General features: G+C 73.7%; 37 protein-coding genes and 2 tRNA genes (2 of these 39 running past the window's edge). 22 read left to right on the forward strand and 17 right to left on the reverse strand.

Features of this window, described 5'->3' with window-relative positions:
• Positions 1–658 carry the 3' portion of a thioesterase II family protein gene (locus ACMA1D_RS14480; protein ID WP_414724361.1) on the forward strand. It extends 197 nt beyond the left edge of the window, so the window shows 658 of its 855 coding nt (coding positions 198–855); its start codon lies off the left edge, out of view; it ends in the stop codon at positions 656–658.
• Between the two features lie 156 nt (positions 659–814).
• On the forward strand, positions 815–1,174 hold the full coding sequence (locus ACMA1D_RS14485; RefSeq protein WP_414724362.1) for an ArsR/SmtB family transcription factor: 360 nt from the start codon (positions 815–817) through the stop codon (positions 1,172–1,174).
• Positions 1,175–1,554: 380 nt separating this feature from the next.
• On the opposite strand, the gene narI is transcribed toward ACMA1D_RS14485, so the two are convergent.
• The 5 genes from narI to ACMA1D_RS14510 all read right to left on the reverse strand — a co-directional run bounded on the left by narI (position 1,555) and on the right by ACMA1D_RS14510 (position 9,882).
• A complete protein-coding gene (gene narI / locus ACMA1D_RS14490; RefSeq protein WP_414724363.1) occupies positions 1,555–2,367 on the reverse strand; it encodes a respiratory nitrate reductase subunit gamma in 813 nt (270 codons plus the stop codon).
• Between the two features lie 190 nt (positions 2,368–2,557).
• Positions 2,558–3,157: a nitrate reductase molybdenum cofactor assembly chaperone gene (narJ, locus tag ACMA1D_RS14495; RefSeq protein ID WP_414724364.1), complete on the reverse strand. Its 600-nt coding sequence runs from the start codon at positions 3,155–3,157 to the stop codon at positions 2,558–2,560.
• Positions 3,158–3,404: 247 nt separating this feature from the next.
• Positions 3,405–5,045 carry a nitrate reductase subunit beta gene (gene narH / locus ACMA1D_RS14500; RefSeq protein ID WP_414724365.1) on the reverse strand — a complete coding sequence of 547 codons (1,641 nt, stop codon included), beginning with the start codon at positions 5,043–5,045 and terminating at the stop codon, positions 3,405–3,407.
• Positions 5,045–8,647 carry a nitrate reductase subunit alpha gene (locus ACMA1D_RS14505; RefSeq protein WP_414724405.1) on the reverse strand — a complete coding sequence of 1,201 codons (3,603 nt, stop codon included), beginning with the start codon at positions 8,645–8,647 and terminating at the stop codon, positions 5,045–5,047. Before ACMA1D_RS14505 ends, narH begins: the two co-directional genes overlap by 1 nt.
• Positions 8,648–8,835: 188 nt before the next feature.
• The gene (locus ACMA1D_RS14510; protein WP_414724366.1) at positions 8,836–9,882 is read right to left on the reverse strand and encodes a tellurite resistance/C4-dicarboxylate transporter family protein; all 1,047 of its coding nucleotides are present in this window, start codon (positions 9,880–9,882) and stop codon (positions 8,836–8,838) included.
• A 644-nt stretch (positions 9,883–10,526) separates the two neighbouring features.
• Between ACMA1D_RS14510 and ACMA1D_RS14515 the strand changes: the two genes are divergently transcribed.
• Positions 10,527–10,982, forward strand: a complete 456-nt coding sequence (locus tag ACMA1D_RS14515) for a tellurite resistance TerB family protein (RefSeq protein WP_414724367.1) — start codon at positions 10,527–10,529, stop codon at positions 10,980–10,982.
• Positions 10,983–11,254: 272 nt separating this feature from the next.
• On the opposite strand, the gene ACMA1D_RS14520 is transcribed toward ACMA1D_RS14515, so the two are convergent.
• Positions 11,255–11,830 carry a snapalysin family zinc-dependent metalloprotease gene (locus ACMA1D_RS14520; protein WP_414724368.1) on the reverse strand — a complete coding sequence of 192 codons (576 nt, stop codon included), beginning with the start codon at positions 11,828–11,830 and terminating at the stop codon, positions 11,255–11,257.
• 615 nt (positions 11,831–12,445) lie between these two features.
• Here ACMA1D_RS14520 and ACMA1D_RS14525 point away from each other — a divergent pair.
• A complete protein-coding gene (locus ACMA1D_RS14525; protein ID WP_414724369.1) occupies positions 12,446–12,973 on the forward strand; it encodes a hypothetical protein in 528 nt (175 codons plus the stop codon).
• Positions 12,974–13,171: 198 nt separating this feature from the next.
• Here ACMA1D_RS14525 and ACMA1D_RS14530 read toward each other — a convergent pair whose 3' ends face one another.
• Both ACMA1D_RS14530 and ACMA1D_RS14535 read right to left on the reverse strand, forming a co-directional pair.
• A complete protein-coding gene (locus ACMA1D_RS14530) occupies positions 13,172–14,578 on the reverse strand; it encodes an MFS transporter (RefSeq protein ID WP_414724370.1) in 1,407 nt (468 codons plus the stop codon).
• A 583-nt stretch (positions 14,579–15,161) separates the two neighbouring features.
• On the reverse strand, positions 15,162–15,977 hold the full coding sequence (locus ACMA1D_RS14535; RefSeq protein ID WP_414724371.1) for a hypothetical protein: 816 nt from the start codon (positions 15,975–15,977) through the stop codon (positions 15,162–15,164).
• Between the two features lie 206 nt (positions 15,978–16,183).
• On the opposite strand from ACMA1D_RS14535, the gene gntA reads away from it, so the two are divergent.
• From gntA to ACMA1D_RS14575, 8 genes are all read left to right on the forward strand, one after another.
• The gene (gene gntA, locus ACMA1D_RS14540; RefSeq protein WP_414724372.1) at positions 16,184–16,867 is read left to right on the forward strand and encodes a guanitoxin biosynthesis heme-dependent pre-guanitoxin N-hydroxylase GntA; all 684 of its coding nucleotides are present in this window, start codon (positions 16,184–16,186) and stop codon (positions 16,865–16,867) included.
• A 613-nt stretch (positions 16,868–17,480) separates the two neighbouring features.
• Complete coding sequence (locus ACMA1D_RS14545; protein ID WP_414724373.1) at positions 17,481–17,681, forward strand: MbtH family protein; 201 nt, start codon at positions 17,481–17,483, stop codon at positions 17,679–17,681.
• Positions 17,682–17,790: 109 nt separating this feature from the next.
• Complete coding sequence (locus tag ACMA1D_RS14550; protein ID WP_414724374.1) at positions 17,791–18,726, forward strand: ornithine carbamoyltransferase; 936 nt, start codon at positions 17,791–17,793, stop codon at positions 18,724–18,726.
• Between the two features lie 152 nt (positions 18,727–18,878).
• Positions 18,879–20,819, forward strand: coding sequence for a non-ribosomal peptide synthetase (locus ACMA1D_RS14555; protein ID WP_414724375.1), 1,941 nt, complete (start codon positions 18,879–18,881; stop codon positions 20,817–20,819).
• Positions 20,809–28,179, forward strand: coding sequence for an amino acid adenylation domain-containing protein (locus ACMA1D_RS14560; protein WP_414724376.1), 7,371 nt, complete (start codon positions 20,809–20,811; stop codon positions 28,177–28,179). Before ACMA1D_RS14555 ends, ACMA1D_RS14560 begins: the two co-directional genes overlap by 11 nt.
• 193 nt (positions 28,180–28,372) lie before the next feature.
• On the forward strand, positions 28,373–29,353 hold the full coding sequence (sbnA, locus tag ACMA1D_RS14565) for a 2,3-diaminopropionate biosynthesis protein SbnA (protein ID WP_414724377.1): 981 nt from the start codon (positions 28,373–28,375) through the stop codon (positions 29,351–29,353).
• Between the two features lie 59 nt (positions 29,354–29,412).
• Positions 29,413–30,414, forward strand: a complete 1,002-nt coding sequence (sbnB, locus tag ACMA1D_RS14570; protein ID WP_414724378.1) for a 2,3-diaminopropionate biosynthesis protein SbnB — start codon at positions 29,413–29,415, stop codon at positions 30,412–30,414.
• Between the two features lie 25 nt (positions 30,415–30,439).
• Complete coding sequence (locus tag ACMA1D_RS14575; protein WP_414724379.1) at positions 30,440–31,654, forward strand: helix-turn-helix transcriptional regulator; 1,215 nt, start codon at positions 30,440–30,442, stop codon at positions 31,652–31,654.
• A gap of 131 nt (positions 31,655–31,785) precedes the next feature.
• On the opposite strand, the gene ACMA1D_RS14580 is transcribed toward ACMA1D_RS14575, so the two are convergent.
• The 4 genes from ACMA1D_RS14580 to ACMA1D_RS14595 form a co-directional block, all read right to left on the reverse strand.
• Positions 31,786–32,871, reverse strand: a complete 1,086-nt coding sequence (locus ACMA1D_RS14580; RefSeq protein ID WP_414724380.1) for an aliphatic amidase — start codon at positions 32,869–32,871, stop codon at positions 31,786–31,788.
• Between the two features lie 567 nt (positions 32,872–33,438).
• The gene (locus ACMA1D_RS14585) at positions 33,439–34,707 is read right to left on the reverse strand and encodes an ArsR/SmtB family transcription factor (protein ID WP_414724381.1); all 1,269 of its coding nucleotides are present in this window, start codon (positions 34,705–34,707) and stop codon (positions 33,439–33,441) included.
• A 257-nt stretch (positions 34,708–34,964) separates the two neighbouring features.
• Positions 34,965–38,237, reverse strand: coding sequence for a GTPase (locus ACMA1D_RS14590; RefSeq protein WP_414724382.1), 3,273 nt, complete (start codon positions 38,235–38,237; stop codon positions 34,965–34,967).
• Positions 38,238–38,242: 5 nt separating this feature from the next.
• Positions 38,243–40,294, reverse strand: a complete 2,052-nt coding sequence (locus tag ACMA1D_RS14595; RefSeq protein WP_414724383.1) for an ATP-binding protein — start codon at positions 40,292–40,294, stop codon at positions 38,243–38,245.
• Between the two features lie 372 nt (positions 40,295–40,666).
• Between ACMA1D_RS14595 and ACMA1D_RS14600 the strand changes: the two genes are divergently transcribed.
• Positions 40,667–40,742 (forward strand) — tRNA-Arg (locus tag ACMA1D_RS14600).
• Between the two features lie 230 nt (positions 40,743–40,972).
• Here the strand turns inward: ACMA1D_RS14600 and ACMA1D_RS14605 are convergent.
• A complete protein-coding gene (locus ACMA1D_RS14605) occupies positions 40,973–41,866 on the reverse strand; it encodes an oxidoreductase (RefSeq protein ID WP_414724384.1) in 894 nt (297 codons plus the stop codon).
• A gap of 544 nt (positions 41,867–42,410) precedes the next feature.
• Positions 42,411–42,483, reverse strand: a tRNA-Arg gene (locus tag ACMA1D_RS14610).
• 453 nt (positions 42,484–42,936) lie between these two features.
• Between ACMA1D_RS14610 and ACMA1D_RS14615 the strand changes: the two genes are divergently transcribed.
• Positions 42,937–43,329 (forward strand): hypothetical protein, encoded by a 393-nt coding sequence (locus ACMA1D_RS14615; protein WP_414724385.1) that lies wholly within the window; start codon positions 42,937–42,939, stop codon positions 43,327–43,329.
• Positions 43,330–43,449: 120 nt separating this feature from the next.
• Here the strand turns inward: ACMA1D_RS14615 and ACMA1D_RS14620 are convergent, their stop codons facing one another.
• On the reverse strand, positions 43,450–43,875 hold the full coding sequence (locus tag ACMA1D_RS14620; protein ID WP_414724386.1) for a hypothetical protein: 426 nt from the start codon (positions 43,873–43,875) through the stop codon (positions 43,450–43,452).
• A gap of 643 nt (positions 43,876–44,518) precedes the next feature.
• Here ACMA1D_RS14620 and ACMA1D_RS14625 point away from each other — a divergent pair.
• Positions 44,519–46,609, forward strand: coding sequence for a TerD family protein (locus tag ACMA1D_RS14625; protein ID WP_414724387.1), 2,091 nt, complete (start codon positions 44,519–44,521; stop codon positions 46,607–46,609).
• A gap of 105 nt (positions 46,610–46,714) precedes the next feature.
• Here ACMA1D_RS14625 and ACMA1D_RS14630 read toward each other — a convergent pair whose 3' ends face one another.
• A complete protein-coding gene (locus ACMA1D_RS14630) occupies positions 46,715–48,829 on the reverse strand; it encodes a UvrD-helicase domain-containing protein (protein WP_414724388.1) in 2,115 nt (704 codons plus the stop codon).
• 523 nt (positions 48,830–49,352) lie between these two features.
• On the opposite strand from ACMA1D_RS14630, the gene ACMA1D_RS14635 reads away from it, so the two are divergent.
• A complete protein-coding gene (locus ACMA1D_RS14635; protein WP_414724389.1) occupies positions 49,353–50,378 on the forward strand; it encodes an aldo/keto reductase in 1,026 nt (341 codons plus the stop codon).
• Between the two features lie 87 nt (positions 50,379–50,465).
• Here the strand turns inward: ACMA1D_RS14635 and ACMA1D_RS14640 are convergent, their stop codons facing one another.
• A complete protein-coding gene (locus ACMA1D_RS14640; protein ID WP_414724390.1) occupies positions 50,466–50,882 on the reverse strand; it encodes a VOC family protein in 417 nt (138 codons plus the stop codon).
• A gap of 88 nt (positions 50,883–50,970) precedes the next feature.
• On the opposite strand from ACMA1D_RS14640, the gene ACMA1D_RS14645 reads away from it, so the two are divergent.
• The 6 genes from ACMA1D_RS14645 to ACMA1D_RS14670 all read left to right on the forward strand — a co-directional run.
• Entirely contained in the window at positions 50,971–51,561 is a 591-nt protein-coding gene (locus ACMA1D_RS14645; RefSeq protein WP_414724391.1) for a TetR/AcrR family transcriptional regulator, read from the forward strand.
• A 639-nt stretch (positions 51,562–52,200) separates the two neighbouring features.
• Positions 52,201–52,659 carry a single-stranded DNA-binding protein gene (locus tag ACMA1D_RS14650; protein WP_414724392.1) on the forward strand — a complete coding sequence of 153 codons (459 nt, stop codon included), beginning with the start codon at positions 52,201–52,203 and terminating at the stop codon, positions 52,657–52,659.
• 271 nt (positions 52,660–52,930) lie between these two features.
• Complete coding sequence (locus ACMA1D_RS14655) at positions 52,931–54,379, forward strand: Cys-Gln thioester bond-forming surface protein (RefSeq protein ID WP_414724393.1); 1,449 nt, start codon at positions 52,931–52,933, stop codon at positions 54,377–54,379.
• 338 nt (positions 54,380–54,717) lie between these two features.
• Positions 54,718–56,382 carry an energy-dependent translational throttle protein EttA gene (gene ettA / locus ACMA1D_RS14660; RefSeq protein WP_414724394.1) on the forward strand — a complete coding sequence of 555 codons (1,665 nt, stop codon included), beginning with the start codon at positions 54,718–54,720 and terminating at the stop codon, positions 56,380–56,382.
• A 5-nt stretch (positions 56,383–56,387) separates the two neighbouring features.
• Complete coding sequence (locus ACMA1D_RS14665; RefSeq protein WP_414724395.1) at positions 56,388–56,852, forward strand: acyl-CoA thioesterase; 465 nt, start codon at positions 56,388–56,390, stop codon at positions 56,850–56,852.
• Positions 56,849–57,671 carry the 5' portion of a hypothetical protein gene (locus tag ACMA1D_RS14670; RefSeq protein ID WP_414724396.1) on the forward strand. 224 nt of this gene lie beyond the right edge of the window, so only the first 823 of its 1,047 coding nucleotides appear in the window; its start codon is at positions 56,849–56,851; its stop codon lies beyond the right edge, outside the window. Before ACMA1D_RS14665 ends, ACMA1D_RS14670 begins: the two co-directional genes overlap by 4 nt.

Raw genomic sequence — 57,671 nt, forward strand, 5'->3', positions numbered from 1 at the left:
CCACTACGCACAGTTGCTCGCCGATGACCTCGCCGGGCCGGGCATCGTCCTCGGCCACAGCCTGGGCGCGGCCGTCGCCCACCGGATGGCCCTGCGGCACGCGGCCCGCTGGCCGGCCACCCTGCACCTCGTACTCTCCGCGCCGCTGCGGCCCGGGCCGCCCGTCTGCCAGGTCGCCGGGCTCGACGACCCCTCGCTCCTGTCTGTGGCCAGATCGCACGGCATCGTGCCGGACCTCGGGGTGCCCGACGAGGTGGTGGCCCGGATGTTGCTGCCCGAACTGCGGCAGGACCTCGCCGCGCTCGGCACGGCCGGCTGGGCGCCCGAACCGGTGCCGGCGCCGGTCCATCTGCTGGGCGGCACGGAGGACGAGACCAGCCCGCCGTTCGTGCTCACCGAACTCGCCGACCAGTTGGCCGCCCGGGACACCCGCTGGGTGCGCGGCGGGCACCTGTTCGTGATGGACCAGCCCGAGGAGACGTTCGCCGCGCTCCGCAAGATCGCCGGCTGCCCGCCGGGCCGCCGCCCCGCGGTCGCCCCCGCCCCCGCCGTTTCGCTCGCCGCCGAACCGCTTGCCGAACCGTCCCCCGAACCACCCGCCCTCGCGTCCCCCGCGGCCGAACCGCCCGACGCGGCCCCCGCCCCCAGCGCTTCGTGACGCCCGACCCGTCGTGACCTGCGGCGCGCCGCGGCCGGTGGCTGCGCGCCCGCGTCCGCCCGAGTGCCGGGCGGTGGCCCGTGCCGGGGTCACCGCCGGGCGCCCCCGCCCGTTCGGCCAGGCGCCGGGGCCGGCGTACGGCCGTACGATGGGGCCATGCCGGCACGCGAAGGGTCCCCAGGTGCAAACACTGTGCACCAGCACGGCCCCGGCGCGCCGCAACTCGACGCGGCGGCCACCGTGTTCGCGCTGCTCGCCGACCCGACCCGGCTCCACCTGGTGTGGCTGCTGGCCCGCGGCGAGGCGGACGTGACGACGCTGACCACGGCGAGCGGCGCGGCCCGCACCGCGGTCAGCCAACACCTCGCCAAGCTGCGCCTCGCCGGCCTGGTGCAGGCGCGCAAGGAGGGCCGCCACATGGTGTACGCCCTGCGGGACGGACACCTGCGGCGGCTGGTGGAGGGCGCGCTGCAACACGCGGACCACCAGGTGACGGGCGCGCCCCAGCACGTGTGAGGGGCTGTACGGCTGGGTGTGACCGGTCCTGTGGGCCGGCTTGGCCCGTGAGCCGGACACAGGCTCGTATGCCGGAGGCTCCTGCCTGGCCCGTACGCCGAACAACCCTGCGCTATCCGTACGCCGGACACGGGCTCGTACCCCGGACAGCCAGCGTGGCTCGTCACCCTGACAGCCCCGCGTAGCTCGTACGCCGAACAACCCTGCACGGCCCGCACGCCACAACGCCCCACACACCCACACCCGAACCCACACCCACCCAGGCGCCCACCCACACCCGCCACGAGGACCCTCGCGCGGGGTGGGTGTGATCGGCTCGGGCGGGGCGATGGTGGGTGGGTTCGGTGGGGTGGTGGGGTTGCGGTGGGTTGGTGGTGGGTTCAGCGGCGGGGCGTGGGGCCGCCGGCGCCCTCCAGGGGGACGGGGCGTTCCGCGCCGCGGTCCCGGGCGTTGCCGCGGCCCCGGTCGGCGCGCGGCCGGTAGCCGTCGCGCGGGCCGTAGGGGCCGTGCGGGCGGGCGTTGCGGGCGCGGTAGACGACGTACGGGCGGACCAGGTAGCCGACGGGTGCGGTGAAGGCGTGTACCAGGCGGCTGAAGGGCCACAGGGCGAACAGCGCCATCGCCAGCAGGGTGTGGACCTGGAACTGGAGCGGGGCGTCGGACATGTGCGAGACGTCCGGGTCGAGCGTGAACAGGCTGCGGAACCACACCGAGACGCCGAGCCGGTAGTCGTAGTCGCTGGTCGCCGGCGTGACCATGGTGTTCATCAGGCCGGCGACCAGGGTGGCGAGCAGCACCGGGTACAGCACCCGGTCGCTGCGCGAACTGGCCCGGCGCACGGCCTTGATCCGCAGCCGGCGCCAGAGCAGGATGCCCAGGCCGCAGGTGCCCATCAGACCGGCGATGCTGCCGGCGACCAGGGCGCCCGCGCTGTACTGGCCCTCGGTGACCCGCAGGCGCTCGGTGAAGCTCTCCGGTACGAGCAGGCCCACGACGTGGCCCATCAGGATGAGCAGCAGGCCGAAGTGGAAGAGCGGTGAGCCGATCCTGAGGAGTCGGTTCTCGTGGAGTTGGCTGGAACGGGTGGTGAAGCCGAAGCGGTCGTAGCGGTAGCGCCACGCCGTGCCCACCACCAGGGAGGTCAGGGCGAGGTAGGGCAACACGCCCCACAGCGTGGTGTGGAGATGGTCCACCGGAGGGCTCCTTCGCGGCGGCGCCCCGTACGGGGGCAGTGGACAGTGGAGTGGTGCGGGCGGGCCGCCGCCCCGCGGCCCCCGTCCCGCCGGGCCCTGGCACGGCTGGCTGGAGTGGCGGGCTGGTGGATGGGCGGGGCGGCGGAACGGCGGGCCGGCGCTTGGGTGACCGCGCGGCCCGGCGGGGCGGTCAGGACGGTGGGCGGGCGGCGAACGGCTCCAGGCCGACGTGTTCGCTCGGCGGTCCGGTACGGGCCAGCCGGCGGGCGGCGGCCCGGTCCGCCGGGCGCGGCCCCGGCAGGGTGGCGCTGACGGCGTCCAGCACCTCCGCGTAGTGCGTGCCGCGGTCCTCCAGGGCCAGCCGCAGGAGTTCGACCGCGGCCCGGTGGCCGCGCAGCAGCTTGCTGCCGGCGCGCGGGCAGCGGGCGGCGAACTCCAGGACCAGCGGCAGGTAGTCGGGCAGTTCGGCCGGGTCGGGCTCCCAGCCGGCGGCCCGGTAGACCTCGCGCAGCGCGGCCAGCGCGCCGCCGCGCCGCCGGGTGTCGCCGTCGGTGTAGTACGTCAGGTGCAGGGTGCGCCGGTGGGTGCGGTCGAAGACGTCGGTGTAGTGGGCGGCGGCCTCAAGGACCGGGATCGGCGCCGCCCGCTCGCAGAACCGCAGCAGCGGGCGGGCCGCCGGATGCCGCACCGTACGCAGCCGGTCGGCGATCAGCTCCAGCCGCCGCGGCCACTCCTGGTCCGGGTAGTAGAGCAGCAGCGAGGCGGCCTGGTGGACGGCGGGGGCGCTCATCGGGCGGCCCCGCCACTGCCGCTGCCACTGCCACTGCCACTACCGGTGCCGGGCCCGCCGTGCCGCTGGGCCCCAGCCGGCAAGTAGCTGCAACATGCGCGGTGCATCAGGGAGTTGGCCTGGCGGGTGCGTGAATCCCCGCCTGTCCCGGCGGCCCGGCTCGCCCTGCCCCCGCCGGTTGCCCCGGCGGCCCTGTCCGTCCGCTCGGGCCCAGCCTCCGTGGCCCGCCGCGGGCGCCTGCCGCGGCTCATGCGCCGGCCCCCGAACCCGCGGCCCGGCCGTCGGGGAAGAGCCCGTCGGGGCGGCCACTGCCGTCCCAGTTGAGCAGGTTGACCCGGCCGCGCAGCGCCAGCCCGGCGTGCTCGGGCTCGGGCCCGGCGCCGGGCGTCGCGTGGAAGGCGTCCGCCTCGTACATGCCGGGCCCGCCCGCCCCCTCCAGGCTGCACCCGGTGTCCAGCGGGCTGCCGGGTTCGGCGCTGTAGCTGGTCGGGATGACGTACCGCTCGTCGTACTTGGCGAGCGCGAGCAGCCGGTACATCGCCTCGATGCGCGCCGCGTCCATGCCGACGCTCGCGGCGATGTCCGGATCGGGCTCCTCGCCGAGGTTGTGGCGGCGCATGTGGGCCCGCATCGCGCCCAGCGTGCGCAGCGCGGCGGCCACCGGCTCCGGGTCGCCCGCGGTGAACAGCTCGGCCAGGTAGGAGATCGGGATGCGCAGCGAGTCGATGGCGCCGAACAGGTTGGCCGCGTCCTCGCCGTCGTGCCCGCTCTTGGAGAGCGCGTCCACGATGGGTGACAGCGGCGGCACGTACCAGACCATCGGCATCGTGCGGTACTCCGGATGCAGCGGCAGCGCAACCCGGTACTCGCTGATCAGGGCGTGCACCGGGGAGCGGCGGGCGGCGCTGATCCAGTCGTGCGGGATGCCGGACGCCTCGGCAGCCCGCACCACCTCCGGGTCGTTCGGGTCGAGGAAGCAGTCGAGTTGGGCCTCGTACAGGTCCTTCTCGTCGGGCGTCGCCGCCGCCTGGTCCACCCGGTCCGCGTCGTAGAGGATCACGCCCAGGTAGCGCAGCCGGCCCACGCACGTCTCGGAGCACACGGTCGGCTCGCCCGCCTCGATGCGCGGATAGCAGAAGGTGCACTTCTCGGCCTTGCCCGAGGTGTGGTTGAAGTAGACCTTCTTGTACGGGCAGCCGCTGACGCACATCCGCCAGCCGCGGCAGCGGTCCTGGTCGACCAGGACGATGCCGTCCTCGATGCGCTTGTACATCGCGCCCGACGGGCACACCGCCACGCACGACGGGTTCAGGCAGTGCTCGCAGATCCGCGGCAGGTAGAACATGAACGCGTCCTGGTACTCCAGCCGCACCGTCTCGCTGATCCGCTCAAGCAGCGGGTCCTTCGCGGTGTGCTCGGGGCCGCCGCCGAGGTCGTCGTCCCAGTTGGGGCCGGCGCCGATGGACATCGGTCGACCGTCGATCTGGGAGTGCGGCGGCGCGGTGGGCACGTCGTCGCCCAGCGGTGCGTCGGTCAGGTTGGCGTAGTCGTACGTCCACGGCTCGTAGTAGTCGTCCAGCGTCGGCAGCTCCGGGTTGGCGAAGATCCGGGAGAGCCGGCGCAGCCGGCCGCCGGAGCGCGGCACGAGCTTGCCGCGCTTGAGCTCCCAGCCGCCGCGCCAGGTGTCCTGGTCCTCGTACCGCCTGGGGTAGCCCTGGCCCGGGCGGGTCTCGACGTTGTTGAACCAGACGTACTCGGTGCCCTGCCGGTTGGTCCACGTCTGCTTGCAGGTGACCGAGCAGGTGTGGCAGCCGATGCACTTGTCGAGGTTCATGACCATGGCGACCTGGGCCATCACGCGCCCGAAGGGCGCTTCGCGCGGGGGCATCAGTAGTCGACCTCCTGCGAGCGGCGGCGGATGACCGTGACCGCGTCGCGCTGGTTTCCGGTGGGGCCGTAGTAGTTGGGGGCGAAGGAGAGCTGTGCGTAGCCCCCGATGAGGTGGGTGGGTTTGATCAGCAGCCGGGTCAGCGCGTTGTGCACGCCGCCGCGCCGGCCGGTCGTCTCCGACTTGGGCACGTTCACCAGCCGTTCCTGCACGTGGTACATGAACACCGTGCCGGCCGGCATCCGGTGCGAGACGATCGCCCGGGCCACCACGACGCCGTTGGCGTTGACCGCCTCGATCCAGTCGTTGTCCGCGACCCCGATCGCCTCGGCGTCCTCCGGGCTCATCCAGATCACCGGCCCGCCCCGGGCCAGCGTCTGCATCAGCAGGTTCTCCTGGTACTCGGAGTGGATGGACCACTTCGAGTGCGGGGTGAGGTAGCGGACGGTCACCGAACGTTCGGTGCCGGCGCCCTTGCGGGGGCGCTCGCCGAGGGCCGGCATGTTCAACGGCGGTTTGAACACCGGCAGTTGCTCGCCGAACTCGACCATCCAGGAGTGGTCGAGGTAGAAGTGCTGGCGCCCGGTGAGGGTGTGCCAGGGCTTGCCGTGCTCGGTGTTGATCGTGAAGGGCGAGTAGCGCCGCTCGGCGCCCTCCTTGCCCGACCACTCGAAGCTCGCGCCGACCTGCACCGGCCTGGCCTGCGTGTCCGAGAAGACGATCCGCCGGTCGGCCACCGAGGCGGCGAGTTGGGACAGCTCGGAGCCGGCCCCCACCCGCTCGGCGAGCTGCTCGAAGCCCTCGGCCGCCAGCCGCCCGTTGGTGGTGCCGGACAGCGCGAGGATCGCCTCGCACATCTTGACATCGGTGTCGAGGAGTGGCCGGCCGCGCGCCGCGCCCGCGGTCGCGGTGCCACAGCGCTGGGCCAGCCAGCGGGCCTCGGGCTCCGGGCGGACCGTGACGCCCTTGACGACGATGCCGAGCTCCTCGGCGAGCGGCCCGAAGGCGGCCATCTTGTCGCCGATCGCCGTGTAGTCCCGCTCGACCACGGTGACCTGCGGCATCGTCTCGCCCTCGGGCGGCGCCTCGCCGGGCGTGTCGTGCTGGAGCGCGGTGGCCACCAGGTCGTACCGGGTGTCCAGGTGCCCCTTGGCCAACTCGCTCAGCTTGCGGGCGATGCCGTGGAAGATGTCGAAGTCGGTACGGGCCTGCCAGGGCGGGTTGATGGCCGGCGAGAACGCGTGCACGTACGGGTGCATGTCGGTGCTCGACAGGTCGTGCTTCTCGTACCAGGTCGCCGCCGGCAGCACCAGGTCGGCGAAGAGCGTGGTGGAGGTCATCCGGAAGTCGAGCGCGAGCAGCAGGTCGAGCTTGCCGCGCGGCCCCTCATCGCGCCAGGTGACCTCGCTCGGCCTGGACCCCGGCGGGGCCTCGTCGGCGTCCGCGTTGTCGTCGGCGCCCAGCAGGTGGCGCAGGAAGTACTCGTTGCCCTTGGCGGAGGAGCCGATCAGGTTGGCCCGCCACACCGTCAGCACCCGCGGCCAGTTCTCCGGCGCGTCCGGGTCCTGGCAGGCGTAGCCCAGCCGGCCGGCCGCGATCTCCTCGGCCGCCCAGTCCGCCGGGTTGCGCCCGGAGGCGCGGGCCGCCTCGCCCAGCTCTAGCGGGTTGCCGGCGAACGTCGGGTAGGAGGGCATCCAGCCGCGCCGCGCCGACTCGGCCACCAGGTCAGCGGTGTGCCGCCCGGCGAACAGGCCCTGCCCGGTGGGCGAGGCCAGCGCGTCGGCCGGTGCGCTCTCGTACCGCCACTGGTCGGTGTGCACGTACCAGTACGGGGTGCCGGCCATCTGCCGCGAGGGACGCACCCAGTCGGCGGCGGTGGCCATCTGCTGCCAGCCGGCGTACGGGCGGACCTTCTCCTGCCCCACGTAGTGCGCCCAGCCGCCGCCGTTGACGCCCTGGCAGCCGGTGAGCAGCAGCAGCGACAGGAACGAGCGGTAGATGGTGTCGGAGTGGAACCAGTGGTTGGTGCCCGCGCCCATCACGATCATGGACCGGCCGCGGGTCTGCTCAGCGGTGCGGGCGAACTCCCGCGCGGTGCGGATCGCCGCCTGCGCCGGCACCGAGGTGATCGTCTCCTGCCAGGCGGGCGTGCACGGCACCGAGGCGTCCTCGTACGACAGCGGCCACTGGCCCACCTGGTCGCCGCGGCGCACCCCGTAGCGGGCCAGCAGCAGGTCGAAGACGGTGGTCACCAGGCGGTCGCCGATCCGGCGGACGGGCACCGAGCGGTGCAGCGAGCCGGCCTGCTCGGCGTCGAACCGGGGCAGCACCACCTTGGCCAGCGGCGCCGAACCGTCCTCGCGGTGGAAGGTCAGCAGCGGGTCGACCGCGCCCAGGTCCAGGTTCCAGCGGCCCTCGCCGCCCTTGCCCCAGCGGTCGCCCAGCGTGCCCGGCGGCACCACCACCTCGTCGGTCGCCGCGTCCACCAGCACCGGCTTGTAGCGGCCGGTGCCCGGCGCGTCGCCCGCGTCCAGGCCCAGGTCGGCCGCGGTGAGGAAGGTGCCGGGCGTGTAGCCGTCGGTGCCGTGCGGGGCGAGCTCCACCAGGAACGGCAGGTCGGTGTAGCGCTTGCCGTAGTCGAGGAAGTACGGGACCTGCCGCTGCACGAAGAACTCGGTGAGGATCACGTGCCCCATGGCCATCGCCAGCGCGCCGTCGGTCCCCGGGTGCGGGTGCAGCCACTCGTCGGCGAACTTGGTGGCGTCCGCGTAGTCGGGCGAGACCACCACGACCTTCTGGCCGCGGTAGCGGGCCTCGGTCATGAAGTGCGCGTCCGGGGTGCGGGTGACGGGCACGTTGGAGCCCCACAGCATCAGGTACGCCGCGTCCCACCAGTCACCGGACTCCGGTACGTCCGTCTGGTCGCCGAACACCTGCGGCGAGGCCACCGGCAGGTCCGCGTACCAGTCGTAGAAGGACAGCATCGGCGCGCCGATCAGCGCGTGGAAGCGGGCGCCGACCGCGTGCGAGGCCATCGACATGGCGGGGATCGGTGAGAAGCCGGCGATCCGGTCCGGGCCGTGCTCGCGCAGGGTGTGCACATGGGCCGCGGCGGCGATCTCCAGCGCCTCCTCCCAGCCGATCCGCACCAGACCGCCCTTGCCGCGGGCCGCCTGGTAGCGGCGCCGCTTGACGGGGTCGCCGGTGATCTCGGCCCAGGCGGCCACCGGGTCGCCGAGCCGCTGCTTGGCCTCCCGGTACAGCTCCACCAGCACGCCGCGGGCGTGCGGGTAGCGGACCCGGGTGGGCGAGTAGGTGTACCAAGAAAAAGAAGCGCCGCGCGGACATCCGCGCGGCTCGTACTCGGGCCGGTCAGGGCCGGTAGTGGGATAGTCCGTCGCCTGGGTCTCCCAGGTGATCAGGCCGTCCTTGACGTAGACCTTCCAGGAGCACGAGCCCGTGCAGTTGACCCCGTGGGTGGAGCGCACCACCTTGTCGTGGGCCCAACGGTCCCGGTAGGGGGAATCGTTGACGCTCTGGTCCGTGCGGTAGACCGCACGGGAATCGGGGCTGACCGGAGCCTTGTGCAGCATCCGCCCCATGCCCAACAGGGCGCGCTCGGCGGCGTCCGCCGACCGCCCGACACGTAACCCGAACCTGTCCGAGGCCACCAGGGGCCCCCTCTCCGCCGCATGCCGAATTGCTCAGCGCAGCCTGGCCCAGGCCAGGGGCAAGCGGAAGCGGCCGACACGCTTCTTGACGGGACCGGTCACAGTGCTTTGCACACCGTTTAAAGCTGATTTTGGCCGGAACCGAGCGAGCTCAGCGGAGCCGACGGCCTACGCCGCGTGAACCTCCGGGCAACGCCCGTCATGGCCGCCGTGACCAGCAGCCATGCCCCGCCCGCGACCCAGCCCATGACCTCGCCGACGGTGCCCAGGCCGGCCACGTCGGCGGCCTCGGCGAGGGTGTGGCTGGCCACCGCGTACATGCCGAGGGGGAAGACGATGCACCACTGCGTCGGCTCGTACCGGAGCGGCACCCGGTGCCTGAGGTGCCGCCAGTATCCGGCCCACAGCAGCACCGGGAAGAGCAGCGTCGCCCAGCCCCAGAGCACCAGCAAGATCGCCACCAGGGCCCGGTGCGGCCCCGTCGACCAGCCGAGTTGCACCACCTGCGCGCCGGCCAGGATGGTGATCGCGCAGGCGCCCATGGCCACCCAGTACGCCGGCGTCAGCCCCTGCGGCGGCACCGGGTGCCGCCGCAACCGCCAGCCGATGACGCCGAGCACCGCCCCGTACAGACAGCCGCCGGCCACCCAGACGGCGAGCAGCAGCCCGGCCGCCACCTCGCCGTGCCACAGCGCGGACCCGGCCACCACGGTGGACTGGAGGCCGACCGCGCACAGGAACCAGGTGCCGTCGGCCAGCCCCAGCGCACCGGGCGAGCGCCGCAGCGTGCCCGGCACCCACAGCGCGAGCCGCGCCCAGGCGACCATCGCGACCAGGCACAACACCAGGGCTGCGGCCCGTACCCCCTCGATGGCGAGCCGCGCCGCGAGCACCTCGGCGCCGGCCACGAAGGTGAAGAAGCCGAACACCTTCGCCGGCGCGGCCACGTCCGCCAGGAGCTGCGGTCGATGGGCCGCGGCCCGCCAGGCCAGGGCCGCGGCGAGGACGACGAACCAGGCCACGCCCAGCCCGAAGAGCGCCCGGGAGAGCCGTCCTGCGCCGTCGATCCCGAGCGCCCGGGAGACGATGCCGGTCGCCATCACCGGGGCGAAGCAGGCCGGTGGCAAGGCGCGCACCCGGTCCCTGAACCCCCACGTCCATGTCATGAACGCAGCGTGCCATCGACCGCGCCCGGCTCGACCCCACCGGTACGCCTGCGTCCCCGTTGTCCCACGGGGAACCGGCCATGCGCAGCCGCGATCGGGGGCCCGGGGGAGATGGCCGACGCTTTACCGCCACGTGGGCAACGCTATGCCGATCTCCTGGAGTTGTCGCCGGCAGGCCCCGCACCCGAACGCCGCGCGACCGGCGCACGCGGGCGCGCGGGGCGTACGGGACAGGGCCCGAAGGCTCCGGTGGCACCGGGTGTCCCAGGGGGGCGCGCGACGTTGTGGCGGGCCGTTCGGCCGGTACGGATACGCGCCGCGGGCCAGCGGTACGGGGAGGGCGGCCGGCCCGGATGCGCCCCCGGGGCGGGGGCTTTCCCGGGCGGGGAGCGGTTGCTTCCGGACGCCGCGGGAAGGCGGGCCCTCGCGGGCGGCGGCGTGGGAGGCGGAGCCCCGTTCGGCGGGGCTGGGGCCGCCGTTGGGCGGAGCAGGGGCCGTCGTCGGGCGGCGGGTGCGGCGCCCCGCGGGGCTGGGCCGCACGACCGCGCCGAGCCTGCTAGCTTCTACATCGTTGTAGAGGTTTTCCGTTGCCGCTACGAAGGCGCCGTCCGGCAGCCGTGCGATGACATGAGGAGAAGTTACCGATGGCCCTGTGGGACAAGCTCAAGGAATCCGCGTCCTCGATGCAGACCCAGCTCATGGCGAAGAAGAACGAGCTGAAGAGCGGCGCGTTCCGGGACGCGAGCATGGCGATGTGCGCGCTGGTCGCCGCCGCGGACGGCTCCGTCGACCCGGCCGAACGGCAGCGCGTCGCCTCGCTGATCGCCACCAACGACGTGCTCCAGAACTTCCCCGCCGACGACCTCCAGCGCCGCTTCAACGAGTACGTCGACAAGCTCACCGCGGACTTCGCGCTCGGCAAGGTGTCCGTGGTCCAGGACATCGGCAAGGTCAAGAAGAAGCCGGTGGAGGCGCGGGCCGTCATCCAGATCGGCATCGTCATCGGCGGCGCCGACGGCGACTTCGACCTGACCGAGCAGGCCGTGGTCCGCGAGGTCTGCTACGCGCTCGACATCGCGCCGACCGAGTTCGACCTCTAGGTCGGCGGGTCACTGACCGGCTCGCCCCTCGGACGGGCGGGCCGCACGGGTGCGTGGGGGCGGTGACCGGAGGGGACGCCGGCGCATCGCCAGGCCCCGCCCGCGCACCTCATCGCGGTGGGGACGTCGGACCGTTCCGACGCCCCCACCGCGATATCCCCCTCCGATCCGCACGCGCTGAGCCGCGTGCGGTCGAGGTCCTGGCGTCCGCCGGCCGCGGTCCGGGCGCCCCGCCGCGGGCCCGGACCGCGACCGGCGGCCTACGTCGCGGACTAGTAGATGCCCGGCGCGAACTTCGCGGCCACGTCCCGCCCGTAGTCCTTGAAGCCGCCGAAGCTCCGCTCCACCTGCGCCTTCTCCTGCGCGTTCGGGTAGCGGTTGGTGCAGGTGGTGCCGGCCGAGGCGCCGGACATCAGGCTGGAGCACGGGCCGGGCTTCACATCGGGCAGGCCGAGGATGTGGCCGAGCTCGTGCGAGGAGATGCGGATCGTGTTGTGGCCCTGGTTGACGGCCTGGCGGCCTATCCACACCCGGCCGTTGCCGAGCGAGGTGGGTTGGGCCCGCGGCCACCCGTTGTCGGCGACCACGATGATGTTCGCCCGCTGGCCCGGCTGCACGGCCTTGAGCTGCACGTTCTTCACGCTGGTGTTCCAGGCTTCGGCGCCCTGGTTCACCGCGTCCTTGAACTCGGCGGCACCGCTGGCGTCGTAGGTGACCACCCGGGCGGCGGTCCGCTCGGCCTGCGCGTCGGCGGAGCCGGTTGCGGACGCGGTCTGCACACCCGTACCGACCAGCAGGCCCGTGGTGCAGAGCGCGAGCGATGCGCGAAGGATCTTCCGGGAATTCATACGCTTCTCCACTCGATGGATGGACTTGTCGGCGGTGCGCGCCGGCACGGCGGGGGCCGGCCGGTGCGGTGCCGTACGCCGTGCTGACCGCGGCCCCGGCGGAGGCGCGCTGGGCGCCGCCGCGTTGACCGTGCGCGCCGACCGCAGGACCGGTGCGCGGGCCGCACGCCGCGGCGGACGAGCACCGCGGAGGCCGGGACCCCGGGGAAGGCGTGCGAGCGTGCCGCGAACGGCACACCGGCAGGGCCGTGCGAGGTGCGGGAGCTTGAAGAGCCTGTGAGAGCCGCCGGGGTCCCGTGGGGTGGGATGGGGTGGTGGGGGCAGGGAGGGGCCGGGCAGGAGCGGTGGGGGCCCGGGCTCCACGGGTGGCAGCCGAGAGTGACGGTACCGTTCCGCACCGGCTGCGTGGAGATAGCAATTATCTATAACACGGTGACCTGAGGGGCCCGCCGAGCCGCTGCCCGGGCCCGGGCCAGCAGCCCCCAACTCGCCGCCATGGATGACTAGTTATCGCTCTGGGAGAAGTCGTGAAGAACGTGAAGAATCCTCGACCGGCGCGCCGTTCGGCAGACGATCCGTACGGCATCAGATGCGGCATCAGATGAGGAGAAACCCTTGCGATCGATCACGTTGGGTGTGGCTCTCGGTGTGGCGGCGTTGACCTTGGCCGCGGGGGCGAGCGGGCCGGCCGCCGCCGAACCCGCGGCCGGTGGTAAGGCTCTGACCTGGACCTTCCTCGCGGACGGCCCGGGCGACACGGTGCAGGTGGGCGGCGGCCCGCTGGCCGACCCGTACCAGGGCGACACCTCGACCAGCACGGCGCTGCCGGTGCTCTGCCTGAAGGTGGACGGCAGCCCGGTGCCCGCCGGGCTCACCCCGAACTTCTTCGCCGGGTGGTCCCGCGGACACGTCGCGGTCAGCAACCCGGTCCGCGGCAACCGGCTGACCAGCCTCGCCGTGGCGAACAGCGTGTGCGAGAACACCTTCGGCACGGGCTGGCGGTTCGCCGAGTTCCACGACGGGCGGTACGGGCCGAACCTGGCCGACACCGGCGGCTGGAGCTTCTGGGCCCACGGAGACGTACCGGTCGGCACCCGCTTCTGGACCCACATCAACGACCAGCCGGCCAACCCTTGGAACTGAGCGGACGGGCCAATTGCCGGAATCGGCCGACTGCTTGAGCCAACTGACCAACCAATGACGCCCGACCGACCGGCTGGCCGTACGGACCGGCTGATGGACTGGCTGGTTGGTGGGCCGGCTGGCCGAGCTGATCGATCCGCCGGGTGGCCCGGGCCCGACCGTTCGTCGGGTCCGGGCCGTGCGCCCCGCCCGCCGCCGCTAGCCCGCGGCGGGCGCGTCGGCGTCCGCGGCCGAAGCGGTCGCGGCAGGGGAGGCAGCCGCGGCAGGGGAAACAGTGGGGGATTCGGTCGTCGCAGCGGGGGAGGCGGCGGGGGAGCCGGTGGCCGACGCCTCCGCACCAGCCTCCGCCTGCGCCTCCGTTTCCGTACGCGCCGCCCGTTCCCGTTCGTCGCGGACCCGGCCGCCCCAGCGGATCACCGGGGCCATCGCGGCGGACACGGCGACGAACAGGCCGCCCAGCAGAATCCAGCCGGGGGCGCCCCAGTAGACGACGAGGCCGGTGAGGATCAGGGGGCCGAGCATTTCGGCGACGGTGATGCCGTTGCCGAAGAACGCCTGGTACTGGCCCGTCTTGCCCTTGGGCGCCAGGCCGAAGCTGACTTCCCATTCGCCGGCGGCCTGCATCATCTCGCCGACCACCATCAGCCCGGCGGCGACCACCAGCAGGATGCCGGCCGACCAGGCGGAGTCCCAGCTTCCGGAGAACGCGAAGGCCACGCAGGCACCGGCCAGCAGGAAACTGCCGAGCAGCAGGTACCGGGTCGCGCTGACCAGGTCCTTGACGCCTTCCGAGACCCGTACCTGGAACAGCGCCACCACCACCGTGTTCAGCATCAGCATCACCGACAGCAGCGATATCGGCGCCTCGGTGTGCTTGGTGATCCACAGCGGCAGCGCGACCGCGATCAGCGGCACGTACAGCAACAGCACCGTGTTCAGCACGCTGAGCACCACGTACGGGGCGTCCCGGAAGACCGACTTGCTGGTCGACTTGCCGTCCGCGTCCCGGGTTTCGGAGGCCGGCACCGGGGGCACGGCCGGCAGCCGGTACAGGATGTACGCGGCGAGCACGAAGGCGAGCGAGTTGACGACGAAGGCCGCGTAGTAGGCGCCGCGGGTGTCGAAGAGCAGGACCAGACCGCCGAGCCCGGCGCCGATCGTCATTCCGGCGTTGTAGCTGGACTGCACGTACGCCCGGACCCGGGTGACCTGGTCCGCCGGCACCAGGCCGGCCAGCAGCGCCTGTTCGGCCGCCGAGCCGCCGCGCTGGCTGACCGCGTACGCGCACGAGGCGATGACGAACGGGATGAAGGAGGAGACGAAGATGAAGGAGAGCAGCGACAGCGCCGCGCAGCCGAACAGCGTGACGGAGGTGCCCCGCGGGCCCATCCGGTCGGCCGCGTGGCCCAGCGGCACGCTCAGGACGAGCGCCGCCGACCAGCCGATCGTCATGCCCAGGCCCATCTGGATCGGGGAGAGGCCGACGACGCGGGTGAAGAACAGCGCCGCACAGATGTTGTAGGCCCCGTCACCCAGGCGGCACACCAGTTGCGCGAGGGCGAGGCCGCGCGGTGGGCCGGCGGGTGGGATCAGATCCTTGAACACATCGCTCCTTTAGACCTGTGAGACCGGGCTGACCGGTGCCAGGCGGCGGACGCGTGACGGCGCGCCCGGGTACGTCTCGGGGCTTGGCTTGGGACGGCGGCGCGGCCCGCCGCCCCACGGGGCGCACCCCGCGTGCCGGGGTGGCACGGGGGTGCGTTCCCGGGGACTGCGGCGCACGCGCGCGCGGGACCCGCGAACGGGAATTCAGAAACGGGCAGCAGAACGGGAGAAGACAGCGGAAGAGAGCAGGGAGAAGGGGGCAGCTAAGGGGGAAGGGGGTGCGGGGCCGGTGCGTCCGCGGTGCGGCGCGGGCCCGAGGCGCGGTGACTGCGCACGACGAAGGCCGGCAATCCGGCGGTCATCCCACCGGCACCGGCCACGGGTGCGGCCCTCCGCGGCCCCCGCCGACTTCTTCGGCGTCTGTCTGACCCACACCGGTCAGCTCACACGGGCTCAGCGGACGGCCTCGTTACGGCCCCACTTGACGGCCACAAGATATGCGCGGGCCGCGCGGGGACACAAGGGCGACCTGGCCGGCCGGGCCCGCGCCCCGGCCGGCCTCCCACTCTGGTCCTGCCTCGCGCTAACCCTGCACGGTCGGCAGCGGTTCCAGCGCGATGTCAGGGCGCAGTCCGGCGAGGAGTTCGGTGATGGTCGCCGCGATGGCCTCGGTGTGGGCGGCCTCCTCGCCCGGGCAGCCGAGGACGACGAGCAGGGCCTCCCGGTCGTCGGCGGCGAGTTGGCGCTCGGCCGAGTCGCAGTCGCGGCGGCCGAGCCAGGCGAACGGCTCCACGGGCCCCGCCGCGTCCACCCCGGCGGCCGGCTCAGGACCGGCTCCAGAGGCCGCGCCAGCCGCACCGGCCGCACCGGCCGCGCCAGCCGCACCGGCCACGCCAGCCGTGCCCGGCGTGCCCGCCGCACCATCCGTACCCGCCGCACCAGCGGCCCCCGCGCCCCGCGTCCCGTACACCAGGTCCCCGGACGGTACCGGCCGCGAGCGGGTGGAGAAGGCCGGGACGATGCGTTCGCCGCCCGCCGCGCGGGTCACCACCAGGTCGCGGCCTGCGTCGGCGGGCAGCAGGCGGTGCAGGCCGATGCCCGCGCCGTGGCGCAGCGTCGCCACGCTCACCGCGTCCACCACGGCGCCGTGCGAGCGCCAGCCGCGGGTGGCGAGGAGTTCCCGCAGCCGTTCGCCGGCCGGCACCACCTCCGGGTGGCCGAGGCCCGCCAGCAGCTTGCGGTAGCCGGGCGGGAGCGGCGCGGCGGCGTCGTGGCCGGCCGCCACCTGTTCGGCGGTCAGACCGTCCCCGCCGAGCAGCGGGGCGGTGGCGGTCAGCCGCCAGGCGCGGGAGTGGTGCAGCCCGAGTGCGCGGGCCTCCGGCGAGACGAGCAGCCTCATGGGGTTCTCCTGGAAGGGCAGTTGGTCGGTACGAGGGCCGTCCTGGCGCGGCCGGCGCGGCGTATGCACCGGTTGCCGGCCTTTGCGCACGCGACCGATCTCGCCCCGGCACATCACGAGGAGTGCGTGCGCCGGGGGCGCGGGCCGAGTGCGCACACCATGGCCGCATACATCATCGGTGTGTTTCGTCGCGGGGGGAGCATGGCATGTCCACGTACCTCGACCAACGGGAAGCGGACGTCCGTTCGTTGATCGGTGAGTGGATCAGGAGCGACGACTTCAGTTGCCTGGCGGGCAAGGCGTCGTTGCGCAGGGACTTGATCACCTACGGGGTGTTGGGCGCGCTCGGGGAGCCGGAGACGACCGCGGCCCTGCACCGCGCGCTCGCGGACTTCGTCGCGAACGGCCTGCGGCCCGATGAGGACTTCGCCACCTTCATCGCGGTCTTCGACGGCCCGTCCGGTCTGGACGAGGAGGAGTTCGAGGCGGCGCTCTGGCGCCAACTCGCCGAACTGCACGCGCTGGACCGGCAGCGGTACGCCTGGACGCCGGAGGCCGACCGGGACCCGGCCTCGCCGCGCTTCGCGTACAGCGTCGCCGGCCACCCGTTCTTCGTGGTGGGCCTGCACGAGGGTGCCTCGCGGATCACCCGCAGGGCCCCGTACACGGCGCTGGCCTTCAACTCGCACCAGCAGTTCGAGCGGTTGAAGCTGACCGGGGTCTACCAGGGGCTGCAACGGCGGATCAGGGAGCGGGAGGTGCGGCTCCAGAGCTCCATCAATCCCAACCTCGGCGAGTTCGGGCAGGAGTCGGAGGCGCGGCAGTACGCGGGGCGGGCGACGACGCCGGGGTGGCGTTGTCCGTTCCGGCCGGATGGTGTGGACACCTGACGTAGGGGCGTGCCCGTCGCTTCCGTAAGGGTCAACCCCCTGCTGTCCCGCGGTGGCCGATTGGCGGTGTTTCGCAGGGAGCAGGGGCCGCCACCGGCCGGCTCGGACGCCTATTTCCAGCCGAATGGCAGGTAGGGGTCCCGTCCTGGCCGAGACCGGAAATGCGCTGCCGGTGCGGGCTGGCTGGCGGGTTTGGACCTGGTCGATCGGCCAGGGCGGGGTGGCAAGGGCGCCGAACTGGCCACCCGCGCCCGGCCGGGACGCGGGCGTGGACAGAGCCTGTGATCTTGGTCATAGCTGCGTCCCGTAACTCGATGGCAACCTGCGGCTACGGACATCAGCGGCGCCGGGGTGGCACCTCAGGCGCCCCGGTCGACTCCCTCCGTCGCGGCGGTCACCAGCGCGAAGGGGGAGGGGCGGGGGTTCCCGGCCCATGGCGCAGTCCAGCGCAATCCGCCGGCGGGGGGACCGCCGTGTGATCGAACGGAACCATGCTCAGTGCACGCGGCGCGGGCGGGCTACCGGCCTGGCGCTTGACCGGGACATGACGAAAAACTGACCGTACGAGAGAGCGGTTCTCCGCCGGAGGGCCGCCCGTGCTCGGGGGAGTCTGATGAGCGACGACCGGCGTTTTCGCGTGGTGATCAACGACGAGGAGCAGTACTCCGTGTGGCCGCTCGGCCGCGAAGTGCCGGCCGGCTGGCGGGCCGAGGGGTTCGAGGGCGACAAGCCGCAGTGCCTGGCGCACATCGACGAGGTGTGGACCGACATGCGTCCGGCCAGTCTGCGCCGCGCCGCGCACACCCCCTCCTGACCGGGTATCCCAGGCCCGACGCCGCGCCGCGGCGATGGGTCCCGCCGGCCCGTCGACAGCGTGTCGAGCGCTGGACCGAACCACCCCACTGTCCTGTCGTGAAAGGCAGATGAGCAACGCCATGGTGCGACACCTGATTTCCACCAAGGACCTCACCGACGCGGAGCTGCGCGCACTGGTCGAGCGCGGCGCCGAGTTCGCCGGCGGACCCGTCCGCGCCGGTGACCAACTGGCCGGCCTGATCGCCGGCATCCACTTCCTGAAGACCTCCACCCGCACCCGTACCTCGTTCTCGGCCGCGGCGCTGCGACTCGGCGCCCAGCTCATCTCCTTCGGCCCCGGCGACCTCCAGACCAACACCGGCGAGACCCTGGAGGACACCGCCGAGGTGCTGTCCCGGATGCTCGACCTGCTGGTCGTGCGGACCGCCGGCGACCCCGCCGAACTGCGGGCCTTCGCCCGGCAGGACCGGATGGCCGTGGTCAACGCGATGACCGCGGACGAGCACCCCACCCAGGCGATAGCGGACCTGACCACGCTGCTCACCCACTTCGGCAAGATCGAGGGGCTGCACGTGTGCTACGTGGGCGAGGGCAACAACAGCGCCGCCGCGCTCGCCCTCACCCTCAGCCGCTTCCCGGACGTCTACCTGGAGCTGCGCACCCCGCCCGGCTACGGCCTCGACCCGCAGGTGCTGCACCAGGCGCACCGCAACGCGCAGCACAGCGGGGCCCGGGTGGAGGAGTCGCACTCCATGCAGAGCGCACCGGTGGACGCCGACGCCATCTACACCACGCGCTGGCAGACCACCGGCACCAACAAGCCCGACCCGAACTGGCGCACGGTGTTCGCGCCGTTCCAGGTGACCGAGGCGCTGTGGGCCAAGAGCCCGGACGCGGTCTTCCTGCACGACCTGCCCGCCCACCGCGGCGAGGACGTGACCGCCGAGGTGCTCGACGGCCCGCACAGCCTGGCCTTCGACCAGTCGGAGAACAAGATGTACGCGGCGATGGCCGTCCTGGAGTGGTGCGCGGCCAGACGCTGACCACCACCGATCACCACCTGGCCGCTGGCGGCGGCGTGCGGGGTGCCCCCGGGGGCGCCCCGCCCACCGGACGGGGGACGCCCGGCGCTGACTGCTGCCCTCGGACCGGTGTTGCCGAGCTGATCACATCGAAGCGGGGAGAGCAGATTCCGGTGAATCCACTGCCCGCCACCGAGTCCGCAGCGGCTTGGGTGGCCTGGAACGACACGGCCCGTGAGGGGCTGCACGCGACGCTTCCCGAACTGGTGGAAGCCCAGACCCGCACGACCCCCGACCACCCGGCGGTCCACTACGACCGCACGGTGCTCACCTACCGCGAACTGGGCGACAGGGCCAACCGGTTGGCCCGGCTGCTGATCGCCCGCGGCGCCGGCCCCGAGGAGCTGGTGGCCGTCGCACTGCCCCGCTCCGCCGAGACGGTGGTGGCCCACCTGGCGGTGGCCAAGGCGGGCGCGGCGTACGTGCCGATCGACATCGACCACCCGCAGGCCCGCATCGCCGCCCTGCTCGCCTCGGTCGCGCCGCGCACGGTGCTCACCACCGCGGCCCTGGCGCCGCAGTTGCCCGCCGGCACCCCGTGCCTGGTGCTGGACGACCCGGCGGGCGCGGCGCTGCTCGCCGCGCAGGACGCGGCCGACCTCACCGACGCCGAGCGGCTGGGCCCGCTGCGGCCCGAGCACGCCGCGTACGTCATCCACACCTCGGGCTCCACCGGCGCCCCCAAGGGCGTCGTGGTCACCCATGCGGGGCTGGCCAGCCTGGCCGCCGACCACATCGAGCGGTTCGGGATCGGCGCGGGCGACGGCGTGTTGCAGTTCGCCTCCTTCCACTTCGACTGCTCGGTCGGCGACATGCTGATGGCGCTCTGCTCGGGCGCCGCGCTGATCATCCGGCCGCAGGACTGCCTGGCCGGGCACGAGGTGGCCGCCCTCATCGAGCGCACCGGAGCCACCCACGTCACCATCCCGCCGCAGGTGCTGACCGCCCTGCCGCCGGCCGACTACGGCACCCTGCGCACCATCGCCACCGCCGGCGACGTCCTCACCGCGGCGCTGGTGGACCAGTGGGCGCCGGGCCGGCGGATGTTCAACGCGTACGGGCCCACGGAGGCGACGGTGGACGCGGTCGCCACCGAGGTCGTCGCCGGTGCCGCCAACGGCAGCGGTGCCGCCGACCCGCCGATCGGCCGACCCGTGGTCAACACCCAGGTGTACGTGCTCGACGCCGACCTGCACCCGGTGCCGGTCGGCGAGGAGGGCGAGCTGTTCATCGCGGGCGCCGGCCTCGCCCGCGGCTACCTGAACCAGCCTGGGCTTACCGCAGAACGGTTCCTGCCCTGCCCCTTCGGCCGCCCCGGCGCGCGCATGTACCGCACCGGCGACCTGGCCCGCTGGCGCGCCGACGGCGAGCTTGAGTTCCGCGGCCGGGTCGACCAGCAGGTCAAGATCCGCGGCTTCCGGATCGAGCCGGGCGAGGTGGAGGCCGCACTGGCCACCCACCCGCAGGTCGCGCACTGCGTGGCGGTCGCCCGCGAGGACCGGCCCGGCACCAAGCGGCTGGTCGGCTACGTGGTCCCGACCGCCGGCGCCGCCCCCGAGCCGGCCGCGCTCCGCGCGCACCTGGCCGAGCGCCTCCCGGACCACCTGGTGCCCAGCGCCGTCGTCGTCATCGACGCCTTCCCGCTCAGCCGCAACGGCAAGCTGGACCGGGCCGCGCTGCCGGCGCCCGAACTGGCCGGCACCGCCACCGGCCGCGCCCCGCGCCCCGGGCCCGAGCACCTGCTGTGCACGCTCTTCGCCGAGGTGCTCGGCGTTCCCCGGGTCGGACCCGACGACGCCTTCTTCGACCTCGGCGGGGACAGCGTGCTGGCCATCCGACTGGCCGCCCGGGTCCGCGAGGCCGGCTGGCTGCTCGCGCCCAGGGACGTGTTCACGCTCCAGCGGGCCGCTGCCCTCGCCGACCGCCTCACCCCGGCGCCCGAGCCCGCGGCGGAGCCCGCGCCCGCCACGGCGAACGCCGGCGGCCCCGGCCTGCTCACGCTCAGCCAGGAAGACATCGACGACCTCACGGGGGAGTGGGCCAATGAGTTCTGAGGGCAACGGACTGACCGGCATCTGGCCGCTGTCGCCCCTCCAGGAGGGCATGCTCTTCCTCGCGCTGTACGACGAACAGTCCGCCGGCGCCTACATGCCGCAGCTCGTCATCGAACTGGAGGCGGCGGAGGGCGGCGTCGCGGCCGACACGCTGCGGCTCGCCCTCGACGCGCTGCTGGCCAGGCACGAGAACCTGCGGGCCTGCTTCCGCATCGCCAAGAAGCAGGGCACCCCCGCCCAACTCATCCCGGCCACCGTCCGGGTGCCGCTGCACGAGGTGGACCTGACCGGGCTCGCCGAGGCCGACCGGGCCGCCGAACTCGACCGCGTGATGGCCGCCGACCGGGCCGTCCCCTTCGACCTCGGCAAGCCGCCGCTGCTGCGCGCCACCCTCATCCGGCACGCCGCCACCCGCTGGCGGCTGGTCCTCACCCACCACCACATCCTGCTCGACGGCTGGTCGGTGCCGCCGCTGGTGGACGAGTTGCTGACGCTCTACCGGCAGCGCGGCCAGCACACCGGGCTGCCGCAGGTCGTCTCGTACCAGCGCTATCTGGAGTGGCTGGCCGGGCAGGACCGGACGGCGGCCCGCGCCGCCTGGCGCACGGCGCTCGCCGACCTCGACGGGCCCACCCTGGTCGCCCCGGACCCGGCACAGCGCCCCGGCCCGCACCACGCACCGGCCCAAGTCCCCGCCGTACGCGGCCTCGGGCAGCCCGCCGGGCAGCCCGCCGCCCAGGCCCCGCCGCAGCCCCGCACCATCGAGGCCAGGATCGACGCCGCGACCACCGCGGCGCTCACCGGCCGGGCCCGTGCCGCCCTGCTCACCCTGGGCACCGTCGTCCAGGGCGCCTGGGCGCTCGCCATCGCCCGGCTGACCGGCCGCGACGACGTCGTCTTCGGCGTCACCGCATCGCACCGGCCGGCCGAGATACCGGGCGTCGACCAGATCGTCGGGCTGCTCATCAACACCGTGCCGGCCCGGCTGCGGATCACCCGCACCGCCCCGCTCGCCACCTTGCTGCGCACCCTCCAGGACGAGCAGGCCGCGCTGCTGCCGCACCACGGCATCGGCCTCACCGAGATCCAGCAACTCGCCGGCCAGGGAAGCCTGTTCGACACCCTGATGGTGTTCCAGAACTACCCGCAGCGGCCCACGACGGACGGCCCGGGGCCGCGGCTTGTGGAGGCGTACGACATCGACGCCACCCACTACCCGCTCGGCCTGACCGTGCTGCCCGGCGCCGAGTTGGTGCTGCGCGTGGACCACCAGCCGCACGTGCTCGACGCGGGCACCGCCGACCGGCTCACCGACTGGCTGGTCCGGCTGCTCCGGGCGTTCGCCGCCGACCCTCAGCAGCCGCTGAACGCCGTCGACCTGCTCGGCCCGGCCGAGCGCGACCGGCTGCTCGTGCAGTGGAACGACACCGCCCGCTCCGTGCCGCCGCTGACCCTGGTCGACCTGTTCGAGGCGCAGGCGGCGCGCACCCCGGACGCGGTCGCCACCGCCTTCCGCGGCCGGGCCCTGACCTTCGCCGAGCTCAACGCGCAGGCCAACCGGCTGGCCCGGGTGCTGGTCGAGCGCGGCGCCGGGCCCGAACGCCTGGTGGGCCTGAGCCTGCGGCACTGCGCCGAGCTGATGCCCGCGGTGCTCGCCATCCAGAAGACCGGCGCCGCCTACGTGCCCGTCGACCCGGAGTACCCGGCCAGCCGCATCGCCCACCTGGTCGGCGACGCGGCGCCGGTCCTGGTGGTCACCACCGCCGCCGACGCGGCCGTCCTGCCCGCCGGCACGCCCACCTTCCTGCTGGACGCCCCGGAGCTGCCGGCCGACCTCGCCGGGCGCGCCACCACCGACCTCACCGACGCCGACCGGACCGCGCCGCTGACCCCGGCGAACGCCGCGTACGTCATCTACACCTCGGGCTCGACCGGCACCCCCAAGGGCGTGGTCATCGAGCACCGTAACGCCGTCAACCTGTTCCACAACCACCGCAGCGAGTTCTTCCGGCCGGCCGCCCGCCGGGCCGGGGCCGAGCGGCTGCGGCTCGCGCTGGCCGCCTCGATCTCCTTCGACGCCTCCGTCGCCGGCATGTTGTGGATGCTCGACGGGCACGAGGTGCACCTGGTGGACGAGGAGAGCCGGTACGACCCGGCCGCCTTCGTCCGCTTCACCCGCGAAGCGCGCATGGACATCGTGGACGTCACGCCCTCCTTCGCCGAACAACTGGTGCTCGCCGGGCTGTTCACCGGCCGCCACCCGGCGGTCCTGGTGATGGGCGGCGAGGCCGTCGGCGAACGCCTCCTCGCCGACCTGGAGGCGGTGCCCGGGCTTGAGGTCTACAACTGCTACGGCCCCACCGAGTGCACCGCGGACGCCACCAGCCCGCAACGGCTGCGCGGCTCCACCGGCATCGACATCGGCCGCCCGGTGTGGAACGGCCGCGTCTACGTACTGGACGAGGACCTGGCGCCCACCCCGGTCGGCGTCGTCGGCGAGCTGTACGTGGCCGGCGCCGGCGTCTCCCGCGGCTACCTGCGCCGCCCGGGCCTGACCGCCGACCGCTACCTGCCCTGCCCGTACGGCACCGGCGGGCGCATGTACCGCACCGGCGACCTGGTGCGCTGGCTGCCCGGCGGGACCCTGGAGTACGTGGGCCGGGCCGACGAACAGGTCAAGATCCGCGGCTTCCGGGTCGAACTCGGCGAGATCGAGACCGTACTGCTGCACCACCCGCAGGTCGCGCAGGCGGCCGTGGTCGCGCGCGACGGCGCCAGCGGCGGCGGCAAGCAACTGGTCGCCTACGTCGTGCCGCCGGACGGCGCACCCGTGGCGCCCACCACGGGCGCCGGCGCCTTCCCCGCCGAACTGCGCCGCTTCGCCGCCGACCGACTGCCCGACTACATGGTGCCGGTGGCCGTCGTGGTCATCGACGCGCTGCCGCTGTCGCCCAACGGCAAGCTGGACCGCCGCCGGCTGCCCGCGCCCGAACTCGCCGGCCGGGCCGACAGCCGCCCGCCGCGCACCGCGCTGGAAGAGGCGCTGTGCGCGCTGTTCGCCGAGACCCTGGGCGGCGACCGGATCGGCATCGACGACAGCTTCTTCGACCTGGGCGGCAACTCGCTGCTCGCCATGCGCCTCACCTCCCGGGTGCGGACCGTGCTCGACGCCGACCTGCCGGTACGGGCCGTCTTCGACGCCCCCACGGTGGCCGGCCTCGCCGACCGGCTCGACGCTGCGACGGGCGCCAAAGCGGGCACCGTCAGCGCCCCGGCCCTGCGGCCGAGGCCGCGCGGCGCCAGCGCCCCGGCCTCCTTCGGCCAGCGCCGGCTGTGGCTCCTGGACACCCTGGACCCCGAGCGCTCCCCGTACAAGATCCCGCTGGCCATCCGGCTCGAAGGCACCCTGGACCGGGCCGCGCTCGGGCGGGCGCTGGCCGACGTGGTGGGCCGGCACGAGGTGCTGCGCACCGTCTACCCCGAGCGCGACGGCGAACCGCACCAGGTGGTGCTGGACGCCGGCGCCGCCGCCCCCGAACTGGCCGCGCGGCCGGCCACCGCGGACGGGCTGCCCGCCGCGCTGGTCGCCGAGACGCTGCGCCCCTTCGACCTGCGCACCGAACCGCCGCTGCGCGCCACCCTGTTCGACCTGGGCGACCAGGCGCAGGTGCTGCTGCTCGTGGTGCACCACATCGCGGCCGACGGCTGGTCGATGGGCCCGCTCGGCCGGGACCTGTCCCTGGCGTACGCGGCCAGGCGCGCCGGCCGGGAGCCGGACTGGCAGCCGCTGCCCGTCCAGTACGCCGACTACGCCGCCTGGCAGCAGGAGCGGCTCGGCGCGGCCGACGACCCGGGCAGCCCGCTCGCCACCCAGCTCGCCCACTGGCGCGCCGCGCTCGCCGGGCTGCCGGCCGAACTGCCGCTGCCCACCGACCGGCCGCGGCCCGCCACCAGCGGCAACGCCGGCGGGGTCGAGCCGTTCACCATCGAAGCGGCACTCCACACGGCCCTCACCCGCCTCGCCGCGGACCGGCAGGCCAGCCTGTTCATGGTGGTCCAGGCGGCGCTCGCGGCGCTGCTGCACCGGCTGGGCGCCGGCACCGACATCCCCATCGGCACCCCCGTCGCCGGCCGCGTGGACGCCGCCCTGGACGACCTCGTCGGCTTCTTCGTCAACTCGCTGGTGCTGCGCACCGACGTCTCCGGCGACCCGACCTTCGAGCAGCTCCTGGCCCGGGTGCGGCAGGTGGACCTGGCCGCGTACGCGCACCAGGACGTGCCCTTCGAGCGGCTGGTGGAGGAGCTGGCCCCGGCCCGGGTGCCCGGCCGCAACCCGCTCTTCCAGATCGAACTGGGCGTACTGGAGGACCCCGGCGACACCGTGGAACTCGCCGGGCTGACCGCCACCACCCTGCCGGTCGGCGCCGCCACCGTCCCCTTCGACCTCTCCTTCGAACTGACCGCACGCCACACCGCCGCGGGCCCGGCCGGCATCAGCGGCCGGCTGGACTACAGCACCGAACTCTTCGACCCGGACACCGCGCGCACCCTGGTCGAGCGGCTGCTGCTGGTGCTGCGCCAGGTGGCCGCCGCGCCGGCGACCGCCGTCGGCGACCTCGACGTGCTCGGCGCCGCCGAACGGCAACGGCTGCTGGTCGACTTCAACCGCAGCCGGCGGCCCGCCGACCTGACGGACCTGGTCGCCCGCGTCCAGCAGCACGCAGCGGCCACGCCCCGCGCCACCGCCCTGGTGGACGACCGCGGCCCGGTCGACTACGCGACGCTGGCCGGCCGGGCCTCCGCGCTCGCTCGCCGGCTGACCGCGGCCGGCGCGGGCCACGGCGCCGTGGTGGCGGTCTGCGCGCGCCGCTCGGCCGCCGTGCCCACCGCGCTGCTCGGCATCCTCGGCGCCGGCGCTGCCTACCTGCCGATCGACCCCACCGGGCCCGCCGCCCGCAACGCCGACATGCTGGCCCGCAGCGGCGCGACCATCGTGCTCGCGGAGCCCGAATTTGCTTCTACGGCAAGGGAGTTGGGCGAGTCGGCTGGGGGCGTCGGGGTCCTCGAAATCGACGCGGCGTGCGATGCGGCAACCGCGCTGGCCGCGCCCGTCGGCACCCCGGACGACCTGGCGTACCTGCTCTTCACCTCCGGCACCACCGGCCGCCCCAAGGGCGCCATGGTGCACCGCCGCGGGATGCACAACCACCTGCTGGCCAAGGTGGAGGACCTGGACCTGACCGCCGCCGACAGCGTGCTCCAGAACGCGCCGCTCAGCTTCGACATCTCGGTCTGGCAGATGCTCGCCGCCCTCGTCGTCGGCGGCTGCACCCGCATCGCCGCCGACGACCTGGTCGCCGACCCGGACCGGCTCTTCGGGCAGGTCGCGGCGGAACGGACCACCGGCGTCGAGGTGGTGCCCTCGCTGCTGCGCACCGCCCTGGACGGCTGGGACACCACCGGCGAGGGCGTGCCGCTGCCACACCTGCGCTGGCTGATGGTGACCGGCGAGGCGCTCCCCGCCGACCTGTGCGCGCGCTGGTTCGCCCGCTACCCGCACATCCCGCTGGTCAACGCGTACGGCCCCACCGAGTGCTCGGACGACGTCACGCACGCCTGGCTGACCGCGGACGCACCACCGGCCGCCGGCCAGCGGGTGCCCATCGGCCGCGTCATCCGCAACACCGAACTGTACGTGCTCGACCCGCTGCTGCGCCCGGTGCCGCTCGGCGCGGTCGGCGAGCTGTACGTGGGCGGCGACGGCGTCGGATACGGCTACGTCGGCGACCCCGCGAAGACCGCCGACGCCTTCCTCCCCGACCCGTTCTCCGGCCGCCCCGGCGCCCGCCTCTACCGCACCGGCGACCAGGCCCGCTACCGCACGGACGGCCAGTTGGAGTTCCTCGGCCGCAACGACCACCAGGTCAAGATCCGCGGCCAGCGCATCGAACTGGCCGAGGTGGAGGCGGCGCTGCGCGGCGTCACCGGCGTACGGGACGCGGTCGTCACCGTCCGCACCGACCCGGCCGGGCACGACCGGCTCATCGGCTACTACGCGGGCGAGGCCGCACCCGATGAGGTGCGCGCCGGCGTCACCGGGCTGCTCACCGCCGCGATGCTGCCCGCCGCCCTGGTCCCGCTCCCGGCGCTGCCGCTGAGCGACAACGGCAAGGTGGACCGGGGCCGGCTGCCCGCCCCCGACCTGCCGGCCCCGGGCGCCGGCCGGGCCCCGGCGAACGACCGCGAACGCGCCCTGTGCGCGATCTTCGCCGAGGTCCTCGGGGTGCCCGAAGTCGGCGTGGACGACGACTTCTTCGACCTCGGCGGCCACTCGCTGCTCGCCACCCGACTGGCCACCCGGGTCAGGGCGGGGCTCGGCGTGCGGCTGCCGGTGCGGCTGCTGTTCGAGGCGCCCACGGTCGCAGGTCTCGCCGCCGCCCTCGGCAGCGAGGACCGCACGGCCGGTCTGCACGTCCTGCTCCCGCTGCGCCGCACCGGCACCCGCCCGCCGCTCTTCTGCCTGCACCCGGCCACCGGCCTGGCCTGGCCGTACGCCCGGCTCGTCGGCCTGCTGGACGCCGACCGCCCGCTGTACGGCATCCAGGCCCGCCGGCTGACCGAGCCGGCCGCGACCCCCGCCACGCTCGCCGAGATGGCCACCGACTACGCCGCCCAGATCCGCACCGTCCAACCCACCGGCCCCTACCACCTCCTCGGCTGGTCCTTCGGTGGCCGGATCGCGCACGAGGTGGCGGTGCGGCTGCGGGAGGGCGGGCACGAGGTGGCGCTGCTCGCGGTGCTGGATGCGGAGCCGCAGGTGCTGGAGCCGGGAGCGGCCGGGGCGGCTGGCGCTTCGGGAGGGCCCGGGGCGCCGGAGACGCCCGGCGCGCCCGGTGCGCCCGACGTGACCGATGAAGCCGACTTCGTCGCGCACCTCATCCACGAGGCCGGGCTCGACCGCGCCGCCTGGGGCGACCGGCCGCTCACGCTCGACGCGTTGCGCGCGGCCGTGGGCGACGGGGCTCCGGACGCGCTGGCCGTCCTCGCGCCGCTCGCAGGCCTTGAGGAGGAGGCGCTGCGGGCGGTGTACGCGACCTTCCGCAACGAGGCCGGCATCGGCGACCAGCCGCCCGAGCGGCCCTTCGACGGCGACCTGTTGTTCTTCACCGCCGGTCGGGACCTGCCACCGGGTTCCTCGCTCGCGGCCCTCTGGAGGCCGTATGTGACCGGCCGGGTCCATGACCACTTCGTGGACTGCCACCACCTGGAGATGACAGCTTCCGGGCCGCTTGCCGAGATCGCGGCCGTCGTGGAGAAGCACCTCACTACCTTGGGGAGAGCCGCGACCGGGCGCCCGTAACCGCCTCCGAGACCCGCCGTTCCGACCACGAAAGCGCGCACCACCGGACGCGGGCGCAGGCCGTGGCGGCGGCGCCCGCGCCCCGGCCGCGCCCAGCCGCACGCGTCCCGCACGCCCAACAACCCGAAGCTGTCAGGTGTGGACTGGTCCGGGCCCGCGACGATCTCGCCGGCCCGGAAGAAGGACTATCGACATGATCTTCGAAAGAGCCTCCGACGTCGTCACCGATGACGTGTTCCTCCGGCTGACCGGCTTCCTCGCCAGCGGCGAGGTGTTCCTGAAGCTGGAAGGTCTCAACCCCGCGGGGTCGGTCAAGCTCAAGACCGCCGTCGCCCTGATCGAGTCACTGGAGCGGACGGGTGCGCTGCGCCCCGGCTCCCGCGTCATCGAGTCCTCGTCGGGCAACCTCGGCGTCGCCCTCTCGGTGGCCTGCGCGGCCCGCGGCTACGCACTGACCGTCGTCACCGACCCCAACGCGGCCCGGCACTCGATCCGTGTCATGGAGAGCCTGGGCACCGACGTGATCGTGGTCAGCGCCCGCGACGCGCAGGGCGGCTACCTGCACACCCGCATCAACTACATCCACCAACGGCTCGCGGACGACCCACAGTTGGTGTGGCTCAACCAGTACGCCAACCCGGCCGGCGTCGGCGCCCACCGGGACCGCACCGCAGCCGCCGTGCACGCCGGCCTCGGCGCGGTGGACGCGCTGTTCGTCGGCTGCGGCACCACCGGCACCCTGATGGGCTGCGTCGAGTACTTCGCCCTCCACAGCCCCACCACCCGGGTGATCGCCGTCGACTCGATCGGCTCGGTCACCTTCGGCGCCCCCGCCTCGCCCCGCTTCATCCCTGGCCTGGGCGCCAGCCGGCAGCCCGAAATCTTCGCCGACGACGGCACGTTCGAGAAGGTGCTGGTCCCGGAGGCGGACACGGTGGCCATGTGCCGCCGGGTGGCCGGCACGTACGGGCTGCTGGTCGGCGGCTCCACCGGCACCGTGCTGGCGGCCGTGCAGCAACTGGCCGCCACGCTGCCCGACGGCGCCCGAGTGGCCGCAATCTCCCCTGACATGGGTGACAAATACATTGACACTGTCTACTCCGACACCTGGGTCACCGAGCGCTACACCGACGTCCCCGAGCTAGCGGGACTCGGCCACGGCGCCACCCCGTGACCCGGGGCGCGCACCGCCGAGCGAGCCAACTCGTCCACCACCAGCAGAAGGAAGAACCCATGTCCCACTTCTTCGTCGTCCCCGGCGCGGCCGTCTCCTCCGTCCTGGCCGACGCCCACCAGGACGTGCTGCGCATCGTCGCGGACACCTACGTCGCCCACGAGCAGGGGCTCTCGGTCAACCCCGACAGCTACTTCCTGCGCTTCCCGGACAAGCCCAACGCCCGGGTCATCGCCCTGCCCTCGTACCTGGGCGGCGACGTGGACACCATAGGCATGAAGTGGATCGCCAGCTTCCCCGACAACATCAAGGAGGGGCTGCCCCGCGCGTCGGCGACGCTGCTGCTCAACGACTACGCCACCGGCTACCCGCTGGCCTGCCTGGAGGCCGCCGGCATCAGCGCCGTGCGCACCGCCGCATCGGCCGCGGTCGCCGCCTCCCGCCTGGTCACCGCCGACGAACCGGTGCGGCTGGCGGTCGTCGGCGCCGGCGTCATCGCCCGCACCATCGTCGACTACCTGCACGCGGCCGGCGTCAAGGTCGCCGACGTGCTGGTGCACGACCTCGATCCGGCCAGCGCGGGCCACCTGGGCGAGCACGCCGCCGCCCGGTTCGACGTGCCCGTCGCCCTCGGCACGCTGGACGACGCGCTCGCCCGTGACCTGGTGGTCTTCGCCACCACCGCCGCCACCCCGTACGTCGGCGCGGAGACCGAACTGCGCGCAGGGCAGGTGCTGTTGAACATCTCACTGCGCGACCTAGCCCCCGAGCTGCTGCTGCGCAGCAACAACGTGGTGGACGACGTCGACCACTGCCTGAAGGCGCAGACATCGCCGCACCTGGCCGAACAGCTCACCGGCGGACGGGACTTCATCACCGGCACGCTCGGCGCGCACATCCGCGGCGAGGTCACCCTGGACCCGGCCAAGCCGACCGTCTTCTCCCCGTTCGGCCTCGGCATCCTGGACCTCGCGGTGGGCCACCACGTACTGCACGAGGCCAGGCGGCAGGGCAGCGCCGTCGAGATCCCGGACTTCATCGGGGAAACCAAGCGCTGGTAACGCACCACCGGCAGGAGGCACAGGGGTGACGACCTCTTCGCGCAACATCGATGTGACGGCCCCCGGGCCGGGCGCAGCGGCGGGCCCCCTCGCCGCCCGCCCGGCCCCCTCCGCCCGCGCCGCCCCACGGCGCGGGCGGGGCACCGCCGACCAGCCGGCGTCGGCGGCCGAGGAGATCGAACGGCTGGTGCCGCTGACCCCGCTGGAGCCGGCGGCCCTTGAGGTGTACGAGCACGCGGCCCGCACGGCCAGCGTCAGCCTGCCCGAACTGCGCCGGCTCACCGGCCGCCCGGACGAGGAGCTCGCGCACTGCCTCCAGGTGCTGGTACGGCTGCGGCTGCTGCGCCCGACGCACGGCGGCGCCGCCCGCTGGGCCGCGGTCTCCCCGGACAGCGCGGAACTGCACCTGCTCGGCCCGGCCGCGCGCAAGATCGCCGACCTCCAGGAGGCGCTGGCGCACGTACGCGGCGAACTCTCCGCCCTCGGCGACCACTACCACCAGGGCATCGTGCACCGGCTGCGCGGCGCCGGCACCGAGGTCGTCACCGGCGCCGGGCACGTCAGGGGCTGCGTCACGGACCTGGTGGCGCACGCGGGCCGGGAGGTGCTGGTGGCCCAGCCCGGCGGGGGCGGCGAGCAGGACGCGCCGTGGGACCCGCTGGAGCGGCTGGAGGTGGCGCTCGCCCGCGGGCTGCCGATCCGCACGCTCTACCAGCACACGGCGCAGTTCACGCCCGCCACGGTGGCCCAGGTGGAGCGGCTGACGGAGGGCGGCGGGCAGGCCAGGACGCTGGGCGACCGGTTCGCCAGGGCGCTGGTCGTGGACCGGCAGACCGCCGTCATCCCGCTGCGCGGCGACCCGCACGGCGCGGTCATCGTCCGCGACCCGAGCACGGTGGACTTCATGGCCACCACCTTCGACCGGCTGTGGGGCCAGGCCACGCCCTTCCCCACCAAGCTGGGCCGCCAGCAGGCCATCGCCGCCTCCGACGCGATGAAGTCCGACATCGTACGGCTGCTCATCGCCGGCGAGGACGACAAGGCCATCGCCCGCCGGATGGGCATGTCGGTCCGCACCTGCCAGCGCCACATCAACGAGATCATGCGCCGCCTCGGCGCCCGCAACCGGATGCGCGCGGGCTATCTGCTGCACCAGTTCGAGCGGGAACAGGGGTACGGGGCGGGCCGTGACCCGGGCCGGGAGCAGGGCAGGGAGCCGGATCGGGAACGGGCGGGGTAGGGGCCCGGGCGGGTCGGGACGAGGTGGGGCGGGCCGGGGCGGGCGCCCTCGTGTCCGGGGGGAGGCGAGGCGGTGCGGCCCGTACCTGCCCCGTGCCGCCTCGCCCGCCCGCCCCGTACGCGCCCCGCTTCTCAGCCCGCGCCCGCCCCGTCCGCCACGTCGGCCGGGCCCGCCGCATCGGATGGGCCCGCCGACCCTTCCCCACCACCCGGTGCCGCCGGCACCCCCGGCACCGCCGCCGTGCTACGGGTGACCGACTCGGCGCGCTCCGCGGCCTTCTGCGGATCGGTGACCCACAGCTTGTAGAAGTCGAACGGGCACTCCGCGAGCCCGGCCGGCCCCTCGCCGGCCGCCGCGATGCCCGAGTAGCCCCGGTGCACCAGCTTGAAGAGGTGGTTCTGCGACTGGTCGTAGGTGCGCGCGTCGCGGATCGCGGAGACCGAGAGCTGCGCGTACTGGATGCCGTACGGCTCCTCGCCGGTCTCGCCCAGCGTGCGCCCGTCGAACCCGATGATCGCGGAGTGCCCGAAGTACGCGTACACGCCGTCGAACCCGGCCGCGTTGGCCACCGCCACGTAGCAGTTGTTGGCCCACGCCATCGCCTTGGCCATCAGCACCTGCTGCTCCTTGGCCGGATACATGTAGCCCTGGCAGCGCACGATCAACTCGGCGCCCTTCATGGCGCAGTCCCGCCAGATCTCCGGGTAGTTCCCGTCGTCGCAGATGATCAGCGAGACCTTGAGCCCCTTGGGCCCCTCGGTCACGTAGGTGGCCTCGCCCGGGTACCAGGGTTCGACGGGGCACCAGGGCAGGATCTTCCGGTACTTCTGCACGATCTCGCCGCGGTCGTTGATGAGGACCAGGGTGTTGTACGGAGGCTTGTCCGGGTGCTCCTCGTGCCGCTCGCCGGCGAGCGAGAACACGCCCCAGGTGCCCGCCTCGCGACAGGCCGCGGCGAAGACGTCCGTCTCGTCGCCGGGCACGGACGCGGCCGTGTCCAGCATCTCGGCCGGGTCGTACATGATTCCCTGGGTGGAGTACTCCGGGAAGACCACCAGGTCGAGCCCGGGCAGCCCGGTCTTCATGCCCACCACCATCTCGGCGATTCGCCGCGCGTTCGCGAGCACCTCGTCCCGGGTGTGCAGGCGCGGCATCTGGTAGTTGACGACCGCGACGCCGACCGTGTCCGGGCTCGACGCAATGTCACCGTGTCGCATGTGCTCACTCCTCTTCTGCTTCGTCGTCATCCGACTGCTGGGCTCGTGGAGTTGCTTGGCTTACGGGTGCGGGTTGGGGAGTTGCTGGGTTGTGGGACCCGCCTCGCCAGTCGGGACGGGCCGGGCGGGTCGTGGCTGGGCTGTGGCCGGGGTGGCTGCGGTCCGCCGGGTGCCGGGTACCCGGGTTCCGGTCGTCCGTCGCCCGCGGCCGGGATGGGGGGCGGCTGCGGTACGGGGCGGGGCCGCGCGCGGAGGCGGGGCTTCCAGCGAAGCGCGTACGGGGTCCGTCGGCTACCCCTGCGCGGCGATCGGGCGCAACGGGGCGCACGGAGCGCGCCGCGGCGCCAGCAACCGCGGCGGCGGCTCGGGCGGGGGTCCGCCCTGGAGGCGCCAGGGCGCGCGCTGCGCCGGGAGGCGTTCGCGCTGCTCGGCGCGTTGATCGTGCTGGGCCTGCGCTTGGGTTGACGCGGGCCGGGGGGTGGTTCGGCCACGGCGGGGGCCCGCGAACCGACCGCGGACCCCCTCAGACGAACCAGTCCTTCCGGCCGCCCCGGCCCTCCCGCTCTGCTACCCCCGCACCCAGCCGCACCGGTCGAGCCGCCCGGCCGTGCCGTCCGCGTCCGGGTCGGTGTCCGCGGCGCCCGTGGAGGTGGCGCGGGCCGGGAAGGCCGGGCGGGCGGCATCGGGCGTGGCCGCCGCGCGGGCCCGGGTGGCTGCGTGGCCGGCGGCCGGCGGGGCGAGCGGACCGCCGGGGCCGCCGGCCGTACCGAGCTGGTCGGGGTGGCCGGGGTGGGGGCGGCCGGCCAGGCCCGGGCTGCCGGGCCCGTCCGGGGCGCCGGCCGGTTGCCGTACCCCGTCCGCGGCCGGATCGAGGCCGCCGGTGAGCAGGTCGAGCCCGAGCGGCGTGCACTGGTGCCGCATCGTCTTGCCCTCCCGCCTTGAGGTGATCAGCCGCGCCGCCCGCAACGCCTTGGCGTGCGCGGACGCGGAGGAATTGGCGATGGCCAGGGCCGTCGCCACGTCGCCCGTCGTGCGCTCGACGGTGAGCAGCCGCAGCACCGCGGCGCGCGTCGTCCCGAGCAGCCCCGACAGCGCGTCGTCCGCGCCCGGCGCGTCGAGCAGCGGGAGCGGCGTCAGCGCCGGATAGACCAGCGTGGCCGGCGAACCGCCGTGCGGGACGCAGGCGATCGCGTGCGCCGTCCACACCATCGAGGGGAGCAGGACGAGGCCGTGGCCGCCGAGTACGACGTCCACCGGGCGCGGTCCCGGGATCTCCAGCGTCGCGCCCCGCCACCGCGCCCCGCGGGCGATGCCGGCGAGCGTGGCGCGGACGCCGTGCTGGGTGAGCGAACGGCTGCGGCAGGCGTACTCGGCGTCGTAGCCGGCGGCGATGCGCGGCCAGGAGGGTGCGATCAGCGCGTCGTAGGTGGCGCGCATCGACGAGGTCAGGGTGTGCCAGGCGGCGTGGTCCTGCTCGCCCAACTGGCGGGCCCAACTGGTCAGCGGGCGCCCGGTGGTCGACCGCACCATGTCGAGCTGTACGCGGACGTCCGCGGGCCGCGTCGACTGCACCTGGTCGAGCCCGTCGGCCACGCCCCGGCTCGACGGCGCGAGGAAGACGGGCCCGTCGTGGACGGTCGGTGGGATCAGCGAGAGCAGCGGCCTGGCCCCGCGGGGCAGCGCGCGCCACGCCGTCTGCCGCCACCGGGCGAGCACCAGCGGCAGGTCGGACCGTTGGAGCGAGGCCATCGCCAACCCCAGCTCCACCAATGGCGCGGGCCCGCGCGCCAGCGTCACCCGCGCCAAGTCATCGGCCGTGAAGTGCAACCGCAACATCCCTGGTCTCCCCTACGTCGGCTCCGCCCACGGCACCCAGCGACGATTGTGCGGCCCGCGCCGCCCCGGAAGAAGGTCCGAACTGGCCGATGCTGGCCCGGCTTTGGGGCTGATGGTGCAGGTGAAGAGGGGTGTGGCCAGAGTGTGGGATGTGGGGGTTGTGAAGGTGCGCGCCCCTGGACGGTGCGGAGCGGTGCACGCGGGGCGCGGAGGGCGCGGCGGGTGTGGGGGAGGGGGCCGGGCGGGGGACGGCGCCGCTACACCCCGCCCGCCGCGACCACGTACCGCTCGCGGACCTGCCGGTAGCGGGCGAGTTCCGCGAGGGCGGCCTCGACCACGGCCTCCCGGCCGCAGGCCGCTACCTCGGCGCGCAGCAGGAGTTCGGCTTCCTCGCCGTGGTCGCGGGCCGGTTCGCGGGCCGCCCTGGTGCACAGCCGGGTCACCGCGGGACCGGCCGCGGCGCCGCAGGCGAGCAACGCGGCCGGAGGCCACCAGGCGCCGCCGGCGACCCCGGCGACGACGGCCACCAGCCAACCGAGACCGACCAACTGCACCGCCAGCAGCGTCCGTTGGGCCAGTCGCGCGGCGGCCCACCAGTGCGGCCTGACGGCCAGCGCCCCGGGCTGGCCCGGGGGGGGGGGGGGGGGGGGGGGGGTGCGCACCGCGCCGTCGGCCACCTCGTCCACCACCGCGTCCAGCGCCTCCGCCAGCCCGTCGGCCGCGCCCCGCGCCGCCTCCCGTACCGCCTTCGCCCACGGCCGCGGCAGCCCGTGGGCCGCGTCGTCGGCCAACGTCCGTACGGCGTGCTCGACCGCCGGCCGCGCCACGGTCACGGCGGCCGGGCGCCCGGTCCGTACGGGGCCGCCGGCCGGCTGCCCCGGGCCGCCGTCCCGGGCCACCGCGTCCGGGCCGGCTCCGGCGGCCACCTCGTCGGCCGGCCCGTCGGCACCCGCCGCCGTGCCGGCTCCGGCGGGGTGGGACGCGTACGGCGGGTGGGCCGTGGCCGTGGGGTCGGGCGGGTACGGCGCGCGGGGCGGGCCCGTGGCGTCGTCGGGTGCGTGGGCCACTCGCTGCGGGCCGTCCGTGGCACGTGGGGCGACGACGCCCGGTGCGGCTGGTGGTGCTGGTGGTGCTGGTACTGAGGCGGGCACGGCGCCGGTCGGGGAGTCGGGGGCCGACGGCTGCGCGGAGGCCGGCGCTGGTGCGGCGCCCGCCTCCCGAGGCTGTGCGGCGCCTGTCTCCCGGGGCTTTGTGGCGCCCGCCTCCCAGGGCCGCAGGGGGTCCGTCCCGTCGGCCCCGCCTGCCGCGCCGTCGCGCCACGTCAGGTCGTCGCCGCCCCTGCCGCCCCACCAGCCGCCGGCCTCCGGGGCCGCGGCCGTCCGCCAGTCGACCTCCGGGTACGGGCCGGGCCCGGTGGCCTCGAAGGCGGCCAGGTCGGCGTCTTCGTAGGCGTCCAGTTCGAGGCCGCCGTACGGACTCCAGCCGGCGTCCCCACCGCCACCGGGCGCGTACCGCGCGCCGCCGCCCGGCGTGTCCCCGGCGGTGCGCGCCGCCGGCGGCCCCGCGGCTGCTGCCGTCGCCGCCGTCACCGCGCCGGCCCTGGCCCCGCCCTGCGGTGCGAGGCGCGCGGCGAGTGCGCCGGCGGGCTGGTCCGCCCCGCCCTGCGGCTCGTTCGGCCCGGCGGGGGCCGGCAACGAGGCGGCCGACCGTAGGGCCCCCGCGTCCCGGTCCTGCCCGAGCGGCCCGCCGGGCCCGGGCAGCACGCCCCGCCCAGCCGGCACCGCGTCAGCGCCCGTACGAGTACCGGCACCAGCCCAAGTACGGTCCCCGGGGCCGTCCTCCGCCCTCGTGCCACCGGCCGCCCGCCCCGTACCGCCAGCACCACCCTCCGTACGCGGCGGCTCCGGCGCCTCCCGTACCTCCCGCACCTCCGGCGACCCGGGCAGTTCCTGCGACTCCTGCGACTCCTGCGATTCCTGCGATTCCTGTGAAGGTCGAGAGCGCTGGGGCTGATCGGACCGCTGGGCCCAAGGGGTTCGGCTGGCCAGGCGGGACCACGGGGTGCTGCACGCCTGGGTTGCGGCGCGGAGCCAGGCGCGTTCCGCGGCCTGGCCGAGTGCGACGGCGCCCGCCGCGTCGGCGAGCCGGTCCTCGAAGTCCTCGCAGGCGCGTGCGCTCAGCCCGGTCGGGCCGTCGGTGAGGAACACGGGGCGCAGTTGGAGCGTGGCCGCGTCCAGGTCGGCGGTGAGTCGGCGGTCGGCCGCCAGGCGTTCGGCCGTGAACTGCTCCAGCGTCTCGCGCAGTTCGTCGACGCCCGCACCGGTCAGCGCGGACAGGGCGAGCACGGTCGCCCCGGGGTCGCCGTGTTCGCCGAGCGCGAGCCCGTCCTCGTCCAGCAGCCGGCGCAGGTCGTCCAGCACCTGATCGGTGGCGTCGCCCGGCAGCCTGTCGATCTGGTTCAACGCGATGACCAGCACTTCCGCGTACCCGGCGAGCGGGCGCAGATACCGCTCGTGCAGCACCGCATCGGCGTACTTCTCCGGGTCGACCACCCACACCATGACGTCCACGAGCCCGAGCAGCCGCTCCACCCGGGCCCGGTGCCCTGCGTTGACCGAGTCGTGGTCGGGCAGGTCGAGCAGGACGAGACCGGCGAGGTCCGGATCGTCGGGCCTGGCCGGCCGGAACCGGTCGGCCGGCTCGATGCCGAGCCGGTCGAGCAGCCCGTCGGCCCGCTCGCTCCAGGCGCACGCCAACGGCGCACAGGTGGTCGGCCGCTCCGTACCGGCCGCCGCGTGCTCCGCCCCGACCAACGCGTTGAACAGCGTGGACTTCCCGCTCCCGGTCGAACCCGCCAGCGCGACCACGGTGTGCCCGCGGGCGTACCGGTCCCGCGCCGCCGCCTCGTCCAGCACCTTCTCCGCGCCGGCCAGCGTCGGCCCCGGCACCCGCGTCCGGGAGACCGCCACGACCTCGCGCAACGCCACGAGCCGCCGCCGCAACACGGCCTCCGCCAGCCCGCCGCCGGCCCCGGGCGCCCGCCCCTGCTCCTGCCCGTACTCGTGCCCGTGCCCGTACCGGCGTCCCCGCGCCGGCCCACCCCCGGCCTCGGGTTGCACCACGGCCCTGGCCAGGGCGTACGCGTCGGACGCCAGCGCCGCTCCGGCACCGGGCCCCCGGCCGGGCTCCGGCCCGATCGCGGACGGGGACGGGGACGGGGACACGGGCGCGGCAGCGGGCGGGGTGGCGTCGGTGTCGGGGGCCGCGGCGCCGGGCAGCCCGCGCGCGGCTGCCGCCCCGTCGCCGCCGACAGCGGGGACGGGGTCAGGAGCACAGGCGGCCTCGGGATCGCCCTCGGAGTCGGGCGCGAGGCCGGGTGCGGGGTCGGCCGCCGGCTGGTGGGGCGCAGCGTCGGCGTCGGGTTCGGCCGCCGGCTGGTGGGGCGACGTGGCGGGTGTCCCGCCGTCGTCCGGCCCCGTCGCGGGGGCGCGGTCGCCGGACAGCTCCGGGCCGGGCTCGGTGGTCGTCACCTCGGTCACCTCTCTGTTCGCTCCGCTGCGTGCCGTGCGAGGGGCGACGCGGCCGAGGGGGGATGTTCCTTCCACAGCAGGGACAGCGCGGCGATCAACTCGGCCTGCCGCTCCGGTGCGACGTCGAGCGCGACCAACGGGGCGAGCAACCGTTCCCGTTCCGCGTCCACCACGCGCCGTACGCACTCCGCGAGCAACTGGTCGCCGACCTCCCGCACCCGCAGTGCCCCGGACGCACCCAATGCCTCCGTGAGCCCTTCAGCGGCGGCGCGCGCCCCCTCGCCGCCGAGCAGCGCCACGGCGAGCAGCGCCGCGACCGCATCCGGATCGGGCGGCTCCGGCTGGTCGGTGGTGGCCGCAGCCGCCTCGGCCAACTCCTCAAGACACCGCCGCCAGCGCCGTACCGACACCCCGACCCGCCCCGCGACCTCCGCCGCGTCCGCCGGTACGAGCACCGCATCGGCCGGCACCCGCGCCAGTTCGCCGGGCGCGGGAGCCGTACCGCCCGGCGCGCCAGCCACCCCAGCCGCCCCCCGGGCCACCCCGTCCGAAACCGTGGCGCCAGCCCCGGACTCCTGCCGCTCCACCGCGCTGACCTGCGCGTCCGCCGCGCCCATGACACAGCTCAACAGGGTGCCGAGGGAGGTGGTCAGCGCCCCGACGAGCGCGTGGTGGCTGCGCGTGGGGTGGTAGCCGATAGCCCGGCCGCGACCACTGTCGTACGGCGGGCAGCGCCAGTGCGTCAGCGCGTCCCCGGCCAGCGGCGCGCCCTGCGCGATCTCCCGCAGCGCCCGCCGCTCCGCCCCCGCGTACGCCTCCGTCACGCGCCGGGTCAGCCGGGTGGCGGCGGCGTGCTGTGCGGCGGCGGCTGCGGCCAGCGCCGGAACCTGGGTACGCAGCGCGGCGACGGCCCCGTACGCCGTGCGTGCGGCGGACGTGGCCCGGGTCACCGGGTCCTCGGCGCGCCGCGCCAGCCACTCGCGCAGCCCGGCCACGGCTGTCGCGGGCAGCAGCCCGCTGCCGCCGGCGACGGACTCCGGCAGTTCCGGAATGGTGAACCGCGGCACGCACCCGAGCCCCGCCTCGTCCAACAGCGCGGCGTACGCGCCGGCCACCTCGGTCGCCACCTGGTGCGGCACCCGGTCGAGCACCGTGACCAGCGTGACGTCGTACTCCTTGGCGGTACGGAGCAGATGCCAGGGCACCGCGTCCGCGTACCGCGTCGCGGTCGTGACCAGCACCCAGATGTCGGCCGCGCAGATCAGCCGGGCGGCCAGCTCGCGGTTCTCGACGACCAGGGAATCGATGTCCGGCGCGTCGAGCAGCGCGAGCCCCCGCGGCAGCGCCGGATCCACGTCGATCCGCACCGAGTCCACCAGCGCGTCGTACGCCTCATCCGCCTCCGCCCCACGGCCCCCGCCCCGCTCCACCCCGCGCAGCTCGCCGACCCCGCCCAGCTCACCCGCCCCGCCGTACGCGTCGTACTCCGCCGCCCCGCGCCCGTCGTAGCCGCCCCAGCCGCCGTACGTGTCGGGTGCGCCGTACGCGTCGTGCGGCCCGCGGTCGTCGTGGCCGCCCCGGCGACCTGAGGCGTCGCGCCCGGCGTAGGGGTCGACCCCGAGCCCGCCGGCGGCGCCCGCGTACGGTGCTCGCCCGGGCCCCGCCTGCCGCTCCTGGGAGGGCATCCACACCCGGCTCAGGTGGGGGAGTACCCGCCGGTCAGCGAACCAGTGGCGGTCCTCCGGATGGCAGACCAGGACCGGCGTACGCGTCGTGGGCCGCAGCACCCCGGCCTCGCTGACCCGCCGCCCGACGAGGGAGTTGACCAGCGTCGACTTGCCGGCCCCGGTGGAGCCGCCGACCACCGCGAGCAGCGGCGCTTCGGGGGCCTGCAGCCGGGGCAGCACGTAGTCATCGAGCTGGGCGAGGAGTTCGGCGCGGCTGCGCCGGGCGCGGGCCACGCCGGGGAGCGGGAGCGGGAAGCGTGTGGCGTCAACACGATCACGCAGTGCGGACAGCGCGTCGAGCAGTCGGGGCCGTACGTCCAAGGTCGCCACATGGGAACAATGCCCAATTTTGCTTAGCTTTTGAAGCGTATAGCCCCGTCTGTTCTCCGATGAGACCCACCCGGATCACCACAGAAGGGGCGCGGGGGTCGCGCGGGGCCTGAGTCGCAGGCATAACGAGTGCACAACACCCGCCCCCTGATCCGTGAAAACCCGTGCAGGATTCGCACCTGCCTGCGATTATCGGCATCGCTTCACGGAACCTCCACATCGTGCCACGGAGGTGAAGCAACCGGGACGAGGCGTAAGGAGCCCTATCCTTGTCCCGGCAACGGCACGGTTCCGCCCGCTAGGCCACCAGCGCAACGGCCGCAGGTCGGAACGCACCACCTGGGGCTCACCGGCCGTCCGCGGCCACCACCGGCCCCCGTAGCTCAGTGGATAGAGCAGGTGCCTTCTAAGCACTTGGCCGCAGGTTCGAGTCCTGCCGGGGGCGCCACCGTCGGCCATCCGCAATGGTTGCGTCGTTGCAGGTCGGGCCGTGTCTGCTCAGCTCTTGCCGGCGGGCCTCGCCGCTGCGGGAATGGCCCCGGCCGCGGTTCGGCCGTGCCGGATGCGCGTGCTAAACGCCTCGTACCAGATGCTTCGTACGGAATGCCTCGCGCCGACGGTCGGCGGCGCGCCCGTCCCGTGCCCGCGCGCAGTTCGCCCAGTCCCGCCCCCGGCGGTTCAGCGGTCCGCGAGCGGTTCGGCAGCGGGGAAGTCGGCACCGAGGGTGACCTCTCGCCAGTCGTCGAAGACGGTCCGCAGGGAGTCGAGCTTGGCGGTGGCGATGTCGTACGCGGCCTTGCCCAGCAGCAGCCGTAGCGGTGGCCGTTCGGCCGTGACGGCGTCGATGACGGCGCGGGCGGCGCGTACCGGGTCGCCGGGCTGGTGGCCGTAGCTGGCCAGCGTGCTGGCGCGGCGGGCGCCCGCCGTGGCGGCGTAGTCGTCGATGCTGGTGGCGGACTGGTGCATGGAGGACCCGGCCCAGTTGGTGCGGAACGCGGCGGGTTCCACGATCGTCACCCCGATGCCCAGCGGGGCGACTTCGGCGGCCAGCGACTCGGAAAGACCCTCCACGGCGAACTTGGTCGCGTGGTAGTAGCCGGTGGCGCCGAAGCCGGCCAGGCCGCCGATGGAGGAGACGTTCACGACGTGGCCGGAGCGGCGGGCGCGCATCCCCGGCAGGACGGCCCTGACGGTGTCGACCAGGCCGAAGACATTGGTGTCGAACAGGGCGCGCACCTCCTCGTCGACGCCCTCCTCGATGGCGGCGAGATAGCCGTAGCCGGCGTTGTTGACCAGGACGTCGATCCTTCCGAAGACGGTCTGCGCTCGGGCGACCGCCGTCGCGATCTGCTGGGGGTCGGTGACGTCGAGCGGCAGCGGGAGGGCGCGCCCGTCGTGCCCGCGGACCACGTCGGCGACCGTACGGGGGTCGCGGGCGGTGACCACGGCCCGCCAGCCGCGCTCCAGCACGGCACCGGCCAGCGCCCGGCCGAGGCCGGAGGAGCAGCCGGTGATGAACCAGACCGGCGTGTCAGGCGTGTCGGGTATGTCAGGTGTGTCAGGGGAGGTCATGCGGGACGTGCCCTTCGCTCGGGGTGGTTCGGTGCGGCGATTCTTGGGGTGGGGCGGGGGACTTGGCGTGAGGTGTCGTGGGGCGGGGTGGCTTGGTGTGGGGCGTCGTGGGGCGGGGTGTGTCCGTACGAGGTGTCGTGGGGCGGAGCGTCCTGGGGCGGGGTGGCTTGATGGGCGGGGGCGTGATGCGCGGGGGCCGTGGTCTCCTCCCGCCGCAGACCGGGCGTACGGCGCCGGCCAGCAGCCAGCGCGTGGCCCTCGGGCCGCACCAACGCACGCCGGGCCCGCAGGAACTCACTGAGCCGTTGCGTGTGCACGGCCACCAACGTAGGCGCGGTCGGCGCGCGGAGCGTGGCCCTGTCACACCCACCCTCGTCGGCCCGGACGGCGGCGGCGGGGCTCTGCCGGGCGGGCCCCGGCGCCGGGCTGCGCGCGACCGGGCTCGCCGGAGCGGCGGGAGGTGGCCGCGGCGGGGGCCGGCGAAGAGCCAGCGGAAATGGCCTGACCTGCACCGACGCGGCCATGCCGGAGAGGGCGACGGCGGTGCCCCCGGCAGGACTCGAACCTGCGGCCAAGTGCTTAGAAGGCACCTGCTCTATCCGCTGAGCTACGGGGGCTGAACTGCGCGGACGCAGCGTCCTCGGGGCCGCCCGGACGGTGCGGGGCGTCCGGCGGGCCGTGGGGCGGAGCGCACGCGTTGCTCGTGTCACGCGGCGCCCACGCGAAGACTCTCACACCATCTTCACAAGCGCGGGTCCGTACACGGCAACTTTCAGCCGCGGCCGTGTCGTTGCTACGCCCCCGCTCGCAAGGGCCCCGGAGGGCCGCGCCCCGTGTCGTGCCGGTCGGCGCCGGTTCCTGATGGCGCAAATCCATGGGGCCCACCAGCGCGTCCGTGCCCCGGCGGCCGTTCCGCCCGGAAAGAGGCGGGGCCCGCAAGTACGCTGCCGCCCTGGGGCGCCGCCCGTGTCGAGGTCGGGCACTGCCCGCGAGGGCCGCCACCACGGGGAACCAGTGGGGCCCACCGAAACGCGGTGGGGCCCATTTCGTACGGGGGCTACGCATTCATCATGGATCACTTACGTCGCATCAAAGGCGCGGTGGCGACGGCCATTGCCGCGATCGCCTGCCACGCCGTGCTGTCCTACGGGCTCGAAAAATCGCACGAGGCCGGGGAGGAGCAGCCGGACGTCGTACTCAGTGGGGCGGTGGAATTCCTCCTCGCGATAGCTATTTCCTGGACCCTGATGCCCGTTCTGTTGGCGGTACTGATGCGCCTGTCGGGAGAAAAGGGCAACCATCTCCTCGTACTCGTCTGCGGATTGGTCTGGCCGCTGCTTTCCGGATACTTCCTCGACGAGATCGACGACGGTACGGGTCGCATTCCCCTCGTCGCCGTCGTCCTCTACGTCCTCCTGGGCACGCTGTTGGCCGGAAACAGGCACGACAACGGTAGGGAGTGAGCCCCGGCGACAGGGCGGGCCGGCCCCGGGCGCCCGGGCGGGCGCGGTGGGAGCCCGGGCGAAGGCTCATCTCGCTCCGGCGGGCCGTCGCGTGGGGCGGGCGCAGGCGGCGCGCAGGGGCTACCTGTCCTCCGGGGGGCTGGCTCCGGCCGCTGCGGCCCTCAGGTGCTGGTCAAGGGTGTCCAACGCGGCTCGGAACGTCTCGTCCATGGCCCCCTGGGCCAGCGAACCAGGCAGGACGAGCGGCCGGCCGTGGGTACGGTGCGCGCGGATGACCCACCAGCGCACGGCGTGCCGACCGGTGCGCTCCTGCGCCTCGAATCGGGTGATGCGGTGCCAGGGGATCAGCCGCCGGCTCACCGCTGTCCGAAACCGTACTCCCTCGGGAGTAAGCAGGGTCATGCCGAACGCGCGGTTCAACGCATAAAAGGCGGTCGGCAACCAGATCCCGGCAAACACCACGGTCGCAACGGCGCCACTCTCTCCCGAGGTCGCGTACGCGCGGGGCAGTACGAACACCGCGCCCAACCCGAGCAAGACCGTCACCGACACCAGCCCAGTGAGCATGGACCGCCGCGCGTGCCGCGGGAGTGCTATTCGAACCGTTTTCACTGGTTCATGGTAATTCGTATGGGCGGGGCGTGAGATTTCTGGCCCGGAGGCCACCGAATTCTGGCTCGCTGTGCCGTGGGCTGCTGTGCTCGGGACCGCCGTGACGAAGGGCGCTGCGACAAGGAACGTCGCGACAAGGAACGCTGCGATAGGGAACGCCGCGATACGGCTGTCGTGTTACGGGCTGCCGCGGCGTGAACGGATTCGGTGGGGGCTGCCGCCCCCTGTAGGGGCTGTCGAAGAGGGGCGCGGCTCCCCCGGGGCAGCGCGCTCCGCGCCGCCGGCCCGCCCCGGGACAGCGCGCAACGGGCGCCGACCGGCCGGCCCCGGAGCCCCGGACGTGGCCCCGCCCGCTCCGGCGGGCCCGGCGCCCCCGTAGGCCAGACCAGCCGCACCCGCTCCCGGCGACGCCCGGACCCCCGCTCCCGGCGACGCCCGCACCGCCACCGCCCCACCCGCGCGCCCCACCCCGCGCCAGCCGCCCGCCCACCCGCCGCCGGAACGAGATCACGGGACAAGCGAGATATAGCGTCACGCAGCTTGATGGAGAGCCGCATATCGGATCATCCTTGGCGCCATGAGTCTCGCCGCCACCGCAAACGATGTGCCCGTCACAGGCGATTACGCCCGCGACTGGGCCCTGGTCGACGTCGAGACCTCGGGGCTCGTGGCCCGGCGGGACCGGGTGCTGTCCATCGCGGTGATCACGGTGGGGCCCGACGGACGGCAGACCGGCGAGTACTCCACGCTGCTCGACCCCGGGTGCGATCCGGGCCCGGTGGCGGTGCACGGGCTGACCGCCGAGCGGCTGCGCGGCGCGCCGACGTTCGAGCAGGTCGCCGGGCGGATCGCGGCGATGCTCCAGGACCGGGTCATGGTCGCCCACAACGCGCAGTTCGACTACGACTTCCTGGCCCACGAGTTCGCCCGCGCCCGGATGTGGTTGCCGGTGTCGCAGCGGCTGTGCACCCTGGCCCTCAACCGTCAGGTGGACCCGCCGACGGATGACATGAAGCTCGGCAGCCTCGCCGCGCACTACGGCGTACCGCAACGGCACGCCCACGACGCGCTGGACGACACGCGCGTACTGGCCGGCATCCTGCACGCCTCGCTTCGCGAGGCGGCACGGCTCGACCTGCCGTTGCCGCTGGTGAAATGCCCGCCACGGGCCCAGACACAGTTCACGCCGCAACCTCCCAAGACGCCGTGCGGCTACCGCAACCCGGGGCGGTGGACGCCCGGCGGACCGCTCCGGCAAGGCATGAAGATCGCGATCACCGGTGAGACCGCGCACGCCAGGGCCGAGTTGGTCGCCCGGGGCGTCGCCGCCGGGTTGAACATGATGGGCTCCGTCAGCCGCCACACCAGCGCCCTGGTCAGCAACGAGACCGCCGCGCAGTCCACGAAGGCGCGGCGGGCCATCGCCGAGGGCGTGCCGGTCATCGACGAGGCCATATTCCTCCGGCTCCTGGCCGACGTCCGGGCCGGAGTGGCACACGAGGCCCCGGCCGCGCCGCCGGCAGGGGCAACCCACGCATCGGCCGGCCCCCGGACCGACTCGCCCGCACCCCCGCTCACCGCGCCGGCCGCGCCACTGTCCGCGCCGTCCGCCCGCACTGCTGCACCACGGGTGCCCGTATCACCGGCGCCCACGTCGCCGACGCCCGTATCACCGGCGCTCGCACCGCGGGTGCCGACGCCAGCTGCGCCCGTACCACCTGCGAGTGCCCCTGCCGCGACCGTACCCCCCGCCCCCGCCCCCGCCCCTCCCTCCACCTCCTCCTCCCCATCCGTCCCGCCCGTATCGCCTCCTCCGGCCGCCCCGGTGCCGGCTCCGCGCAGGTCAGGGCGTACGGCAGGTGGCGCCGGCGGCGTGCTGGCCGGGCACCGGGTGCTGGTGCTCGGCGGGGTGCACGCAGCCGCGGTGGCGGCGCGCTCCCGGGTGGTCGAACTCGGCGGTTCGGCGGCCATCAACCTCTCGGCCAGCGTCACCGACGTCGTCCTGCTGCCCGGTGGGGAAGCCGACCGACGGATGAAGCGCATCACCACCATCGAACTGCCCGTCCACGACGCGGCCTGGCTCGCCTCGCCGACCACCACCGACCGGCCGGCGCCCGCGACCCGGGCGCAGGGCCCCCTGGTGATGCCGCGGGGCGGGGTCCTCGACCTGCCGGACGGGCCCGGCGTCGGACCCGCGTGGCACGTCACCGCGAGCTGGGCGCCGCAGGACGACTGCGAGATCGACGTCGTCGCCTTCCTCCTGGACGAGGACGAGCAAGTCAGCTGTGACGAGGACCTCGTCTTCTACGGCGCCCCGGAGAGCCCGGCCGGAACCGTACGGCTCCTCACCGGTGGCCCCGCCGAGCAGACCATCGCCGTCGACCTCGCCGCGCTGCCCGCCGCGACCCGCCGGGTCGTGGTCGCCGCGGCCATCGACGGCACCGCCACCTTCGGCACCGTCGGGGCCATCCAACTCGGCGCGGCCCCCGGCACCAGCGCCGCACCCGTGGCCCGCGCCACCCTGGACGCGGCAACGACCGAACGCACCATGCTCCTCGCGGAGATCTACCGCCGGGGCCCGGTCTGGCGGCTCCGCGCGGTCGGCCAGGGCTATGACCACGGCCTCGACGCCCTGGTCCGCGGATACGGCGTGGACGTCGCCCACTAGCAGTACGCGCCCACCGGGCCCATCCGCGCCCTCACCCCCAACGTCCGCCCCTTCCTGCCCGAACCGCCAACGCCACCCCCGGACCCGCTATCGACCACCCACCCGCTACCCGCCCACGCTGCCCAGCCACAGCACGTCCCGCGCCCGCGTCATGGCCACGAAGAGCTGGCTGCGGCGCAGCTCCGCACGTTCCCGCGCCGTCTCGACCGCCCCCGCCCCGCCGGCCCCCGCCTCCGACGGCGGGACCGCGTCGTACCGGGGCAGGTAGACCCGCTTGAACTCCAACCCCTTGGCCCTGCGGTACGTGCCCAACTTGACCGCGTCGACCGCATGGCCGGCGTAATGGTCGAGCAGTTGCACCGGTATTCCGGCCTGTTCGAGCAGTTTGCGGTAGTGGGCGATGGCGTGCTTGGACGGGCACAGCACCGCGACGTCGGCATGGGCGCCGGCGGGCAGCTCGCGCAGCGCGCCCAACAGGGCCTGGTCGTGGGCGGCCACGGTCGGCTCCGTGACCCGTACCACCTGCCCGTCGTGGTACGTCAGGTCGACCTCGCGGCGCCCCGGCGTCCGCAGCCCGTCGATGTCCTCGAACGCGTCATCGGCCACCACCTGGAGCGCCGCCTCCAGGATCTCTCTGCTGTTGCGGTAGTTGGTGGCGAGCACCTGCCCGCGGTCGCCCCGGACGTCGATGCCCGCGTCGGAGAGCCGGAACCCGCCCGGATAGACGGCCTGTTGCCCGTCGCCGATCAGCAACAACCCATTGGGCACATCGCCCACCACGGCGTGCAACAGCCGCACCCCGACCAGCGACAGGTCCTGGACCTCGTCCACGATGACGCCCGCGTAGCGGGGCTGGTCCGCAGGCCGTGCCGCCTCCGCCAGTGCCAGCGAGAGGACGTCGTTGAAGTCGTGCACGCCACGCTCGACGCGCAGCGTCTCGTACGCCTCGTACAGCGCCCACACCGCCTCCCGGTACGTGCGGCCAAGCCGCGCCCTCCGCCGCCGTCTGGGCACCACCGCGTACTCGTCGAACGTCGTCAGGCCGCGCCCCTTGATGACGTAACCGATCTCCTCCTCCCAGTAGCGCGGCGTCGGGTCGACCTCGGCCAGTCGGCTCGGCCGCCCGACGCGCGTCCAGGCCAGGCTGAAGGCGGTCGCGGCCTTCTCCGCGTGCAGCCGCACCGGCACGCCGCGCTCGCGCAGGAACTCCTGCGCCCAGGCGTGGAGGCTGGAGAAGTCGACCCGGTCAGCGACCGCCGGCGCCATGGTCGCGAGGAACGTGCCCTGCACCCGCGGCAGGTTGTTGGCGTACGTGACGTACAGGATGCGGCCGGTCGTACGGCGCGCTAGGTGCGCCGCGCGATGCAGTCCGACCACCGTCTTGCCGGTGCCGGCCGGGCCGCTGATGCGCGCCGGGCCCGACCAGTTGCGGCGCACCAGCGAGACCTGGTCCGGGTCGAGGAAGGACATCCACTGCTCGATCGGCCCGCGCAATGCCTCGTCAAGTGCCGCGTTCCGCAGTCCCTCCAGGTCGAACAGGCCGTCCGCCGCCTCCTGCCGCGGCTGGACCGGGGCGGCCGGCGCCGACCGGTCGAGCTCCACCGGTACGTACCCGGGGAACGCACTCTCCAGATGGCCGGCGATCATCCGCACCGGAGCGGCGTGCAGCCGCTGCCGCTCCGCGAGCAGCGCCGGGCCGATCTCGCGCCCACCGAGCAGCCTGGCCCGGCCCGCCTCGGCGTCGATCCGATGGCCCGCGCAGACCAGCAGCGGCTGGACCGCCACCGGCGAAAGCCCGAGCTCCGCCACCACCCGCTCGACCGATTTCGTCGCCGCCAGCAACTTCGCCACCGCAGCGGCCCCCGGACCGTCGCCGGATGAGTCTGTCGTGGCGTGCGGTGCGCCCGTGGTGCGGACGGTGCCGTCCACGACGGCGGGGGCTGCGGGCCAGCTCTCGACGTCGATCACGAACATCCCACCGGGCCCCACCAGCAACAGGCCCGCTTGCGCGCCGCGCGTTCTGGGCCACTGTCGGTCGACGAGCAGCCGCCAACCGCGCGCCGTCAGTACCAACAACTGGGCCAGCACACCGCGTTCGCCCTCGCGCGCGGCGTCCCACCGCTGGACCTGCTGCCAGGCGGCCTGCCACTGCTCGCGCAGCAACCGCTCCTGGCGCCTCGCCTCCTGCGCCCGCCGCGCCCTGCTCCCGTCTGCCGTCATACCAGCCCCCCTCGTATGCGGACTGGCGATGATAGGTCGCCGACCTGCACGTGCGGCAGGGCGCGGGGTGGCCAGGGCGGCGCGTTTCCCGTCGGTGCCGTGCGGCCGAACCCGCGCGCCGACCGCGTCCAGGCGTACGTGGCCCCGGCCGGGTGGCGGTGGGCGGTCGGGCGGTTTGGGACGGGCCGGGCAAACCTGTCCGACGGCCCGGAGCAAGGGGCTGACCAGCAGCAAGAGCAGTGAAACGAGCACGGTCAGGGGCATGGCTGACGACCTTTCGCTGAGGGGCTCGACCGGGAAACGCACTCCGCGACGCAGACCGGGCCCGTTCGGCGTTGATAAGTGGGACGGCGTTCCGTATCGTTAAATGGGACGGCGTCCCGCTTATGTGTGTGGGCTGGGTGAGCGTCCTTCGGCGCGCCCTGTGGCCGGCCATGCGGCGTCAACTCCCTTCTTCGTCCCGCTCTCTCATCCCGTCCCGCATCCGTCATCGTTCGGATCTCTGTCGTGGAGGAACACGCTCATGCAGTACCGCACCCTGGGGCGCACCGGCGTCCAGGTCAGCTCGCTCGCGCTGGGCGCGATGAACTTCGGCGCCATCGGGCGCACCACCCAGCAGGAGGCCACTGCCCTCGTGGACGCGGCCTTGGCGGCCGGCATCAACCTCATCGACACCGCCGACATGTACGGCAGCGGCGAATCGGAGGAGATGGTCGGCAAAGCCATCGCCGGCCGCCGCGACGACCTCGTACTGGCCACCAAGGCCGCCATGCCGATGGGCGACGACCGCAACCAGCGCGGCAGCTCCCGCCGTTGGCTGTACACGGCAGTGGACAACAGCCTGCGCCGGCTCGGCGTCGACCACATCGACCTCTACCAGGTCCACCGCTGGGACCCGACCACCAGCGACGAAGAGACGCTGTCGGCGCTGACGGACCTCCAACGCGCCGGCAAGATCCGCTCCTTCGGATCGTCGACCTTCCCCGCCTACCGCATCGTGCAGGCCCAGTGGGCCGCCCGCGAGCACCACCTGGGTCGGTACGCGACCGAGCAGCCCAGCTACTCGATCCTGCAACGCGGCATCGAGAGTGACGTGCTGCCCGTGGCCGAGGAGTACGGGCTCGGCGTGCTGGTGTGGAGCCCGCTGGCCTCCGGCTGGCTCTCGGGCGCGATCCGTGCGAACGCCCCCATCGCCACCAGCCGCTCCACGTTCATGCCCGACCGCTTCGACACCACCACCCCCGCCAACCGGGCCAGGCTCGATGCCGTCGAGCGGCTGGCCGAGGTGGCCGCCGCCGCCGACCTGACGCTGATCCAGCTTGCCCTCGGCTTCGCCACCGCGCACCCCGCCGTGACCAGCGCGATCATCGGCCCGCGCACACTGGACCACCTGCACGCCAACCTCGCCGCCGCGGACACCGTGCTCCCCGCGGACGTGCTCGACGCCGTCGATGCGATCGTCGCCCCGGGCGTCGACCTCGCCGCACACGAGAAGTTCGACACCCCGCCCGCACTGCTCGACCCGGCCCTACGGCGGCGCCGGGCCTGACCCGGACGGGCCGCCGCGCGGAGGGTGGGGCCGGCGCGGGCAGGGTGCGGCCCACGCCTCGCCGGCGGTCGTGCGTGCGCCGGTGAACTACTGGTCGGCGTACTGCGCGGCGAACTCGGGCGTCGGTTCGATGGGAGTGATCACGTCGATCAGCACGCCGTTGGGGTCGGACACGATGAAGTGGCGCTGGCCGAAGTCCTCGCTGCGTATCGCGAGCAGTGGGCGCAGCCCCTCGGCTATGACGAGCCGCTCCCACTCCGCGTCCACGTCGGCGACCTCGAAGTTGAGGAGCAGTCCCTGAGCAGGCACGCGGTGGCCCTCGGGGACGGTGGGGTGGGTGTGGTCCAGGAGCGCGAGTTCGCGCGTGGGGTCGTCAGCATGGCGCATGCTCACGTACCAGTCCGCGGAGAACGTCGTCTCGAACCCCAGCAGGCGCGTGTAGAAGTCATGGGACTCCGCGAGCCGGGCCGTGCCGATCACCGGATAGAAGCTGGTCAGTTTCACGTCAGGACCTCTTTCGCCTACCTTCGGTATGTGAAGAACGGTATTCGCGTACCCTTGGTATGTCAAAGGGTGGCGGGGAAGGGGAACCATGCCGCAGCACGGCGTTCGGGCACGTCAGCGGGAGCAGACCAGGCAGGCGTTGCTACGCGAGGGCAGGCGCAGGTTCGCAGATGAGGGGTATGCGGCCGTGAGCCTGGCGGAGATCGTCAGCGCGGTGGGAGTGACCAAGGGGGCGCTCTACCACCACTTCGCCGGCAAGGCCGAGCTCTTCCGCGCCGTCCTGGAGTCGGTGCAGGCGGAGGTGGGGCAGCGGGTCGCGGCGACCGCCGATGCGCAGCGTGATCCGTGGGACCAGTTCACCGCCGGCTGCCGGGAGTTCCTCGTCGCGACCGCTGCGCCGGACGTGCAGCGGATCATGCTCGTGGACGGGCCGGCCGTGCTGGGGTGGAACCAGTGGCGGGAGATGGACGAGGCGACATCGGCGCGACACCTCGCCGAGGCGCTGACGTCCCTGGTGGCCGCGGAGGTCATCACGCCGCAGCCCGTCGCCCCGCTGGTCCATCTGCTGTCGGGCGCCATGAACGAGGCCGCGCTCTGGCTCGCCTCCTCCACCGACCCGGCCGATCTCGATCGGACCTGGGCGGCGCTGAGCCGACTGCTCGCAGCGCTGCGCGCCTGACCACCCACCGCCCGCCGGCCCCCTATCCGTCGGGGCCGGTGTGCGGGATGGCCGCTCGTGCGGTCCAAGGGCTACGGGCACGGGTCTGCTCCTTCCAAGGGTGTGGGGTCGCGTCGCCGTGGCCGTATGGCGGCGCGGCGGTGTCGGGGTGCCTCGGGGCGAGGCCGGAGCCTGCGGTCGAGCCGTACGTGCTGCATGAGGGGGAGCCTAGGCCGGATTCGCAAGGGTGACGGAGTTGTCCACAGGCGCCTGGTTGTCCACAGGGCGCAGCGGGATTCTTGCGAGGCGTCCACGATGGGGTCATCCGCGGCGGACACGACCGACGAAGCACTCAGAGCAGGCGGTTCCGGGTCGGCCGCGGAGGTCAACACCCTTGATCGGCATGGTGGTTGCCGTGCCGGTCGGGGCGGGGGCAGGCGGCCCGGACTCGTTCGTGCGTCGTGTGGGTGGGGCGTTCAATTCGGGCCCCGCGCCGACGCGGAGTGAGGGGTTCGGGCTGCCCCCGGCCTCGGAAGCGCGGCGCCGCGACGCGTCGCGGCGGGCCGGGCTGACCCGCCGCGGTGCGTTGCCGCGCTGCCGCGGGACTCGATGGCAGACAGGCGCACGAGCAGCCGAGTGGACACAAGGAGACGAGAAGCAGTGAACGAGACGGAAGTGACGGTGGTGGGCAATGTGGCGACGCCCCCTGACTACCGGGAGACGGGTGCGGGCGTGGCGGTGGTGCGGTTCCGCCTCGCGGTGACGGCACGCCGTTGGGATCGGGAGCGCGCCCAGTGGGTGGACGGCGGCACCAGCTTCTACACGGTGCGCGCATGGCGGGGGCTCGCGGCGAATGTGGCCGCGTCCGTCGCCCTCGGCGAACCCCTCATCGTGCGGGGCAGATTGCGCATTCACGAACAGGAGCGGGACGGAAAGAAGTGGTTCTCGGCGGATCTCGACGCCATTGGCATCGGCCACGACCTTTCGCGCGGAACGTCTGCCTTCCGACGGATCACTCAGGTCAAACCGCTGCCCGGCGCCCCTGCTGAACCTTCTTTGGCAGCCGCGCCAACGGGAGTTGAATCCTTTGCGGTGGCCGCGACCGCAGGAGGCGGCTAGGGAGTAAGGGCAGAAATCTCGACTATGGGGACAACATCCCCATGAATCGCAGGGGATTTGTCGATAATCGCGGCCCGTGAACCCTGATTCGGATAACGATTCCGATTCGGATCGGTGAGCGGACCCAGGATCCTGGGGGCCCATGACGGGACCCTACTTAGGATCTTCGTCCTAGCAACGAGTGCTCCCGAGTTTTGAGTTCGCCAGCCAGGCGCCCGCACCCGGTGGACTGCTCGCGCCTGCCCTGGAAGGGAAATCCATGCTTTCTGTCATGAAGCGGGGAACCGGCCGCCTTGCCGCCGCGGCCTTGACCTCCGGGCTGGTCGCGGCGGGTGTGATCGCCCTGGCGGGGCCGGCCGTGGCGGATGACGTGCCCGTGAACCACGGTGGCGCGACGGCGACGCTCGGCGGCCTGACCACCTTCGACCGTGCGGTCATCCGCGAGGACGGCAAGACGGAGCGGATCGGTGCCGGCCTATTCGAGATGTCCGTCGACAATGGCGGCACACTCCAGAGCTACTCCGTTGACATCCACAACACGACACAGGACCAGGCGAAGTACCAGGAAGTGCCGTGGAGCGCCTCCGCATTGCACAACAACCGCAATGCGGGAAAGATCCGCTGGATTCTCCAGCACTCCTACCCGCAGATAAACGACCTCGATCGACTGGCCCGAGCGGCCGGCACGGGCACGCTGAGTGAGAAGACCGCAGCAGCCGGTACGCAGGTGGCCATCTGGCGCTACTCGGACCGGGTGCGGGTGAACGCGGTCGACCGGCAGGCGGAGAAACTCGCTGACTACCTGTACGAGGCGGCGCGGAAGGTCGGGGAACCGAAGGCGTCGCTCACCCTTGACCCGCCCGCGATCGCCGGAAAGCCGGGCGAGCGCATCGGCCCGGTGACCGTGCGGACGAATGCGAGCAGCGTCACCATCGCACCGCCGACGACCACCGTGCCCTCGGGCGTGAAGATCGTGGGCAAGAACGGCAAACCGATCAGCCGGGCGACCAACGGGACCAAGCTCTACCTCGACATGCCGGCGGGTACGCCGGACGGTACGGCCGTGCTCACCGCGGAGGCGGCGACCAAGGTGCCCGTCGGCCGGGTTTTCACGGGCATAGGCCAGCACGCCAAGAGCCAGACGCAGATACTCGCCGGTTCGAGCGAGAGCACCGTCTCGGCGAAGGCCACCGCGAACTGGGCGCAGAACGGGCCCGTACCCGCCGTCTTCGCCCGCAAGAACTGTGCCAAGGGCGGTGTGGACGTCACCGTCGCCAACCGGGGCGACGCGCCCCTGACGTACGGACTGGCGCAGCAGCCGCACACGGTGGCGGCGGGCAAGACCGAGACCGTCGCCGTGCCCGCGGCGGAGGACCAGGCGTACGAGTTCGCGCTCACCGGGCCCGACGGCTACGAGAAGACGTTCGGCGGGGTGCTGCACTGCCTGGCCGGCAGCGCGGCGACACCGACCGCCGGGGCGACCGGCACCGGGGCCGCCGACACCAAGGCCGCCACCGGCAACCGGCCGTCAGCGCAGCTCGGCAAGGCCCCGGTCGGCGCGCCCGAGAGCGCGGCGGCCACCCCGCAGACCGCTGCCGAGGGCGGCGACCTGGCGGACACCGGCAGTGACAGTTCCGTACCGCTGATCGCGGGGGCAGCCGGGGCGCTGGTGCTCGTCGGCGGCGTGACCGTGTTCCTGGTGCGGCGGAAGAGGGCGTAGCCGCCGCAGACGTGAGCGGAGCAAAGCAGACGTGAGCGGAGCAAAGGGGAGCGGTGTCCGGGAGGCGTCCGGGCACCGCGGGCGCGGTCACTGTCAGTGCCGAAGCGTAGTCTTTTGGTGTCCTTGCGTGATCGAGGTGTTCGCGTGGTCGCCGGGTGGTGGCCCCGGATGGGGCGGCGGTGGACACGTGTGGCCTGCTGTCGGTCACGTGCGGTAGTGCGGGAAGGAGCCGGGGCGCAGGGCTGGCGGACGGGGATCATTACTGGTTTTCGCCCAGCTCTACGCGTACGGCAAGATGGTTCTATCTGCCCACTCTCATGATTGCCGGACGGTTTCTCTTGGCTGAGTACATCTACACCATGCGCAAGGCCCGAAAGGCCCATGGCGACAAGGTGATCCTCGACGACGTCAACCTGAACTTCTTGCCGGGCGCGAAGATCGGTGTCGTCGGCCCGAACGGTGCGGGCAAGTCGACCGTCCTCAAGATCATGGCCGGCCTTGAGCAGCCCTCCAACGGTGATGCCTTCCTCGCGCCCGGCTTCAGCGTGGGCATGCTCCTCCAGGAGCCGCCGCTGGACGAGTCCAAGACCGTCTTGCAGAACGTGCAGGACGGCGCCGCCGAGCTGATGGGGAAGCTCAAGCGCTTCAACGAGGTCGCCGAGCTGATGGCGACGGACTACTCGGACGCGCTGATGGAGGAGATGGGCAAGCTCCAGGAGGACCTTGACCACGCCAACGCCTGGGACCTGGACACCCAGCTCGAACAGGCCATGGACGCCCTCGGCTGCCCGCCGGGTGACTGGCCCGTCACCAACCTCTCCGGTGGTGAGCGGCGTCGCGTGGCGCTGTGCAAGCTGCTGCTCGAAGCGCCCGACCTGCTCCTGCTCGACGAGCCCACCAACCACCTGGACGCCGAGTCCGTCCAGTGGCTTGAGCAGCACCTCGCCAAGTACGCGGGCACCGTCGTCGCCGTCACCCACGACCGGTACTTCCTCGACAACGTCGCCGAGTGGATCCTCGAACTCGACCGCGGCCGTGCCCACCCGTACGAGGGCAACTACTCGACCTACCTCGACAAGAAGGCCGCCCGGCTGAAGGTCGAGGGGCAGAAGGACGCCAAGCGCGCCAAGCGCCTCAAGGAAGAGCTGGAGTGGGTCCGCTCCAACGCCAAGGGCCGGCAGGCCAAGTCCAAGGCGCGACTGACCCGTTACGAGGAGATGGCCGCCGAGGCGGAGAAGACCAGGAAGCTGGACTTCGAGGAGATCCAGATCCCGCCGGGCCCGCGACTGGGCAACATCGTGGTCGAGGTCGAGCACCTCTCCAAGGCGTTCGGCGACAAGGTCCTCATCGACGACCTGTCCTTCACGCTGCCGCGCAACGGCATCGTCGGCATCATCGGTCCGAACGGCGCGGGCAAGACCACGCTGTTCAAGATGATCCAGGGCCTTGAGACGGCCGACTCGGGTTCGATCAAGGTCGGCGACACCGTCAAGATCTCCTACGTCGACCAGACCCGCGCCAACATCGACCCGAAGAAGACGCTGTGGGCCGTCGTCTCCGACGAGCTCGACTACATCAACGTCGGCCAGGTCGAAATGCCCTCCAGGGCGTACGTCAGCGCCTTCGGCTTCAAGGGCCCCGACCAGCAGAAGCCCGCCGGCGTGCTCTCCGGTGGTGAGCGCAACCGCCTCAACCTGGCGCTCACCCTCAAGCAGGGCGGCAACCTGCTGCTCCTCGACGAGCCGACCAACGACCTCGACGTCGAAACGCTCTCCTCGCTGGAGAACGCGCTGCTTGAGTTCCCGGGCTGCGCCGTGGTCGTCTCCCACGACCGGTGGTTCCTGGACCGCGTCGCGACGCACATCCTCGCGTACGAGGGCGAGTCGAAGTGGTTCTGGTTCGAGGGCAACTTCGAGTCGTACGAGAAGAACAAGGTCGAGCGGCTCGGTCCGGACGCGGCGCGTCCGCACCGTGCCACGTACAAGAAGCTCACCAGGGGCTGACCACCATGGCGCGACATGTGTACTCCTGCGCGATCCGCTGGTCGGACATGGACGCCTTCGGCCACGTCAACAACGTCGTCTTCCTCCGCTACCTGGAGGAGGCGCGGGTGGACCTGATGTGGCGGCTGGCGACCGAGACCGACGACGAGGCGTTCGAGGGCGGCTCCGTCGTGGCCCGGCACGAGATCGACTACCGCAAGCCGCTCGTGCACCGACACGCGCCGGTCACCGTGGAGACCTGGGTGACCAAGATCGGCGCCGCGTCGCTGACGCTGGCGTACGAGATCAAGGACGAGGACACCGTGTACGTACGGGCCTCCACGGTCGTCGTGCCCTTCGACTTCGAAGCGGGGCGGCCCCGGCGGCTCACGCGGGTGGAGGAGAAGTTCCTGTCGGAGTTCGTCGAGGAGACGCCGGTCAGGGGCAAGCGCAAGCGCGACGACCAGTCGGAGGAGGCCGTCGCCGCATGACGGCGCCAGCGCTCCACTTCGCCGATGCCAGGGAGGCGGCCGATCTCGCCGCCTTCCTGGCCCGGCTGATCCACTACGACCGCGCCGCGGCCGTGCGGGTCCAGGCGACCGGGGCCGGTGCCGCGCCCCGGGCCGGCGGAGTGCTCGCGGTGTTCGGGCGGCCGGCGTCGTTCGAGGTGCTCGCCATCAGGACGGCGACGCTGACACCGGGCCCGGCCGCGCCACCGACGGGTTCCGGACCAGTGGGCTCCGGACCGGCGGGCTCCGGGACGGGGGCGTCTGCCGGGGCGGCGGAGGCAGCCGTGGACGGGGCGTCGGGGGAGTGGGACCGTACGGTCTCGGCCGGCCAGTTCGCCGACGCGATCGACGAGGCGCGGCAGCGGGCTGGGGCGGGGCGGGCCGATGGGCCGACCGGCCTGACGGTGTACGCGCCCGAGCCGGTGACCGGGCCGCCATGGGCCGGCGTGCTGCCGCCCCGCGGTGGCTGGCAGCGGGTGCCGGGGCTGCCGGACCCGGCGGCGGTGCGCGCGATGGTGGCGGCGGCGGTCGCGGAGTTCCGAGCCCGGGACGAGGCGCTGGCGCCGGAGCAGCGTACGCGCGCCGAGCGGGACCGCATCGGCCGGGAGATCTGGTCCCGTACGGTCGGCGACACGCAGTTGCCGTTGCGGGCCCTGCATGCGGCACAGGCGGTGGGGTTCCTGAGGTTCGCCCGCCCCGGGGTGGCCGAAGCGGGACGGCCGCAGCCTTCGGTACTGGCGGCGGCGGGAGTCGCCGCCGCGGCGCACGGCCCGGACGCTGAACCTGGTACCGGCACCGGCC

Source organism: Streptomyces sp. 796.1 (assembly GCF_047525675.1).
Taxonomy (GTDB): domain Bacteria; phylum Actinomycetota; class Actinomycetes; order Streptomycetales; family Streptomycetaceae; genus Streptomyces.

Excerpts from the sequence above, each read along its gene's own strand:
- ACMA1D_RS14485 (WP_414724362.1), top strand. The coding sequence starts at position 815 with ATGCCGGCACGCGAAGGGTCCCCAGGTGCAAACACTGTGCACCAGCAC.
- narJ (WP_414724364.1), bottom strand. The coding sequence starts at position 3,157 with ATGAGCGCCCCCGCCGTCCACCAGGCCGCCTCGCTGCTGCTCTACTAC.
- narH (WP_414724365.1), bottom strand. The coding sequence starts at position 5,045 with ATGCCCCCGCGCGAAGCGCCCTTCGGGCGCGTGATGGCCCAGGTCGCC.
- ACMA1D_RS14505 (WP_414724405.1), bottom strand. The coding sequence starts at position 8,647 with ATGGGGCGGATGCTGCACAAGGCTCCGGTCAGCCCCGATTCCCGTGCG.
- ACMA1D_RS14510 (WP_414724366.1), bottom strand. The coding sequence starts at position 9,882 with ATGACATGGACGTGGGGGTTCAGGGACCGGGTGCGCGCCTTGCCACCG.
- ACMA1D_RS14515 (WP_414724367.1), top strand. The coding sequence starts at position 10,527 with ATGGCCCTGTGGGACAAGCTCAAGGAATCCGCGTCCTCGATGCAGACC.
- ACMA1D_RS14520 (WP_414724368.1), bottom strand. The coding sequence starts at position 11,830 with ATGAATTCCCGGAAGATCCTTCGCGCATCGCTCGCGCTCTGCACCACG.
- ACMA1D_RS14535 (WP_414724371.1), bottom strand. The coding sequence starts at position 15,977 with ATGAGGCTGCTCGTCTCGCCGGAGGCCCGCGCACTCGGGCTGCACCAC.
- gntA (WP_414724372.1), top strand. The coding sequence starts at position 16,184 with ATGTCCACGTACCTCGACCAACGGGAAGCGGACGTCCGTTCGTTGATC.
- ACMA1D_RS14545 (WP_414724373.1), top strand. The coding sequence starts at position 17,481 with ATGAGCGACGACCGGCGTTTTCGCGTGGTGATCAACGACGAGGAGCAG.
- ACMA1D_RS14550 (WP_414724374.1), top strand. The coding sequence starts at position 17,791 with ATGAGCAACGCCATGGTGCGACACCTGATTTCCACCAAGGACCTCACC.
- ACMA1D_RS14560 (WP_414724376.1), top strand. The coding sequence starts at position 20,809 with ATGAGTTCTGAGGGCAACGGACTGACCGGCATCTGGCCGCTGTCGCCC.
- sbnA (WP_414724377.1), top strand. The coding sequence starts at position 28,373 with ATGATCTTCGAAAGAGCCTCCGACGTCGTCACCGATGACGTGTTCCTC.
- sbnB (WP_414724378.1), top strand. The coding sequence starts at position 29,413 with ATGTCCCACTTCTTCGTCGTCCCCGGCGCGGCCGTCTCCTCCGTCCTG.
- ACMA1D_RS14580 (WP_414724380.1), bottom strand. The coding sequence starts at position 32,871 with ATGCGACACGGTGACATTGCGTCGAGCCCGGACACGGTCGGCGTCGCG.
- ACMA1D_RS14585 (WP_414724381.1), bottom strand. The coding sequence starts at position 34,707 with ATGTTGCGGTTGCACTTCACGGCCGATGACTTGGCGCGGGTGACGCTG.
- ACMA1D_RS14605 (WP_414724384.1), bottom strand. The coding sequence starts at position 41,866 with ATGACCTCCCCTGACACACCTGACATACCCGACACGCCTGACACGCCG.
- ACMA1D_RS14615 (WP_414724385.1), top strand. The coding sequence starts at position 42,937 with ATGGATCACTTACGTCGCATCAAAGGCGCGGTGGCGACGGCCATTGCC.
- ACMA1D_RS14625 (WP_414724387.1), top strand. The coding sequence starts at position 44,519 with ATGAGTCTCGCCGCCACCGCAAACGATGTGCCCGTCACAGGCGATTAC.
- ACMA1D_RS14630 (WP_414724388.1), bottom strand. The coding sequence starts at position 48,829 with ATGACGGCAGACGGGAGCAGGGCGCGGCGGGCGCAGGAGGCGAGGCGC.
- ACMA1D_RS14635 (WP_414724389.1), top strand. The coding sequence starts at position 49,353 with ATGCAGTACCGCACCCTGGGGCGCACCGGCGTCCAGGTCAGCTCGCTC.
- ACMA1D_RS14645 (WP_414724391.1), top strand. The coding sequence starts at position 50,971 with ATGCCGCAGCACGGCGTTCGGGCACGTCAGCGGGAGCAGACCAGGCAG.
- ACMA1D_RS14655 (WP_414724393.1), top strand. The coding sequence starts at position 52,931 with ATGAAGCGGGGAACCGGCCGCCTTGCCGCCGCGGCCTTGACCTCCGGG.
- ACMA1D_RS14665 (WP_414724395.1), top strand. The coding sequence starts at position 56,388 with ATGGCGCGACATGTGTACTCCTGCGCGATCCGCTGGTCGGACATGGAC.